Here is a 57,671-nt window from a genome sequence, read left to right as displayed (position 1 = left end):
TTTCAGCGTGGCGCGTTTCAAAATTGCCTTTGAAGTTGGCTTTCATCTCTTTCTTGCCCGCTTCACGCATCTCTTTAAGCTGATCTTTTTGTGCGTCAGTTAGGTCAAGCTTACGCATAACGCTACGGTCAAAACCGCCACCACATTCACCGTGGCCACCTTTCTTATGATCTTTACCACCGAATGCGAAGGCACTTGCAGTACCTAGAGTTAGTGGAACAACAACGGCTGCTAATACTAATTTTTTTGCTAATTTCATAATCGTACCTTTCACTTAATCTATTGGATTGTGCTGCGGTTCTCTGCAGCGCTTGAGTGTAGAATACGACCTGGGACGTAAAGGAACGTCTAGGGAGCGTAAAGATTCGTAAAGAGCTACATTGCCCCTAAATCTATTGCGCAATTAGCAGTAATATAACCGTATCAGAATTACCTAGAGACTTTGCTATGCCACACATTTTATTAATCGATGATGATACCGAGCTGACGAGCCTACTTAAGGAAGTGCTGTCGTTTGAAGGCTTTGAAGTCTCTGAGGCAAACAATGGCGAAGAAGGTCTGGCGCTATTAAGCGATCAAATCGACCTCATCTTACTCGACGTAATGATGCCGAAACTGAACGGCATGGAAACCCTGAAGCGACTGCGTGAAACCTGGGAAACCCCAGTATTAATGTTAACCGCAAAGGGAGAAGAGATTGATCGCGTGATCGGCCTAGAGTTAGGCGCCGATGACTATCTACCTAAACCCTTTAGCGACCGAGAATTGATGGCGCGTATCCGTGCTATTTTACGTCGAACCCAATCATCAAATGGCAAAGCGGCGAAACACTCTGACTGCATTGAATACCAAGATATTCAGGTCTTCCCGGGCAAACAAGAAGCTTACTGCCAAGGTCAACTGTTGGACTTAACCACCACCGAATTTGCTCTGTTGGCGCATTTTATTCAGCATCCTGGCGATACCTTAACTAAGGAAGCGCTCAGTTTAGATGTACTCGGCAAGCGTCTTGCGGCTTTCGACCGTGCCATTGATATGCACGTCTCCAATCTACGTAAAAAACTTCCTGAACGTAGCGACGGTAAATCTCGCATTAAGACCATTCGTGGCCGAGGCTACCTGTTGGTTGAGGAGGGTTGATGCGCCTACCTAAGATCACCAGCTTATACGGCCGTATCTTTGCCATTTTTTGGTTCACGATGTTTTTGGTCTTAGTGGCAGTATTGTCACTGCCTCACCTTGATCCGAGAAAAGCCCGTGATATTCCAGCTGACCATTACGACCGACTGATCGATATAAAAACCAAAATAGAAAACAAATATCGTAACGCAGACAACCTTGCACGAGTGCTATACAAGCTTGAAGGTCCAAGAAACTCCCCGAAAGACCCTCGACCACGCTTTTTTGTCACCGATCTTGAAGGCAATATTCTCACCATTCAAGAAAGAAAAAATTATAGGTATCGTGCCCTACAAAACTTTATCACCAGCGTAGAAATGCCAGGACAACCTCAGCAAAAACTCTACGGTCACTATATGGTGGCTGGCCCGCTGCCGATAACTTTAGCCAAAGAAGAACTACTCCTGTATATCGGCGTTAAGTGGACCCAACCACCGCCATTTTTACTGCGTATGTTTGATAAGCCATTTCAGCTACTCTTTGCCGTAATGCTGGTCAGTACCCCATTGCTGCTATGGCTCGCTTGGGCACTCAGTCAACCAGCGCGCAAACTAGAACGTGCAGCAAAACGGGTGACGAAAGGCGAATTTATCGTCGATCCTACGCTAGAAAAAGGCACCAGTGAATTCCGTCAAGCAGGCGCAAGCTTTAATCAGATGGTGGAAGCGGTCAATCAGATGATTTCCGGTCAGCAGCGGCTGCTTTCCGATATTTCTCACGAGCTACGTTCGCCACTGACCCGCTTAAGAATGGCTAACGCCCTTGCCACTCGTAAACAAGGTGAGAGCCCAGAGCTCACTCGTATCGACACCGAAGCGCAGCGTTTAGAACAAATGATCGCCGAGTTACTTGAGCTGTCGAGAATGCAGGTCGACAGTCACCTCACCCGAGAAGATCAGCCAATGGTTAGCCTGTGGGAAGCGATTTTGTCCGATGCTCAATTTGAAGCAGAACAGATGAATAAGGCCCTGAGCTTTAATGCAATCCCGGATCAGGTCATCTCTGGCAATCCTAAACTGTTGATGAGCGCACTAGACAACATAGTGCGTAATGCGATCTATTACGGCAAGGATCGAATTGAAGTTGAGATGTCTACCTCTGACAATCACATTGTCATTGCCGTTGACGATAACGGTGAAGGAGTCCCTGAACAGGAGCTGGATGCGATATTCCGCCCATTCTATCGCGTCTCTACCGCACGTGATCGACATAGTGGTGGTACTGGCCTAGGGCTCACGATTACCGAAAGTGCCATTCGTCAGCATAGTGGTAGCATCATAGCTAAGCGCAGTGAGCTTGGTGGACTAAGAGTAGAAATTACTCTCCCACTGGGTAGCCCTGAATAACCTTACAAATACACAGTTGATAATAGATCTTATTATCATTTAAAGTAAATCCTTCAATAATGGAGGATTTACTATGTCTCATGTTTTCCCTGAACTTCCCTACTCATACGATGCGCTAGAGCCGTATATTGATGCTAAGACCATGGAAGTCCATTACAGCAAGCATCACCGAACTTACTTTGATAAGTTTATTACCGCAGTAAAAGGCAGCGAGCTAGAGTCCACTAGCCTCAATGACATCTTCGCTCAGATCTCTCAGCAATCTCCAGCTGTTCGTAATAATGGTGGTGGCTACTACAACCATATTCTCTACTGGAACTGCATGGCACCTAACGGCGGCGGAACACCAACTGGTGAGCTTGCACAAGCTATCGTCACTACTTTTGGTAGCTACAAACAGTTCCAAGAGTTATTTGCTCAAGCCGCGATTAATACATTTGGTTCAGGCTTTGCGTGGCTAATCGTCAAAGATGGCGCTCTGCATATCACCTCCACCACCAATCAAGACAACCCATTAATGGATGTGGCAGAGGTTCAAGGTGAACCGATTTTAGCGCTTGATGTCTGGGAGCACGCTTACTACATCAGCTATCAAAATCGCCGCCCTGAATATATCGACGCTTGGTGGAACGTGGTCAACTGGGAAGCAGTCAGTGAAAACTATGCTATCGCGCTCGCCCAAGGCAAATAGTGCCAACCATAGATAAAAACTCACAACGTCAGACTTGGCGGTTTATCTAAGCCGCCTTATACTTTCTAGCCTTTCTCCAATCAGCTAAAAAGAAATCAATATGTTTGATATTGCGCTATACGAACCTGAAATTGCACCGAACACCGGTAACATTATCCGCCTATGTGCCAATTGTGGGGCGAATCTTCACCTAATTGAACCTTTAGGTTTTGATTTAGAAGAGAAAAAAGTGCGCCGAGCTGGATTGGATTACCATGACCTTGCGCGAGTCACTCGTCATAAAGACTACCAAGCGTTCATTGAGTATCTAGAAGAAAATCGTAAAGGCTATCGCATCTTTGCTTGTACCACCAAAACAACAGGTCACCATGTAGATGCTAATTTCCAAAAAGGCGATGTGCTGCTATTTGGACCAGAAACACGCGGTCTACCTGCTGAGCTAATCGAAAGCATGCCGATGGATCAGCGCATTCGTATTCCAATGATGCCTGATGCACGTAGCTTGAACCTGTCAAATGCGGTCGCGATTATTGCCTTTGAGGCATGGCGCCAAATGGGCTTTGAAGGCGCTCAGTAAGAACTATCTGAATACGAAAGGGCTGGCGTTTTTGCCAGCCCTTTTTTCTACTGTCATCCTCAAGAGTGAGGAACGAACGAATTGGGGATCTCTTCAAGTAGTCACAAACCTTAAAAGATTCCCTACTCGCTCCTGCGTCACTCTATGGAATGACAAAATACTAAGACAAAAAAACGGACTCAAATGAGTCCGTTTTTTATGTTTTTCGTAAACTACTGAGTCTATGGACGAGCCACAAAGCCAACTGCCTCGTATGCTTTCTTCAACGTTTCTGCTGCGCGAGCTGATGCTTTCTCAGCACCTTGCTTCATCACTTGATCCATGTAAGCACGGTCAGCACGAATACGGTGGTACTCAGATTGAATTGGCTCAAGCATCGTAACCAGTGCTTCACCAACATCTTTCTTAAATGGACCGTACATCTCAACACCTTGGTACTTCGCTTCAATCTCTTCAAAGCTCATGCCTGTTGCTGCTGAGTAAAGACCCATTAGGTTAGAGATACCCGCTTTGTTGTCCCAGTCGTGAGCAATACGCGGTGGAGTCTCTGCGTCAGTTTGAGCTTTGTTAATCTTCTTGATGATTGACTTAGGCTCTTCAAGCAGAGTAATCACGTTTTTACGGTTGTCGTCAGACTTAGACATCTTCTTCGTTGCATCTTGCAAGCTCATTACACGTGCATTCACTGTAGGGATGTACGGCTCTGGCACTTGGAAGATTGGCTGCTCTGGCGAGTAGATGTTGTTGAAGCGGTTAGCGATATCACGCGCTAGCTCCAAGTGTTGCTTCTGGTCACTACCTACAGGCACTTGATGCGCGCCGTATAGCAGGATATCTGCAGCCATAAGAACTGGGTAATCGAACAGACCTACGTTTACATCACCAAACTGGCTAGATGAGTCTTTCGAGTAACGTGCTGATTTATCTTTAAACTGAGTCATGCGGCCCAGTTCACCCATCTGGGTGTAACAGTTAAGAAGCCAACCAAGTTGAGCATGCTCTGGTACGTGTGACTGAACAAATAGCGTGCTCTTTTGCGGATCAACACCAACAGCCAGACAGATTGCTAATGCATCTAGAGTCGCTTCATGCAGTGCTTTCGGATCTTGACGAACCGTAATCGCGTGAAGGTCTACGACACAGTACTGGCAATCGTAATCGTCTTGCATCTGCTGCCATTGACGTAGAGCACCCAAGTAGTTACCGATACTTAGTTCACCTGATGGTTGAACACCACTCAATACGATGGGTTTGCTCATGGGAATAGTTCCTTTGACTTCTTAATCTAAATAAATGAAAAAACCGTGTCGACTTAGGGATTAATCACCTAGAAACACGGTTTACTCAGTGTACTCATTAACGAGTATTTTGGAAGACCTTTTATTAGGCTTCAGTACAAACAGCGACAGCTTCCACTAAATCTGCGATGGTGTCCGCGACATAATCAGGTTGCGACACCGAGATTGGTTCACCGTGGTTGTAACCATAAGTTAGGCCAAACGAGTGACAACCTGCATTTTTCGCCGCTTTGATGTCGTTGCTTGAGTCACCAACCATCATCATCTCTTGTGGCTGACATTGGTGTTTCTCTAGCAGCCAATTCAAAGCCATTGGGTTTGGCTTCTTCTCAGGGAAGGTATCACCGCCAATTACATCAACAAAATACTTATCAATGCCGTGCTTGGCTAAAACTTCAGGGACAAACTTCGATGGCTTGTTGGTTACCAGTGCCATAGTAAAGCCCGCTTTATCTAGCTCAGCTAGAGTCTCTTTTACCGCTGGGTAAAGGTGGCTAAGCTTGTGACCACTTTTTTCGTAGTAATCATCAAACATCACACGCGCTTTAGCATGCAGTTCAGGATCAAGCTCAGGTGAGACCGTCAAGCTGCGGCTCAATGCGCGGCCGATTAGGATATCTGCGCCATTACCCACGTAATCGCGAACCTGCTCTTCTGTTACTGCAGGGTAACCCAGTGCTTGTACTGCTTGGTCCGCTGCAACCGCCAAATCTGGCACGCTATCAAGCAGCGTACCGTCTAAATCAAAAGCGATAAGTTTAATACTGCTCATCGAATTACTTTACCTTGGCCAGTTCAGCGCGCATTTGATCAATCACTTGTTTGTAATCTGGCTGATTAAAGATAGCCGAGCCTGCTACGAACATATCCGCGCCCGCTTCTGCAATCTCTTTAATGTTGTCAACCTTTACACCACCGTCGATTTCTAGACGAATATCGCGGCCAGACTCATCAATCATCTTGCGAACTGCACGCAGTTTATCAAGCGTATTAGGAATGAATGATTGCCCACCAAAACCTGGGTTTACTGACATCAGTAGAATCATGTCTACTTTATCCATGATGTACTCAAGGTGAGACAGCGGCGTTGCAGGGTTTAGTACCACACCCGCTTTACAGCCGTGTTCTTTGATCAGTTGTAGAGTACGGTCAACGTGCTCTGATGCTTCAATATGGAAGGTGATCATCGACGCGCCCGCTTTAGCAAAATCAGGAATGATGCGATCAACTGGCTTCACCATTAGGTGAACATCGATTGGAGCGGTGATGCCGTAGTCACGTAGCGCCTGACAGATTGGCGCACCGAAGGTCAGGTTTGGTACGTAGTGGTTGTCCATTACGTCGAAATGAACCACGTCAGCACCGGCTGCGAGTACTTTTTCTACGTCTTCGCCTAAGCGAGCCATATCTGCAGACAGAATCGATGGAGCGATAAGGAAATCTTTCATACCTGACCTCTAGGTTAAATTGGGCATCATTGCACACTGAAGAAACTTTGCGCGCAATTCTACCTAAGCTAGAGATCAGAAGATAGGGAAGTGTGATGAAATGTGATTATTTGCTTTCAACAGGCTTAAACAGCGCAAGAAGTTCATCAACTTTGTTGCGACCAGCGCCATTGCGACTGATGGTTCGTTTTACCTTCACCACATTAAGCTCAGCGCCGTGATACAGACGACGAGTCAAAGTCGTGTCGTGGTTTGAGATCAACACTGGAATACCACGCTCTGTCGCTGCTTTCTCAGCCACGTCAGCCAACGCCGCCTGGTCATCTAAACTAAAACCATTACCCGCATAAGAGGTAAAGTTCGCCGTGGTAGAAAGTGGCGCATACGGTGGGTCACAGTAAACCACACTGCCCTTACGCGCTCGCTTAAACGTCTCGTGGTAACCTTCACAGACAAAGGTCGCCTTATTGGCTTTCTCAGCAAAAAACTCTAGTTCCGCTTCTGGGAAGTAAGGTTTTTTGTAAGAGCCAAATGGTACATTAAAGCCGCCTTTTTTGTTGTAACGACATAGGCCATTAAAACCAAAACGGTTCATATATAGAAAAGCAAGAGAACGGTACATCACGTCATCGGTAGCGTTAAACTGAGCGCGCACATCCAAATACGCTTCTTTGCGGTTGTTCTCTGGGCAGAACCAACGTTTCGACTCAGAAATATACTCTTGAGGATTCTCTTTAAGCAGGTTGTAGAGGTTAATCAGATCTGGGTTGATATCTGCCAGTAAGTACTGCTCATAGTCAGTATTGAGAAAAACAGAACCAGCACCTACGAACGGCTCCACCAGCTTACGTGCTTCTGGCAAGTGACGCTGGATATCTTCGACAAGTCCGTATTTTCCACCTGCCCATTTCAGGAAGGCACGCTGCTTCTTCATCTACTGCTCTATTTATCAACCACAAATTAAGGCTGCGGAATGTAACATATTTTGTAATTAATCTCAGACTATTTTCTGGCTCAAAGGCAGAATCAAGCCATCTTAGTTACCACGCTCAATTTCACGTTGAACTTGGTTAAGAGATTTAGCCCAAGGGTCGAGATTTTGCAGCTCGCTAGAAAGCCCTTGCACAGCATCACGAGCGACCTGAATAGTTGGGTAATTGCTGTAAGTTACGATATACCAATCGACATCATTACGGATGGTTGGATAAATAAAAACTTGGTTGCTCAGCTGATATTGGTCAATGAACTTCTGCACCTCTTCCAGCGACTGCACCGCTGCAAGCTGTAAGGTGTAACTGCGCGGAGAAAAGCTCTTAAGCTCATCTTTAGTAAATGAGAATTTAATAACGGTTTCCGCTGACTGCTCTTGAGTTGCTGGCTCGCTAGTTGCTTCAGGTTCAGCTACTGGTTCGGTAACTGTTGACTGCTCAACAACAGCTTTAATTTCACTGGTATCGACCGTTTCTGGTTTATTCTCCAACAAGGCATCCACCACATCAGAAGTAATCACCACACGTTGGTGATCGTCATCAGCATTGCCAACACTCGACACCTGCTCGGTAACATCTGGCGGTAAGGCGCTGGAGTCATCTTCAGCACCAACTAAACTCGGGTCAATGCTCGCCTCAGGTTCAACCACTTGCGAGGTCGAGTCCGCTGAAGAAACTTCAGGCAACGTTGGAATCACGGTTTGTTCCATCGTCTCTGTAATTTGCTGAGCTTTATCATCAGGTGATGGTTGAGACATCATCCACCAATATCCACCACCGATGATCATCAGTAGGATCACCACTAACATAGCGATATTGGTAGGCGAGCCTACTATCGAGCGGATAATAATCCTTTTTTCCACTTTTTGTTCCCCTAATGCCATGATTTCGCCAGGGCGGCGCGCCACAGTTCGATATGCGTTGCGAACCCGTTTTTCCATATCGTCTTCGACAAAACGAATCACCAAATGTTCAAAAAAGCGGTCCGCTTCTTGTTGGCTAAGTGCTTCAATTTCCAGATCAATTGGTTTGTGCTCTTGACCATAGCTCAGACGAGTTAACAGGGCATCTAAACTGCTTGGTTGAGCAAACAGTAACACATTGATCGTCCAGCCCGGATGAATCTGCGCTTCCAGAACCAGCATCCACAGTTCTGAAATAAAAGACTCACTGAGCAGATGAGCATCATCAACCGCGATCACCACATCGCAATTTTCACCTTCCATTAAACGCGAAAAAGACTCCGCTATGGAGTCCGCAGGGTCGAATAAAGGCTCTGAAAGAAGTTGAGTCAGAATGGTAGAGCGGCGCTGCTGATCATCTTGATTGGGGTAGCACATCAACAAAGATTGGTTCTTGTCTTGCGCCCAAGCTTCAAGGTAATACTGCGCTAACCACGTTTTTCCCGCCCCTTTGTCACCACCAATGGTGACGAGGTTGGAACCAAAATTGGTCAGTAGTTGCAATCGTTCTAGCAGTTCAACCTGCGAGTCTAACTCCAACACACGTGGATCACGCGCTAAGCTCATTTCACAAAATCCTAATGATCAATTAAGCAGTATCAACCACAGCTAAGCGTGGATTGATACTACAAACAAGAAGACTTAAACGGTGCGAGCGAAGTCGATGGCTTGTTCGATAATCGACTCTGGCACACCTTTCACTACGTCAGCTGTACCTATGCTGGTAGGTAAGACTAAGCGAAGCTCACCAGCTAACACCTTTTTATCACGCATCATATGCTTCATAAAGTCAGCAAAAGACATTTGCTCAGGTGTATGTACCGGCAGTTTTGCTCTCTTCAGTATAGAGAGAATTCGCTCAACTTGCTCTTCACTGATAAGCCCTTGAAGCTGCGCTGTTTTTGCGGCCATTACTGTGCCAGAAGAAACCGCTTCGCCATGTAGCCACTTACCATAACCCAACTCTGCTTCGATCGCATGACCAAATGTATGACCTAGGTTCAGTAAAGCGCGAATACCTGACTCTTTTTCATCTTTTGCGACAACTTCAGCTTTGATTTCGCAGCAACGAGCGATGGCATAAGTCAGTGCTTGCTCATCGAGAGCATAAAGCTTATCAAGGTTCTCTTCTAACCAAACAAAAAACGCCTGATCGTAAATAATGCCGTATTTGATCACTTCCGCAATCCCCGCAGCAAATTCACGTTCTGGGAGCGTCTTGAGGCAATCGGTATCAATCACCACAGCTTTTGGTTGGTAAAATGCGCCGATCATATTCTTACCCAGTGGGTGGTTGACCGCGGTTTTACCACCAACAGATGAGTCGACTTGAGACAACAATGTAGTCGGAATCTGAATGAAATCGACACCACGCTGATAACACGCAGCGGAGAAACCAACTAAATCACCAATAACACCGCCACCAAGGGCAATCACAACCACATCACGGGCAAAATTACCTTCGAGTAGGTAGCTCATGACTGAGTTGAATGTCTCTAATGATTTGTATTGCTCGCCATCAGGCAGTTCCAGTAACGATGCGTCACAGCCTAATTGCTTTAATAGAGAGAAGATTTTATCGGCATAAAGAGGGGCAACAGTGACGTTAGAAATCACTACTACTTTTTGCTTGCTCGATAAGAAAGAAAGGTGGGCCGGATCATTAAATAATCCGGCACCAATTGAGATTGGATAGCTACGTTCGCCTAAGCTGACCGTAATCCGTTCCATGGGTATTCTCCAATTGCTAAAAAAGTCTTAACGTTCTTCTAGCATTTTTACGATCTGGTTGGCTACCACTTTTGCACTTTGATCGTCTGTACGTACCGTGTAATCCGCAATTTCTTCGTAAAGTGGGTTACGTTCTCCAGCTAGAGACTCTAACACTTCACGTGGATCATCAGTTCGTAATAATGGTCGCTTCTTGTCGCGGTTAGTGCGAGCAAGTTGCTTTTCAATTGTTGTCTCAAGATAAACAACAATACCGCGCGCAGAAAGACGGTTACGGTTTTCTTTGCTCTTAATTGAACCACCGCCTGTTGCAAGTACGATACCTTGCTCATCAGTTAGATCATTAATTACAGATTCTTCGCGTTTGCGGAAACCGTCTTCGCCTTCAACATCAAATACCCAAGCGATATCTGCGCCAGTGCGTTCTTCAATAACGGTATCAGAATCAACAAACTCCATATGAAGTTGTTGAGCTAGGTGTCTACCGATTGTGCTCTTGCCGGCACCCATTGGGCCTACAAGGAAAATATTGCGTTTCTCAGCCATGTTTAGCAGTAATTTACAACGTTAATTCAATGACATCGCCACAAGAGAAGCCAGTTTATAACTAGCAGTAGAAATGCTTGTGGCACCTATTCCTCACAGATAATTCGTGATAAGACCCGAAATTATCTAGATAAGGTGCCCTTAATGCAAATTTATTTTTTCAAGTAAGGTAATTCTTACTCAATTACAACTTTGGGGGTAACGAAAATCAACAGCTCGCTTTTACCCATTTGTTGATAGGTTCGCCGAAAAAGAGCCCCAAGTAACGGAAGGTCACCGAGCATAGGCACTTTCTCGACTGCATCGGTCACACTGTGCTGGAAGATCCCGCCTAAAACCACCGTCTCACCGTTTTCTACCAACACTTGGGTGCCAATCCGTTGAGTATTAATCGCCACCGCTTCTCCAGTACCTGTTTTGACGATATCGCCGGGCCTATCTTGAGTAACACTGAGATCGAGTACTAAACGATTGTCTGGGGTGATTTGTGGAATTACTTTGAGACTTAATACCGCCTTTTTAAACGCCACACTGGTTGCGCCACTAGAAGAGGATTCTAAGTACGGAATTTCGGTGCCTTGTTCAATATAGGCAGGCTTTTTATTGGTGGTAATGAGGCGCGGGCTCGAAATTACTTCCGCTTTGGACTCACGTTGCAGTGCTGAGAGTTCTAAGTCGAGCAACATGTCCGAGCCCAATTTGGCGACTTGAAAGGCAATGCTCGATGCGTTGGCAGAGGTAGCAGCCAAGTTCACGTTCAACATGTCATCAATCGGTACCGTTCCAAACACGTTGTCTTCGATGCTAGCGCCAAGCGTAGTACTGCCATTGCTGTTGTGATAGCCCCAACGCACACCGAGCTCATCTAAGTTGCCCTCATTAACGGTGACGATTCGCGCCTCTATCTGCACCTGTTTAACCGGAATATCCAGTTCATCAATGATCGCTCGAATAACATCAATGTTGGGTTGTAAATCGCGGATAAGTAACGCATTGGTTCGTTCATCGACACTTAATGCCCCGCGCGAAGAGAGCATACTTATCGCCCCTTCTCCACCTATCATGTCAGCAATGTCCGATGCCTTGGCGAACTTTACTTTGACGATCTCAGAACGCAGTTCACCTAACTCTTCCTCTAGGCGAGCCTTTTCTAGCCTCTCTCGTTGACGTGCATCTAGCTCTGCTTTAGGCGCGATCAACACCACGTTGCCAGTCGTGCGCTTATCCAACCCTTTCACCTGCAGAATAATATCGAGTACCTGCTGCCAAGGCACCCCATCTAGACGCAAGGTTAGGTTGCCGCTGACAGAGTCAGAGACCACAAGGTTGAAGTCGTTATAGTCAGCAATAAGCTGAAGGACATGTCGCACCGGAATGTCTTGGAAATTAATTGATATCTTTTTGCCTTCCCGCTCTAGCTCACCAGTTTGTTTTGATGGTGATGACTCAATGCGCGCTTTAACCTCAACGTGTAAGTCATTACCATCGATTTTGTAGTCATAACTGTATTGACCATCAATCGTCGCCACCAAGCGCGCACTAGTTTGGTTGCGAAACACTTCAATGGCGCCCACATTGGTCGAAAAATCTTTTACATCGACAAGGTAAAGCTGCTCATCTGGAACCTGAGTATTGAGCAGCTCTATCTGCAAGCCCTGTGACGTTTTGCGTACATCCACCACAACTTGCTGATGTTGCAGGTGAATAATGATCGTCGCTTGCTGCTCACTGCCAACTCGAAAATCAATCCCTTGCAATACGTTCTGCATCTCTTGCTTTGCCATACTTGCGACAGAAAAACTGCTGCAGCACAGCAACAACATCACGTTCATATAGTGAGAATAGCGACGAATAAATCCCTTTATCATGTTCGTTTCTAACCTTTGATATCTACTTGAGCGCTAACTTAACGCTGCGCTGATTCCAGCACCCTAGGCCATCCGGAAGGGGGGCATCTATCTCTAAGTACTCTGCGGTGACCTTAGTGACCTTGCCATTGTTCACGCCGATAAATTGGCCCGCGTTGACTTTTATCAGCTTGCCGCTAGGGATTTGCACCAGTGCTGACACTTTGTCATTGCGACTCATCACTCCCTTAAGGCGCAGCTTGGCTAACGGATAACGTTCTAACTCCCCCGCCTTTTCGGTCTTAGCAGGCTGCCAGCAATCTTTGTTGTGCTGAGATTGAGTCGATACGATTGCCTCTTGTGGTAAAACAAAGGGCTCGCGCATCTGATGTGCTTGGTAACTGCGAACATTCAATGTGACGCTTGGCGTCAGGGCACCTACATCCCTATCCGCCTGACGTTCGATATCAGCGATATAATCATCAAGTGGCTTTTGGTTGGCCTTGCAAGCGCTCAAGCTTAGTGCAAGCACGACTATGGCTAAGGATTTAAGGTTCATCTCTCACCTCTGGCGTGAGCTGATAAGTGTAGGCTTGCACGCGAAAATGCAGCGTGCTGCTCTCTTGGCTCACTCGCTGCCAATTAACATCGTCAAAATGAATAATACGCGGAAGCTGGGCTATCGCCTGACTAAAGTCACCAATGTCGTGATAACTCCCGGTTAGTTCGATGTTGAGTGGCAATCGGTAGAGAAATGGCTGGTTTTGTTTTTGTCCCCAATCGATACGAGTAAACGTCAGAGAGTTCTTAAGGCCAACTTCATTGACCGAAGCCAACATGCTTGCCAACTCCTTTTGAGCGGGTAACTGCTGCGATAAGTAGTCATATCGCTGTGACAGCTCTGCTAACTGAGCTTGCAACTTGGGTATTGCTGCCGCTTGATTGGCTTTTATCAACGCGGTCGATTTCAAGGTTTGCTCTTGAGCCTTAAGCTGCTCAATATGTTCAGTTTGAGGCATTAAGTAGAACCAGTAACCAGCACCTTGCAGCAGTATGACTAACACTATCATCGCACCGACTTGAGCCAGCAGTGGCCACTCAGCGATCTCTTCAATATCTAAATCGGCGTAGCCCCTCATTGCTGTACTCCCACCGTTTGTGATGGTGAACGAAAAGCGAATGAGACATTGAAAGTTTGAAACTTTTTACCAAAACGCGTCTGACCATGGACGATAGAATGCATTTCAATATTACTCAGCAATTGCGATGTTTCTAACTTGTCGAGCATAGTGGCTAAACGAGAGGTGGTCTCACTGATCCCAGATATTTGAATCTGTTGACCGTTCATGTTGATTTTATCAACGTAGACGCCTTGAGGGATAAAACTCGGCAGTGCATTCATAAAATCGGTGGTTTTATTTCTGAGCTGTTGTAACTGCTCAACTACTTGTAGTCGAGTCAGCAGCGCCTTGTGGTCCTGCTCTAGTCCCTTGAGTTGACTGATGCGCCTATCGAGCTGAGAAATATAATCATTGAGATAGGTTAAGCGAGATTGCTGCAACTGCGCTTGACTAAATAAGTAGTGACCAGCAAACCACTGGCTCAACACCGTGATGCTGAGTACAGCAATAATTAGTCCGAAAAATCGTTGCTTATGACGCCTCCTTAACTGCTCACGCCACGGCAACAAATTAATGTTATGCCGCATGCTTGCTCTCCAGCCAATCAATGCCTCTCATGGCTAAGCCAGTCGCTGTAGCATACGCGTAACCTCGTAACATCGCCCCTTGTGACTGTTGGGTACTGTTTGCCAATAAAGTCAGTGGGTTCAACAGCTCACAGGGTATAGCAAGACGACGAGCAATCTCTTCAGCCAACAGAGGGATCATTGCACCGCCGCCACACAACCACACGCCTTTAATTGCGGTGTCATGCATGGAAGTCATTAGCTGCATTTGCCGTTTGAGCTTATCAATCAGTGTGTAAATAAACTGCTCGATACTTTGATGATGCAAGCCTTCACTGCTGGTTAACTCGTCTATCATCTGAGTGCCTATCGGCAGCTCTTTGTACAGTGGCGCTTTATCATTAAAGTCGATACACAGTGAAGATTGGCTAAGCCCTACATCCAGTATTATCCACTGTTGCTGCTGGTACTTCTGCGCCGCTTGCTGCCACAGTTGAGCTAAGCAGTGGGCTTGAACATCGATCAACACCGGCGTATAACCCGCTTTGGTCACCGCTTCGATTCGACTCTCGATTAACTCTTTTCGGGTCGCATAAACTTGATAGCGACAAGTACTATGCGTGGCTGATGAAGCCTCTATCGACACAAAATCAAGGCTCAACGCCTCGGTTGGGAAAGGAGATTGGTGAGAAAATGCCTCAAAGATTGCGAACTCTCTTTCTTGTCCCTCTAGGTCTCTATCTATTTGTAATTGTTTACTTATTACAACGCTATCAGGGACAGATAAAGCAACTTTGTGGCTAAATCGCGGCAAAGACTTCCTTAGTTCTTTGAGTTTCTTTACAATTTTCTGATAATTTAACATGTGGTTATCAGAGAAAATGCCCGACTCGATTGGCAGTTCTTGATAATCTACCAGCACAAATGTGCCTTTGTAGGGCTTGAGAACAACCGCTTTAATACTGTGGTGGCCAATATCAATGCCTGTAACTAATGATTTACCCATGCAGCTTGGCTCCGTACTTTTTGCTTCGCTCATATGTTTAAATTGATGGTTAGATAAACACATAGAAAAGTAAGCTAAAATTTTTAGCTTAAAGTACAAGGGTTTGCATATCGTGAATCCTATTAATCAGGGAATATCCGGTGAAGTTCATAAAGCGACTGTTTATATTCACATTGATTTGCATAATTCTTGGGGTCGGTACCATTTTCGGCTTCTACCTTTATGTCAAACCAGAGCTACCAGACGTAGCAACGTTAAAAGATGTCGAGCTACAAACACCCATGCAGGTGTACAGTCAAGACGGCAAGCTGATTTCTCAATTTGGTGAGAAGCGCCGTATTCCTGTTGCTTATGATGATATTCCTCGTCACCTAGTGGAAGCACTGATCGCGACCGAAGATAGCCGCTTTTATGATCACCCAGGTATCGACCCAATTGGTATTACTCGTGCTGCTGTTGTTGTTGCCCTATCAGGTTCAGCAAAGCAGGGCGCAAGTACCATTACTCAGCAGCTAGCACGTAACTTCTTCCTTTCCAATGAGAAGACATACATACGTAAAATCAAAGAGATTTTCATTGCGCTCCATATTGAACAGCTTCTAAGTAAAAAAGAAATCATGGAGTTGTACGTCAATAAAATCTTCTTAGGTTACCGTTCGTACGGCTTTGGCGCTGCTGCTCAGACTTATTTTGGTAAAGACCTCAAAGATCTCTCGCTAAGCGAAATCGCGACGCTGGCAGGCATGCCAAAAGCACCGTCAACCATGAACCCTATTTATTCTGTTGATCGCGCTACCAACCGTCGTAACGTGGTGCTGCTGCGTATGTTGGATGAGAAATACATCACTCAAGAAGAGTATGACCAAGCTCGTGCAGAAGAGATCGTTTCACGCTACCACGGTGCGGAAATTGAACTCAGCGCCCCTTACGTGGCAGAACTTGCACGCGCTTGGATGGTAAGTCGTTATGGTGAAGAAGCGGCTTACACATCTGGTATGAAGATCTATACCACGGTCGACTCTAAACTGCAGGCAGCAGCCAACGACTCAGCGATCAATAACCTGCTTGCTTATGACGAGCGTCATGGCTACCGCGGCGCTGAAACAGTGTTGTGGAAGAAAGGCGAAACCGCTTTTGACGAGCAAAAAATCGATAAGACTCTTGATAATGTCCCAAGCTACCGACCATTAGTTCCAGCGGTCGTCACCAAGGTAGAAGGAAAGCAAGCAACGGTTTGGGTTAAAAACCAAGGCGTACAAACACTTGAGTGGGACGGCATCAAATGGGCGCGTAAATTCCGCACTGATGATCGCCAAGGCCCAGTGCCAAATAAAGCCTCAGATGTATTAGCCGTCGGCGAACAAATTTGGGTTCGCCCAGTAGAAACTAAAGCTGATGGTGAAGAGAGCACGGTTGCTTGGCACTTAAGCCAAGTACCTAATGCCAACACTGCGTTTGTCGCGATGAACCCGGAGAACGGCGCTGTACTATCACTGGTTGGTGGCTTTAACTTTATCCATAATAAGTTCAACCGTGCGACTCAGTCAGTGCGTCAGGTTGGTTCAAGTATCAAACCGTTTATCTACTCAGCGGCGATCGATCAGGGCCTAACCCTTGCGACTCTGGTCAACGATGCTCCGATTAACCAATGGGATAAGAGCCAAGGTACAGCGTGGCGTCCTAAGAACTCACCACCGACTTATACTGGCCCTACACGCCTACGCATCGGTCTAGCTCAGTCGAAAAACGTAATGGCAGTTCGTGTATTACGTGAAGTGGGTCTGGATGAAACGCGTGAATACCTAACTCGCTTTGGTTTCAATATTGACCAAGTACCACGTTCAGAAACAATTGCACTGGGTGCTGGCAGCTTAACGCCGATCAAAATGGCCCAAGGCTACTCGGTTTTCGCTAATGGCGGTTACTATGTTGAACCGTTCTACATTAGCAAAGTAGAAACACCATTTGGTGAGCTTGAGTATCAAGCCAACCCGAGCATTATCTGTCATGAAAATTGTACTCAACAACAAGCTAGCACTGAAGCAGCAAGCAACGAGTTCTCAGAACAAGATGTCGATGTAACGACTGATGACAATGCACCACACTACGCACCACAAGTCATTTCTGAACAGACGGCTTTCTTAGTCCGTGAAATGATGTACAGCAACGTATGGGGTGGTGGTAACTGGCGTGACGGTACAGGTTGGAACGGTACAGGCTGGCGAGCACAAAAACTTGAACGCCGTGATATTGGTGGTAAAACCGGTACGACCAATGACTCGAAAGATGCTTGGTACAACGGCTATGGTCCAGGCATGGTGGCAATTGCTTGGGTTGGTTTCGATGACCATAACCGTAATCTAGGTAGAACCAAACCAAACAGCAACTTGGCTAATAATCAAATCTCTGGTGCAGAAGCAGGGGCGAAAACCGCTCAACCGGCATGGGTTGATTTTATGCGTGATGCACTGGCAGGGGCTCCTCAGCACGAGAAAGTGATTCCTGACAACATTGTTCGTGTGCGTATCGATCGTGATTCAGGCCTGTTAACCAACAAGTTTGATTCGAGCTCAATGTTTGAATACTTCCGTGAAGGCACCGAGCCAACAGAGTATGTCACCCGTGAGTTGACCGACAGCATCTACACCTCTGAAGATGGTGAAGACCTGTTCTAATTTGTTAGAGCTATAAATGAAAAAGGGTTGATACTGAAGTATCAACCCTTTTTTCTTTTCAGTAGTGGGACTTAAACTTGAAGCTGCTGAGTAATCGCTTGTGCAAGCTGCTCAAATCGAGCACGTAGTGGAGACCCTGGACGATAAGCGAGAACGATACTGCGCGATGGGACTGGGTTAATTGCGCGCACATAGCAGACGCCATCTTTTTGCTTCTCTTTTGGTAGAGATAGCTCCGGCAATAAAGTAATACCTGCGCCTGCTGCAACCATGTTACGCAGTGTCTCTAGGCTGGTTGCTTTAAAACGTTCATCATCTTTCGCACCAGCAGCAAAACAGAAGCCCAACGCTTGATCTCTTAAACAGTGACCATCTCCCAGCGCCAACACGGTTTTACCATTCAGATCGAGCATGTCGACTTCATCAAGCCCTGCCCACTCATGGTCACAAGGCACTGCAACACTCATTGGTTCGTTATAGACTTCAATTTCTTTGAATGGAGCCGTTTCAGGCACCGATGCCAATACTAAACAATCTAACTTGCCGTCTTCTAACTGACGCACCAGCTGATGAGTTTGTGCTTCATGTAGATAGAGTTCTAAATCAGGAAAAGCCTCTTTGAGCATAGGGACGATCTTCGGCAACAGATATGGTCCAACAGTTGGAATAAAACCGATATGCATCGGGCCAACCATCTCCCCGGCTTGACCGCTAGCCATATCTTTAAAGGTTTTCACTTCGGTCAAGATACGCTTGGCCTGATCAACCAGCTGTAAGCCAGCATCGGTAAAGAGTACTCGGCGACTACTTCGCTCCAATAATGCTGTCCCTAGCTCATCTTCTAGTTTACGAATTTGCCCACTCAAGGTTGGCTGGCTGACAAAACACGCTTCGGCCGCTTTTCGAAAATGTTTATGCTCAGCTAGCGAAACCAAGTATTCAAAATCTCGGATATTCATTATTGGTGTTCTCCCCACACTTTGTAGATAGAAATAATCTATCAAAACCATAGCATCAAACGATTAGAGCTATCAAAGGATTTCTTTAATAATAACTTCATCGAAACAGAGCACAGTGACAACACTGCTAAGTCTCAAAAAAATAATTATATAAAATCAAAAAGGAAATCATTATGTTTGCATCTAAAGAAGGTCAAAATGTCCCTCAAGTTACGTTCCCTATCCGTCAAGGCGACGCATGGCTAAACGTCACGAGTGACGATCTATTTAAAGATAAAACCGTTATTGTATTCAGTCTTCCTGGTGCGTTTACGCCAACCTGTTCATCTAGCCACCTACCTCGTTACAACGAGCTATTCCCAGTGTTCAAAGAGCACGGTGTAGATGAAATCCTATGTGTATCAGTCAACGATACCTTCGTTATGAACGCTTGGAAAAACGACCAAGAAGCAGAAAACATCACCTTCATACCTGATGGTAACGGCGAGTTTACCGATGGTATGGGCATGCTAGTAGAAAAGAATGACCTTGGTTTTGGTAAGCGTTCATGGCGCTACAGCATGCTGGTGAAAAACGGTGTGGTTGAGAAGATGTTCATCGAGCCAAACGAGCCAGGCGACCCGTTCAAAGTGTCAGACGCAGACACGATGCTAAAACACGTTGCGCCAGACTACAGAACTCAAGAATCAATCACGGTATTTTCAAAACCAGGTTGCCCATTCTGTGTTAAAGCAAAGCAGAACCTAATTGACCACAACCTTCAGTATGAAGAGATCATTCTAGGTAAAGATGCAACAACAGTCAGCCTACGTGCAATTACTGGCCGTACAACGGTTCCGCAAGTCTTCATTGGTGGTAAGCACATTGGTGGTAGCGAAGAGCTAGAGCTTTACTTAGGTTAGCAGTTTCTAGGCTAACGCCTTCTGACAGCTAAGCGACACAAAATAAAAAACGAGCCAAACGGCTCGTTTTTTTGCAAATGAACAGCGGTTACTTTTCTGCCGCAATCACTGATATTTCCACCAGCAGCGCTTCACGAGCCATATCGCCAGTGACACAAGCGCGTGCAGGCGCATGACCTTCAGGTACCCATGCATCCCATACTGCATTCATCTCTTGGAAGTCTTTCATATCTTTCAAGTAGATAGTTGCAGATAGCATATGCTCTTTATCACTGCCTGCTTCAAGCAGTAGTTGTTCCACCTTATCAAGCATAGTTTGAGTTTGTTCAGTGATGTCTTTGGTAGCATCAGCACAAACTTGTCCACATAGGTAAATCGTACCATTGTGCTTAACAATACGGCTCATGCGCTGTTTGGTATGTTGGCGTTCGATCATTTTTCTCACTTTCAAATTAGATTGCGATATTCTATAGCAAGTTATGTTACCGAATTCGTACCACTATGACATGCCCTCACTGTAAAAATAATGGCTGGTTTTGGAAAAAAATTGGCCGCTGTAAGCGCTGTATGGATCAGCTCACCGTGCTATCGGTGTTGTGCTGGATAGTGTGGTGGTTTCTGTTCAAAGACGATCCGAAGAGTATTGAATCTATAACTTTGATCATCTCGGGGTTTGCGTTTAATGGTTTGCTGGCTCTGCACTTATGGGTACGCTTTGTCATCTTGCCATGGCGAAAACGCAAAAAAAACAATAGTTAAAACGGACTTGCTCAAAATAATCGGTGTCAGAGCAAGGAGGATAAAAAACGAATCCTATGAGCATAGCCCGTCTATTCGATGCTGGGCTGGCATTCCAGTGAGTTTTTTGACAACGAAGCTATGGCATCGATTATGAAGAGCAAAAAAGAAAAAAGCCCCAAAACCAATTATGGTTTGGGGCCTTCTTAGATTCTTCTAAGAAAAAGCAGTGGTACTTTAATAGACTCTGCCTTTTCTAATTAGTTCCAATAGTTGCTCGATCTTTTTTGATCTTTTTTAGCACCTTTGAAATTCAATTGGTTACGCTACGTTCACTCGAGCAATTGATTGCTCAACCAAATTCACTTCCAATGCGACCTCATCACAAGCATGTTGACGCGGACATTGGTCACAATCTTTTAGCACTTTCTCAGGCAGTAATGACTTCGATGTTGGCAAGAAGGATTGCTTCATAAAGAACTCTGGCGTACGTGTCAGGACAAACACTTTCTTAATCGCCATTTGACGCGCCTTGTCGACCAAGTATTGCACTATCGCACTGCCTTGCCCTTGGCCCTGCCAGCCCGCTTCAATACCTAACGAACGAATTTCAGCTAGACCAGAGTCATAAACGTACAGCGATGCACAGCCAGTCACTTCACCGTGATGCTCAGCAACAGCAAACGAGCCAATATCACGCACTAGTTCACTACGCGAGCGCGGAAGGTTCTCCCCCATATTCGCCCAGTAAGTGACCATGCCTTCGAGCGACTCAATATCAGTTAGACGCGCAGGACGTACGTTGACCGCCGAGGTATCACGCTTAATTAAACGCCCTTCCGCTTGTTCAACCGCATGCGCGACTTGCTTAGGTGACACGCCGCCCAAGGCACTACGCTTCTCAAGACACGATTCAATGGTCAAGATGTCGTACACATCGGACTCAATCACTTCTGAGAACTCTTTCAATTCAGCAATCGATAGCTCTTCTAATGCACAACCTTTCGCAATAGCACCAACAACCGCTACACCCACTATATGGTGCGCTTCACGGAATGGAATGCCTTTCGCTACTAGGTAATCGGCTAGCTCAGTGGCGTTAGCATAACCTTGCTTAGCCGCTTCTAGAGTACGCTCACCATTGACCTTGATGCCATCAAAACAAAGCGCGGCCATTTCCATACAGTCGTTCCACGTATCTAGCGCATCGAACAGACCTTCTTTGTCTTCCTGCATATCTTTATTGTACGCAAGAGGCAGCGCCTTGACTGTCATCATCATCCCAGCCAATGAACCATAAACACGGCCGGTCTTACCACGGATAAGCTCTAACGCATCTGGGTTTTTCTTCTGTGGCATTAGCGAAGAACCTGATGTCACGGTATCTGCCAACTCGATAAAGTTAGATTCACCTGAGTTGTAGAAGATCATATCTTCCGCAAGACGCGATAGGTGCAGCATCGAGATCGAAGCAACAGACATTAGCTCCATCACATGGTCACGATCCGATACAGAGTCTAAAGAGTTGCGCGTAGCACGACGAAAACCTAAGTTGTGCGCCACTTGTTCACGGTCAATCGGATACGCAGTACCTGCCAATGCGCCAGAACCTAACGGACAAGTATCTAAACGATGGATTGCATCATGCAGACGAGAATAATCACGCTCAAACATTTCAACGTAAGCCAAACACCAGTGAGCAAAAGTGACTGGCTGGGCGCGTTGTAAGTGCGTGTAGCCCGGCAGTACCGTCTCTTGATGAACTTTCGCAACAGAGACCATTTGAGCCTGCAGACGATCGAGAGCCATTAATAGCTGCTGACCTTGCTGACGACACCAAAGTTTAAGGTCTGTCGCCACCTGATCGTTACGTGAACGGCCGGTATGAAGCTTCTTACCTAAGTCGCCAACTTTGCTAATCAGTTGCTGCTCAACCCAAGAGTGAATATCTTCAGCATCAGAACGTAAAATCTGATGCGGGTCTTCCATCACTTCAAGTTTAAGTTCATTCAGTGCTAGCTCGAGCTTTTGTTGCTCTTCTTCGTTCAATACATCGACAGAAAGCAAGGCTTTTGACCAAGCAATCGAACCTACGATATCTTGTTCAGCTAGTCGGTAATCGAAACGCAATGAGTCGTTAAAATCTTTGAATCTCGTATCTGCCGCTTGGGTAAATCTTCCGCCCCATAATGCCATTGCGTATCTCCTGATTACCTATGCTCACTGTAAAGAGTGAATTGCTGTTATTGCTTAGATTGACTCTGAATCGTATTCAGTATTTTATGATGGTTCAAAGTTACGGCAAATCAAAACAAAAAGAAAGTATCAATTCACTTTTTTAACATATTTATTCACGATTAATTTTCAAGTTCCTATCCAATGAGAATCAAAAAAGCCCGTTTGCTTTCACAAACGAGCTTTTACTATCTCAGTCTAGCTGTGATTATTTTTTCAGGCTGTTTAGAGCACGAATACGGCTTGATAGTGAGTAAAGGCGGATAAAGCCTTCTGCATGACTTTGGTCATACACTTCGTCCTCACCAAAGGTTGCAAACTCTTCACAGTACAAGCTGTTGTCAGAACGTTTCTGAGTAACTGTTGCATGGCCTTTGTACAGCTTAACAACCACTTCACCGTTAACGTCTTGAGCCAGCTCTTCTGACGCCGCTAGGATAGATTTACATAGCGGAGTGAACCAACGACCATCGTAAACTAGGTGCGATGCTTTCACGCCTAACTCTTCACGGAACTCAAATGCAGTTTTATCCAGAACCAGCTGCTCTACTGCACGTAGTGCTTCCATCATGATGGTACCTCCTGGAGTTTCGTAACAGCCACGAGACTTCATACCGACTAGACGGTTTTCAACGATATCGATACGACCGACACCGTGTTTCACACCTTTGTCGTTTAGGTATACCAGTGCGTTGTATGGCGTCATTGTCTCGCCATCTACTGCAACTACTGCGCCTTTTTCAACTTTTAGCGTTACATATTCCGCTTCATTTGGCGCTTGCTCAGGGTCAACTGTCCATGCCCAGCAATCATCGTTTGGCGCATTCCAAGTATCTTCTAGTACGCCACCTTCTGTTGAGATATGCCACGCATTCGCATCACGAGAGTAAATCTTAGTTAAAGATGCGCTACATGGGATGTTACGCTCTGCTAGGTAATCTAGACACTCTTCGCGGCTCACTAGATCCCACTCACGCCATGGTGCGATGACATGTAGGTCCGGTGCTAGTGCTGCGAATGCGCCTTCAAAACGTACTTGGTCGTTACCTTTACCTGTACAGCCGTGACATAAAGCGTCTGCGCCGACTTTACGTGCTACTTCAACTTGAGCCTTGGCAATGATTGGACGCGCCATTGAGGTACCTAGTAGGTATTTACCTTCGTAGTAAGCACCTGTTTTTAGCGTTGGGTAGATGTAATCGGCAACCATCTCTTCTTTTAGATCAGCGATGTAGCACTCAGATGCACCTGACGCTTTCGCTTTTTCCTCGATGCCTGCTAGCTCTTCTTCGCCTTGGCCAACATCGGCGACAAACGCAACCACTTCACAGTCATAGTTTTCTTTCAGCCATGGAATGATCACTGATGTATCCAGACCGCCAGAGTATGCGACAACTACTTTATTTACTTGAACTTTGCTCATTTTACTTCTCCAAATTCCCGGCGCTGCGCTTGGCGGTCAGTGCTACGGGTTACTTCCTGTTAATTCTTATTTAGTTCAACGCTGGTGCATTGAAACGAAATTGTTTATTCCATCTTTACTGAGGTAGAAACTGGGTACCAATGCTTTGACCAGCAAACAGGTCTGCAAGCTTATCTGGGTAACGCCATGTTGCGACTTCAATTGGTCGACCAAGGTCATTGGCCGCTTCAAGTGCCGCTAGTACCTTAACGATCATGCCGTCAGTGATAACGTGGCCATCAATCAAGTTTTGTGCTTGTTTCTCATCGAGGCTTTTAATCAAATGACCTTTGCCATCTAATACACCACTCACATCAGAAAGCAGCACTAACTCCGCATCCAAACTGCCCGCTACTGCAACTGCAGCTTGGTCAGCGTTGACGTTCATCATCTGGCCTTGCTCAGTCAAACCAATCGAACTAATGATTGGCAGTGCGCCCGCCTGAAGTACCGCTTGAAGTACCGATGAATCACCCGGGGTCGCTTTACCCACCGCACCTAGCTCTGGATCAAGCTCTTCGATATGACATAGGCCACCATCGGCAAGGCTTAGACCAACGGCGTTAAGGCCATCTTTAATCGCTTGACCTTGCAGCATCTTATTTGCAGTACCAGCCAATGCACCTGCAATCACAGGAATCTGCTCGTAAGGGGTCACTCGTAAACCATTTTTCTTAACGGTTTCCAGTTGTAGCTTCGCCATAAGATCGTCCACTAGATAACCTCCTCCATGGACGATCACAATTCGTCGCTGAGCTTGTTGTTGGTAGTTGGCAATCGCACCAAATACCTGGCTTAACGTCTCAGTACACGACAGTGCAGCACCGCCTAATTTGATCACTAATGGAGTTTGTTTGTTATCTGTCATCACTTATTCCTTCCCTGCCCAATTAAACAAGAGCAGTCAGCTCTGGAAATCCGTAGTGGATGTTTACACATTGCATCGCTTGACTTGATGCACCTTTGAGTAAGTTATCAATCGCTGAAACAACAATGATATGCTCACCTTGAACCTTCCAGCCAATATCGCAGAAAGGCGTATTCTCTACATTCTGTAGTGTTGGCAATGTTGACTCTGTCAGTCTCACTGCCGGTTTATTTTGGTAAGCTGACGTAAATGCTACTGCAATCTGAGCTTCTGTTACGCCTGCTTTGAGTTTCATCGTGATAGTGGCCAAAATGCCCCGCTTAAAGTTGCCAAGATGGGGAGTAAAAATCACATCGGTACCAAGGTGAGAAGCAATCTCTGGCTGATGACGGTGATTAAACACACCGTAAGCTTGTAAGCTCACTTCGCAAAAGCTGTTGGTCATTGAGGCTTTTCTGCCAGCTCCTGACACACCGCTCGTAGCATTAATCACTGGCCACTGGTTGGTATCGAGCAAAGCTTCATCAAGTAACGGCTTGATTGCTAGCTGCGAAGCGGTTGGGTAACAGCCCGGAACCGCAATCAGTTGGCTCTGCTTAATCCCTTCCGCATTCCACTCAGCAAGCCCGTATACCGAATTATCAAGCCAAGCTTCATGTTGATGCGCAAAACCGTAAAACTCATCATAAAAACCATCTTTCTTAACGCGGAAGGCACCAGACAAGTCAAACACTTGGCAACCTTGCTCTAGAAAGATTGGCGCTAAGTCATGGCTCACTTCATGAGCAGTGGCTAAAAACACCACATCACTCTGTTTGGCGACTTCAGCCGGATCTTTTAACGGCTCGACCGAATGACTAATAATGCCCGCGAGCTTACCGTGCAGCTCAGCGATGCTCTTACCAGCATCTAGACTATTGGCGGAAACATACAAACCTGATAGCGTAAGTTCAGGGTGTTTGTGCACCATCAGAGCGAGTTCTGCTCCTGTGTAACCGCTTGCGCCTATGATTGTGGTTTTAAGCATCTCTTACATCCATTTTTGACTTAAAATTGCCACTCTAGTTGTGACTATAAATTTAAATTATTCGCTCTTTATTGGTTTTTTATTCAATAAAAGTGATTTAATATGTGTTTTACCTTCTTAACCCAAATCTGTCAACAGGGAAAGTAAACTAAATATGCAATTACCAAGTTTTCTAGAGGTCTACAGCGGCCTAATCTCCACCTCATCGATCAGCTCGACAGATCCAAGTTGGGATGAAGGCAATGCGCAAGTGATTGAAAAACTCGCCACTTGGCTCAAAGACATCGGTTTTGAAGTAAATCTGACGGAAGTAGAGCCGGGTAAATTCAACCTCATCGCCAAAAAAGGTTCTGGTGAAGGCGGTTTGCTGCTTGCAGGACACAGCGATACGGTGCCGTTTGATGAAGGGCGTTGGAACTATGAGCCTCATGCACTCACTGAAGCCAACAACCGCTTCTACGGTCTGGGTACAGCGGATATGAAAGGTTTCTTTGCCTTTATTATTGAAGCAGTTAAAAAAGTAGACTGGAGTAAACAGACCAAGCCGCTTTATATACTTGCGACCTGTGACGAAGAGACCACTATGCTCGGCGCTCGTCATTTCACCGAAAGTGCCCCATTTAAGCCTGACTACTGCATTATTGGTGAGCCAACCAGCCTAGTACCCATTCGCGGCCACAAAGGTCATGTCGCCAATGCCGTGCGTGTAACGGGGAAATCAGGTCACTCTTCTGACCCGGCGTTAGGGGTTAACGCGATTGAGATTATGCATGAAGTGCTGTTTGCTCTGATGCAGCTACGCGACAAACTGATCAAAGAGTATCACCACCCTGGGTTTGCTATCCCAAGCCCTACTCTTAACCTTGGCCATATTCATGGTGGTGACAGTGCCAACCGCATTTGTGGCTGTTGTGAGCTGCACTATGATGTGCGACCACTACCGGGGATCAGCCTAGATGGCCTCGATAACATGCTGCGTGGTGCGCTGAAAGAAGTAGAAGCAAAATGGCCGGGACGTATTGCTATTACCCCACTGCACGAACCGATTCCGGGTTATGAGTGTCAACATGACCATCCATTTATTGGTGGCGTAGAAGAGATTTGTGGCGTCGATTCTGAAACAGTCAACTACTGTACTGAAGCGCCGTTCTTGCAACAGCTTTGCCCAACACTGGTACTCGGCCCAGGCTCGATTGACCAAGCCCACCAGCCCGATGAGTTCTTAGCTTTTGACTTTATTGACCCAACCATCGATGTTCTGTCAAAAGCGATGCACAAGTATTGTTTTTAGCAAGGGCTGAACAGCTGGGACTTTTTAGAAGGTTGACGCATTGCGTCAACCTTTTTTATTTCAATAGACAAAGCCGTCATCCTCAAGAACGAGGGACGAGTGAGTTGGGGATCTCCCAAAGCAAACCGAAAACCCAAAGAGATTCCTTACTCGCTCATTCTTCTCTCTAAGGAATGACACAATCTAGATATGTCCCTCTAATAGAGCAAAGCTCCAATTCACTTCTCATCGGAGCATTGTGCGGAACGAAGTGCGAATTCTCAGCCCAATTCTGTAATAAAATTTCAACATAATTAGTCAATCACATAGCTCGTATAGCGTTACATTCACTTGCACAATATTTGCAAACTTAACCTACAGTAATTGACTCCAGGCGACATTTTTCGCTAGATTGTTTACCTAACAAGGAACATTGGATGTAATTTTTTTACAAGGCAGGATGACAATGAACGAGAAATACTCTGCTCTCAGAAGCAATGTGAGCATGCTAGGACACTTGCTCGGCAACACCATAAAGGACGCACATGGTGACGTACTTCTAGAGAAAGTAGAAACCATTCGTAAACTTTCTAAGTCCGCCCTCGCAGGCAATCAAAAAGATCGCGACAGCTTAATCGAAGAGATTAAAAGCCTGCCAAATGAACAACTCACCCCAGTTGCTCATGCATTCAACCAATTTCTAAACCTTACCAACATGGCAGAGCAGTACCATACGATCTCTCGCCATTGTGACGCTCACGTTTGCGAACCTGATGCAATCAACTCGCTTTTCTCTAAGCTGGCACAAAATGACATCAGCAAGTTAGATACCGCGCAAGCCGTTCGTGATCTCAACATTGAGCTAGTACTGACCGCTCACCCAACGGAAATCACTCGTCGCACCATGATCAACAAGTTGGTCAAAATCAATGAGTGTCTATCTAAGCTAGAGCTTGGCGAGTTATCAGTGAAAGAGCGCGCGAAAACAGAGCGCCGCCTAGAGCAACTTATCGCCCAAAGCTGGCACTCAGACACTATTCGCCAACAGCGCCCAACGCCGCTTGATGAAGCGAAATGGGGCTTTGCAGTGGTTGAAAACTCGCTATGGGAAGCTGTACCAGACTTTTTGCGCGAGCTAGATCAGCGTCTAGAAGGTCACCTTGGTGAAGGCCTTCCTATCGATGCACGCCCAGTACACTTTTCTTCTTGGATGGGCGGCGACCGTGACGGCAACCCATTTGTTACTCATACCATTACCCGTGAAGTACTACTTCTATCTCGCTGGAAAGCGGCTGACCTTTATCTAGGCGACATTAACGAGTTGGTTAGCGAATTGTCGATGACCCAGTGTAATGATGCCGTTCGTGCACTTGCGGGTGAAGATGAGCACGAACCATACCGTGCCGTACTTAAACAGCTTCGCGCACTACTGAACGAAACCAAAGAAATCCTAGACGCTAAGATTCACGGCCAAAAACTGGCAGTGAAAGCGCCACTGCAACGCATTGAGCAGCTATGGGACCCACTGTACGCGTGTTACCAATCACTGCATGAGTGTGGCATGGGCATCATCGCAGATGGTTCGCTACTAGATACACTTCGCCGTATTAAAGCGTTTGGTGTACACCTCGTTCGTCTAGACATTCGCCAAGAGAGTACGCGCCATTCAGATGTGCTGTCTGAGCTAACTCGTTACCTAGGTATTGGTGATTACGATCAGTGGAGCGAGCAAGATAAAGTTGCCTTCCTAACCAATGAACTGGCTTCGAAGCGCCCTCTTCTTCCACGTGACTGGGAACCATCAGAGTCAGTTAAAGAAGTGCTCGATACCTGTAAGATTGTTGCAGCGCAGCCTCGTGAAGCATTTGGTGCTTACGTTATTTCCATGGCGCGTACTGCCTCCGACGTATTAGCTGTTCACCTGCTGCTACAAGAATCAGGTTGTCCTTACCGCATGGACGTTTGCCCTCTGTTCGAAACGTTAGACGATTTGAACAACGCTGAAGCGGTCATCAAACAGCTGATGGGTATCGACTTATACCGCGGCTTTATCCAGAACCACCAAATGGTCATGATCGGTTACTCCGATTCAGCTAAAGATGCAGGTGTAATGTCTGCAGGTTGGGCGCAATACCATGCGATGGATTCACTGGTTAAAGTTGCCGAAGAAGAAGGCGTTGAGCTAACGCTATTCCACGGCCGCGGCGGTACTATCGGTCGTGGTGGTGCGCCTGCGCATGCGGCGCTGCTTTCTCAGCCACCGAAGAGCCTAAAAGGTGGCCTACGTGTGACAGAGCAAGGTGAGATGATCCGCTTTAAGCTAGGTCTACCAGATGTCGCAGTAAACAGCTTTAATCTGTACGCGAGTGCGATTCTAGAAGCGAACCTGCTGCCACCACCAGAGCCTAAGCAAGAGTGGCGTGACCTGATGGACGTATTGTCTGAAGTAAGCTGTGAAGCTTACCGCAGTGTAGTTCGTGGTGAGCCTGACTTTGTCCCTTACTTCCGTCAAGCAACACCTGAACTTGAGTTGGGTAAACTGCCGCTAGGCTCACGCCCAGCGAAACGTAACCCGAACGGCGGTGTAGAAAGCCTACGTGCGATTCCATGGATCTTTTCTTGGAGCCAAAACCGTTTAGTTCTACCTGCCTGGCTTGGCGCAGGTGAAGCAATTCAGTACTCAGTCGACAAAGGTCACCAAGCGCTACTCGAAGAGATGTGCCGTGAATGGCCATTCTTCTCGACTCGCCTAGGTATGCTGGAAATGGTTTACACCAAGTGTAATATGGAAATTTCTCGCTACTACGATGAGCGTCTAGTGGACAGCAAATTGCTACCACTTGGTGATCGCTTACGTGAGCAACTACAGAAAGATATCAAAGCGGTACTGAACGTAGAAAACAATGAGAACTTGATGCAAAGCGACCCTTGGGGCCTAGAGTCAATTCGCCTACGTAACATCTACGTCGAGCCGTTGAACATGCTGCAAGCAGAATTGCTATACCGAACTCGTCAGAATGAAGAGTCAGCACCAGAGCTTGAAGAAGCATTAATGGTGACTATCGCAGGTATTGCCGCTGGTATGCGTAATACAGGTTAATACCGCTAGCATTGAGAAAAGAAAAGGTTGATGCGCAAGCATCAACCTTTTTTATATGGCAATCAAACAAAACACCAGATGCAAGCCCCATCCAAAGCGACAAAACGACAATTTATATAGAATAAAACACCAATCAATTATCATTATTGAGATTTTTGTCAGTTTTTCGGGCTATTTTGTCCTTCTATTCCACTTTATGCTTATTATTTAGATATACTACTCAACCTCTACAGCGATACATATAAAATTTACATGCTGTAGACCTCGATAATTCACTTATCGATCCTAGGTGATAAACCGGCTTTTCAAGGTGACATGACCAACATTGGTTGGTGCTGCTTTCTTATACGATAAAGAGTGCCTCAAGAAGCACGAGAGTAATTAAGCAGTTGTATTTAGTAGTTTATTTACCTTTTGGATTGAAGACATGTCATTACCACACGTTATCTTAACCGTTCTAAGCACACGCGACGCAACCGGATACGACATCACTAAAGAATTTTCTGCCACTATTGGCTATTTCTGGAAAGCGAGCCACCAGCAAGTTTATCGCGAGCTAAACAAAATGGCTCAAAATAACTTAGTGACTTGCGTACTCGAACCTCAAGAAGGCAAACCAGACCGTAAGGTTTACTCAATTACTGATTCAGGCCGAGTCGCCCTTGGTGAATGGTTTGATCAACCAACCGCACACCCAACCGTTCGCGACGAGTTCTCTGCAAAATTAATGGCTTGCGCCGTGCAGCCTTCAGCACCATACCGAGTTCAGCTTTCTGAGCTAGTTGAAGAGTCACGTAAGCTAGTTGCGCACTACCAAGAAATTGAAAACGCATACTACCCAGCAACGACGACATTAGATAAGCAACAGCGTCTTGAGCGTCTGACGCTGCGTAGAAACCTACTGATCCGTCAAGCTTGGATTACGTGGGCAGAAGAGGTATTAGTTGAGCTAGAAGAGCTAGCATAACTTACCACCAAAACGAAAAAAGGTTGGCGAAAGCCAACCTTTTTGTTTTTAAAAGTATAGGGATTAAATCCCGTCACCACCAATAAAGCTTTGCGAGCGACCGTTAAACTGCTGGTCCATATCCAATGAGGGTTTGTCTGTCTTCGGTCGGCCAACAATCTTAGCCGGAACCCCGGCAACTGTGGTATGGGCAGGAACAGGCTGAAGAACCACAGAACATGATCCGATCTTAGCGCCTTCACCCACTTCGATATTACCGAGAATCTTGGCACCTGCACCGATCATCACGCCTTCACGGATTTTCGGGTGACGATCACCGCATTCTTTACCGGTACCACCTAGGGTTACATCTTGCAGAATCGAAACGTCATTTTCTACAATGGCCGTTTCACCAATCACAATACCCGTCGCATGATCGAGCATGATCCCGCGACCAATTTTTGCCGCAGGGTGAATATCGACCTGACAAGCGACTGAAATTTGGTTCTGCAAATAAGTCGCCAGTGCGATTCGACCTTGTTTCCACAGCCAGTTCGCCACTCGGTAGCCTTGCAGTGCGTGGTAGCCTTTTAAATACAGTAATGGCATTGAATACATCGCAACTGCCGGGTCACGATTCACTGTCGCACAGATATCGCATGCTGCCGCTGCACTGATGCCAGGATCGGCGTTCAACGCTTCTTCAACGACTTCCCTGACTGCCATTGCCGGCATAGATGCAGTGTTTAGCTTATTGGCTAGAATATAGCTCAGCGCTGCACTCAGGCTATCATGCTTAATAATCGTCGCATGATAAAAGCTTGCTAACATTGGCTCTTGCTCTGAAAGCTCACGCGCTTCCTTGACAATGGTTTGCCAAACTTTCTGTTTCTCACAATGTTTCATTTAAATACCTAGTACTGAATCCCTAGTCTCTAGTACGGTGTTAGCGCTCGAATTAAGCTTCTGCTTTCTTATCACGTGCTAACAAATCTTTTGCTGCTAAGTGTGCATCCTTCCCTTGATACAATACTTGATAAATTTGGTCAACAATTGGCATCTCAACACCCATGCGTTCAGCCAATAAGTAAACCTCTTTGGTGTTACGGTAACCTTCCACAACCTGACCAATTTCTTGTTGGGCAGTATCGACATCTTTACCCTTACCTAGAGCAAGACCAAAACGGCGGTTACGCGACTGGTTATCGGTACACGTAAGCACAAGATCGCCTAAACCAGCCATACCCATAAAGGTTTCTGGTTGCGCACCTAATGCCGCACCGAGACGTGTCATCTCAGCGAGACCACGGGTGATAAGTGCCGTACGCGCGTTAGCACCAAAACCAATACCATCAGACATGCCTGCGCCAATCGCAATCACGTTCTTCACTGCGCCGCCAAGCTGCATACCGATAAAATCACTGTTAGCGTAAACACGGAATGTTTTGCTACAGTGGATCTTCTCTTGCAGATCGGCAACAAATTCAGCATCCGGTGACGCAACAGAAATCGCCGTTGGCATCCCCATCGCAAGCTCTTTAGCAAATGTAGGTCCAGACAGAACCGCTAATGAGTAACCTTCACCAATCGCATCAAAGGCCACTTCTTTGAGTAGACGGCCAGTCTCAGGCTCAAGGCCCTTAGTCGCCCAACAAATACGGGTGTCTTCACGTAGGAAAGGTTTGACGTTATTCAGCACGATGCCAAACACGTGGCTAGGAACAACCACCAACAAATCGCGGCTTGATTGCACCGCTTTTTCTAAATCGGATTCAACGATTAGCGACTCAGGAAAATCAATACCTGGTAAGAATTCATGGTTGGCACGATCCGCTTCTAGTTGAGCCATATGCTCTGGATCATGCCCCCAAATTACTACGTTTGCACCATTGCGTGCCAAAGAGATTGCCAGTGAAGTACCGTATGAACCAGCACCCAGTACTGTCATTGCAATATCTTTACCGTAGGCATTATTGGTCTTATCTTTCATTGTTCCGCCTGATTGTCATTCGGGTAACTAGAATCTTATCGTTAAATTCTACATAAAATTAAAAATTAACACTAAGCGCCCAGTATTCGCTTGGCTATTGATGCCTCTAAACAAAAAATGCACATCGCGTCGATAATAGACACTCTGTGCATTTTTTACAGCTCCTCTGTTTAACAGAGGAAAATTAATTATGCTTCAGCTTGACCTTCTTGCTGAGCTTGCTGCTGTAGGTAGTTCATAAACAGAGCATCAAAGTTAACTGGTGCTAGGTTTAGTTGAGGGAACGTACCTTTAACCACTAGGCTTGAGATAGTCTCGCGAGCGTATGGGAACAGGATGTTCGGGCAGAATGCACCTAGGCAGTGTGCGAGTTGACCAGCTTCCATCTTATCAGCAGTGAAGATACCACCTTGCTGAACTTCACATAGGAATGCGTTTTCTTCAGCGTTCTTAACCGTCACTGTTAGACGTAGAACCACTTCGTATACACCTTCACCTAGTTCGCGGCTTTGAGTGTCTAGGTCCAGTTTTACATCTGGGTTCCACTCTTTTTGGAACATGTCAGGAGAGTTAGGCGCTTCAAAAGATACATCTTTTAGGAAAATACGTTGAATTGCGAAGTTCTGTGCTTCTTGTTGTGGTGCTGCTTCAGCCATTTTAAAAATCCTTTAATCCTGCATTAAATAGTCTTACTGGAGACTAACCGAGAGACGTTGCTATGACTAGGTTTCCGATAAAATTCGTGGAACTCTTCACATCTCTCTAAAACAAACGCTGATTTTTCAATCAGCGTGTCGATATTGGGTGCTGGAATTACTTCTTGCCTTTAACTAAAGGCATGTTTGCTTCACTCCAAGCGATCAAACCGTTTTTCATCAGGTTCACGTTTTCAAAACCTGCTTTTGCAAGAAGGTTTGCACTCTCTTGCGCAGTTTGACCAGTCTTACATACCACAATGATTGGGTCAGATTTGTGGTTTTCAAGGCTACCAAAGTTACCCGCTTTAATGTCTGACGGTAAAATGTGAACTGCATCCGTAATATGGCCTTTACGGAACTCATCTTTACTACGGATATCAACCACAACACCGCTTTCACGGTTCATTAGATGAGTTGTTTGTGCAGCGGTGATCTCTTTGTAAGCCGCTGTTGATGACTTAACGATGTTCATGATCAAGGCGACAACAAGACCTACCCAAACCACAGATAGAATCATGTTCTCTTGAAAAAATGCGATGTACTCTTGCATGTCCTGTGCTCTTTGATAATAAAGCCGCAACTTCCAATAAAAGGTTGAATGCCCAAAATAGTTGGAGCTACAGCTAGGCGACAAGTCAGTTCAGTCCTATGAGCATAGGGGCTCTATGTGATTAGGATGAATTGACGCCGTCAACAACGCTGTCGCTTCAAATATGAAGGGGATTGCGGCTCTAGGCTAAAAATTCAGTCTCGAAGTATAGCGAGGATAAGATGCCTAAGCGAGTCAATTACACGCAGAATAGGAATCTATTACACATTTCTCTACGCTCGTGGGAACGGAAATGCGGTTACTTGATCGATATGATCACAGCCGATCGTCAGCATAATCAATCGTTCGATACCAAGTGCTACGCCTGCGCATTCTGGTAAACCTGATTCTAATGCCGCAATGAGGTGATGATCGATCGGTTGAGGAGGCAATCCCATCTCTAGGCGTTTTGCGTTGTCTGACTCAAAGCGATTCAATTGTTCTTGTGGGTTATCCAGTTCATGGAAGCCGTTCGCCAGCTCAATACCTTTGAAGTAGACTTCAAAACGATCGGCAACGCGAGAGTCTTGCGGGTTAATCTTCGCCAACGCCGCTTGCGATGCCGGGAAGTCGTAAACAAATGCAGGCACGCGCTGACCGATTTTATTCTCAACGCCAATACTGAACAGTAACTGCAGCAAGGTATCACGGTCTTGCTCCGGCTCTGCGATATCACTTAAGCCCAGTGTCGCCGCGACTGCTTTTAGTTCGGCCATCGAACCTTCCAGCGGACACACTCCAAGAACATCAATAAATACCTGCTGATAGCTCATACGCTCAGCACAGCCACATTCAAGCACTAACTGCAGTAACGAATCCATTTCATCCATTAGCTTATGATGATCAAACCCCACTCGATACCATTCCAGCATAGTGAACTCTGGGTTGTGATAACGGCCGCTCTCTTCATTACGAAAGGCTTTATTGATTTGATAGATACAGCCACTCCCCGCAGCGAGCAGACGTTTCATATGGAATTCCGGGCTGGTCATAAAGTAGAGCTTGCGCCCATCCGCGTAACCAGGACCAACAAATTCCGTTTGAAAGGTATGCAGGTGAATGTCTGTCACTGTGGCATGACTCATCGCTGGAGTGTCGACCTCCAACACATCACGCTGTGCAAAGAACTGGCGGATTTTCGCCATAATATCGGCGCGTTGGCGAAGTTGCTTAACCGACGCGGTTGGTTGCCACTGGTTGTTCATCTTAAAAGATCTCATCTCTATATCTGGCGAGGAAAATAGCAAGTTTATTGATATTTGCCTAGCTTAATACTGCCCAGCAGCGGCATAAGATATTGTTCATAATTGAAGCAAGTAATTTACGTAGCACAGTACAAAAAACATCCTTTATTAACGCTGCTATCAATGCCAGTAATGTTACGTAACAGTGGCTTAACAAGCACTCAGTCCAGCAAAGACCTGAAACTATTCTTGCCGTGATTGCAGTCACATAACCTATATTTTTTATGCCCTTTGATGCACTACCGAAGCAAAAAGCTAAATAAATCAATTTTTCTGTAAATTAGCTCTTCTACACTAACCCTACCACTTTTGGGGTGTTTCCCCATTTTATTATAACAAGCGGAAGATTCCGCAATTTCACACTGGAGGATAACTGTGCAAATTATCACCACAGATATCGCAGTCATCGGCGCAGGCGGCGCTGGTCTTCGTACTGCTATTGCAGCAGCTGAAGCAAACCCTGACTTAGAAGTAGCACTGATTTCTAAAGTTTACCCTATGCGTTCTCATACAGTCGCAGCGGAAGGTGGCTCAGCAGCAGTTATCAAGGATGAAGATAGCCTAGACAACCACTTCAACGACACTGTTGGCGGTGGCGACTGGCTATGTGAACAGGACGTTGTTGAATACTTTGTAGAAAACGCGACTCGCGAAATGATCCAAATGGAGCAATGGGGTTGCCCATGGAGTCGTAAAGAGAACGGTGAAGTCAACGTACGCCGCTTTGGCGGTATGAAAGTTGAGCGCACTTGGTTCGCAGCCGATAAAACCGGCTTCCACATGCTTCACACCCTATTCCAGACATCAATGAAGTACGACAACATCAAACGTTTTGATGAGTACTTTGTGGTGGATCTACTTGTTGATGAAGGTGAGGTCCAAGGCCTGATCGCGATTCACATGTCAGAAGGTGAATTAGTTACCATCAAAGCAAAATCCGTTGTTCTTGCAACCGGTGGCGCAGGTCGTGTTTACCACTGTAACACTAACGGCGGTATCGTAACGGGCGACGGCATGGCGATGGCTTACCGTCACGGCGTTCCTCTACGCGATATGGAGTTCGTTCAATACCACCCAACAGGTCTTCCTGGTACAGGTATCCTGATGACCGAAGGTTGTCGTGGTGAAGGCGGTATCATCGTCAACAAGAACGGCTACCGTTACCTACAAGATTACGGCATGGGTCCTGAAACTCCAGTGGGCCAGCCGAAGAACAAATACATGGAACTGGGCCCACGTGACAAAGTTTCGCAAGCTTTCTGGCACGAACAGCAGAAAGGCAACACCATCAAGCACCCTCTTGGTGATGTCGTACACCTTGACCTTCGCCACTTAGGTGAAGAGTACCTGCAAGAGCGTCTACCATTTATCTGTGAGCTAGCGAAAGCTTACGTGAACGTTGACCCTGCAAAAGAGCCGATTCCTATTCGCCCAACGGTGCACTACACCATGGGTGGTATTGAAACTAACGGCGAATGTGAAACGCGCATTAAAGGTCTATTCGCTGTCGGTGAATGTGCTTCTGTTGGTCTTCACGGTGCAAACCGTCTTGGTTCTAACTCACTGGCTGAGTTCGTGGTATTCGGCCGCGTTGCTGGTGAACAAGCGGTGAAACGCGCAGCGGAATTCAAAGGCTGGAACGAAGAGTCTATCGCGGCTCAAGTAAAAGCGGTTGAAGAGCGCATCGCAGCACTGATGAACCAAGAAGGCGATGAAAACTGGGCTGATATCCGCACTGAAATGGGTCACACCATGGAAGCAGGCTGTGGTATCTACCGCCAAGAAGATCTGATGCAAGCAACCATCGATAAGATCACTGAGCTGAAAGCACGCTACAAAAACATCAGCATCAAAGACAAAGGCAAAGTGTTCAACACTGACCTTCTATACGCTATCGAAGTCGGCTACGGCCTTGAAGTTGCTGAAGCTATGGTTCACTCAGCAATCTTGCGTAAAGAGTCACGCGGTGCGCACCAACGTCTTGATGACAACTGCACTGAACGTGATGACGTGAACTTCCTGAAACACTCTCTGGCCTTCTTCAAAGAAGATTCAGCACCAAGTATCGACTACAGCGGCGTGAAGATCACTAAATCTCAACCAAAAGCACGTCTATACGGTGAAGCGGCAGAAAAAGCGGCAGCAGCAGAAGAAGCGGCGAAAGCGGCAGAGAAGAAAGCAGAGGAGCAAGCATAATGTCAGCGAATCGCATCCAAAAAGTAGAAGTTCTGCGCTATGACCCAGAGCAAGATGCAGAACCGCATTTTCAAACCTTTGAAGTGCCGTTTGATGAAACCATGTCAACACTTGATGCACTTGGCTACATCAAAGATAACCTAGATAAAGACCTATCTTACCGCTGGTCTTGTCGTATGGCGATCTGTGGTTCTTGCGGCATCATGGTTAACGGCGTGCCGAAGCTAGCTTGTAAGAGCTTCCTACGTGATTACCCAAATGGCGTTAAAATTGAGCCACTAGCAAACTTCCCAATTGAGAAAGACTTAATCGTTGATATGACGCCGTTTATCGAGCGCCTAGAAGCGATCAAGCCTTACATCATTGGTAACGACCGCAAACCTGAAGATGGCACTAACCTACAAACACCTGAGCAAATGGCCAAGTACAAGCAATTTGCTGGTTGTATCAACTGTGGTCTTTGCTACGCGGCATGTCCTCAGTTTGGTTTAAACCCTGAGTTTATCGGTCCTGCAGCACTAACGCTTGCTCACCGCTACAACTTAGATAGCCGTGATAACGGTAAAGCTGAGCGTATGTCACTGATCAACGGTGAAAACGGCGCTTGGGGTTGTACGTTCGTGGGTTACTGTTCTGACGTTTGTCCGAAGAACGTTGATCCTGCGGCAGCGGTTAACCAAGGTAAAGTTGAGTCTTCAATGGACTTCGTTATCTCAATGTTCAAGCCTGACGGCACACCAACGAAAACAGCAGAGGAGGCGTAAGATGAGTAACCGTAAACCTTACGTTCGTGAAGTAAAACGTACTTGGTGGAAAAATCATCCGTTTTACCGCTTCTACATGCTGCGTGAAGCAACAGTACTGCCACTGATCCTATTCACACTGTTCCTAACCTTCGGTTTAGGCTCATTAGTGAAAGGTCCTGAAGCATGGCAAACTTGGCTAAACTTCATGGCTAACCCAGTGATCATCGCGATTAACATCGTCGCACTCGCTGGTAGCCTGCTTCATGCTCAAACTTTCTTTAGCATGATGCCGCAAGTTATGCCGATTCGCCTTAAAGGTAAGCCAGTAGACAAGAAAATTATTGTGCTAACTCAATGGGCTGCAGTGGCATTTATTTCACTAATCGTCTTAGTCGTGGTGTAAGGAGCGTTAACGATGAAACCTAATTACTCTGTTGATAGAGCTCCAAAACGTTCTGATGAGCCAATCTGGTGGGGCCTATTTGGCGCTGGCGGCACTTGGTTTGCGATGATCACACCAATCACTATCTTAGTACTTGGTGTGCTAGCACCACTGGGCGTGATTAACGCTGAAGCGCTTAGCTACGAACGTGTGTCTGAGTTTGCCACAAGCATCATTGGTGCGCTATTTATCATTGGTACACTAGCACTACCAATGTGGCATGCAATGCACCGTGTCCATCATGGTATGCACGACCTTAAGTTCCACACTGGTCTAGTCGGCAAAGTCGCGTGTTACGCGTTTGCTGGTTTGATTACAGCATTGGCGGTAATCTTCATTTTCATGATTTAAGCTACCGCTTGATATAAAAATCCCTCGCCATGGCGAGGGATTTTTTTTATTTGAGTAAACGCTGTTGTTTGGCCATTTGATGAGCAAACTTGGGCGCCGCCCACAATGAAGGCAAAATAATGAATGATGCGGGAACGGCGGTGATGACGATGAAAGATTGCAAAGCAGAAATTCCGCCCTCTCCCATTGAGATTAACACAATCGCAATTGCCCCCATCACGATGCCCCAGAAGGTACGAATCAGCACGTTTGGTTGGCTGTCACCTGTCATCACCATGCTAATGGTGTAAGTCATCGAGTCACCAGTAGTGACGATAAAGGTGGTGGTCAAAATCAAAAACAGCACCGCCAATAGCATCGAGAACGGCAACTGTTGAGTGATCGCCAATAATACGCCCGGCAGATTAAAACCTTCAAAGCCTGCCTTGATACTGCCTGGATTAGCCAGTTCAAATGCTAAGCCACTACCACCAACAATGCTAAACCAGAAACAGGTAATAAGCGGAGCCACAATGCTGATGGCCAAGATCAATTGGCGAATGGTTCTTCCGCGCGAAATTCGAGCGATGAAGATCGCCATCATCGGTGCATAGCCAATAAACCATCCCCAAAAGAACACCGTCCACCAGCTAAGCCAGTTGGTATCACCACGATATAAAGCCATCGGCACAAAGTTATCGATCATTTGGCCCATGCCTTGGATGTAACCATCGACAATGAAGCTTGTTGGGCCGGCGATCAAAATAAACACCACCAACACCAGCGATAGAATGATGTTATAGCGACTAATAAGTTGCATGCCTTTGCTCAGGCCACTCAGTGCCGATAAGGTATAGGCTGCCATCGCCAGTAGCACAACCAGTGTCTGGGTCATCAACCCATCCGGAATGCCAAATAGCGCATTAACCGCATAGCTAATTTGCAAGCCGAGAAAACCAATCGGCCCAATCGTGCCGGCAGCCACAGCGATAATACTTAGCGCATCGACCGTATTACCAAACCAGCCATGCAGTGCACGTTCACCAAATAGCGGATAAAGCAAAGTACGCGGTTTAAGTGGTAAGCCTTTCTCGTAGTGAAGATACATTAAGACTATTGACGACAATGAACCTAAGATCGCCCAAGCCAAGAATCCCCAATGCATAAACGATTGAGAAAGTGCATTGATGGCCATATCGCGAGCTTCAGCTTGGCCATAAAATGGCGGCGGCGCGACAAAGTGTGCGATAGGCTCTGCCGCAGCCCAAAATACACCACCACCAGCGAGCAAAGTACATAGCAAGATTGAGAGCCATTTGAATGTGCCCACTTCCGGTTGCTCTAAGCCACCTAAGCGCACATAACCGGTCTGGCCTACTGTTAGGAACAGGCCAATCACGAAGTTAGCAAGAATTAACAGCTGCCAATAGCCACCGAAAAGTTGTGTTGCGTAACCAAAGCCAAGATTGACGAGATTCGTCAATAGCTGGGTATCAAACAGTGCCAGCAGCACAAAGATGGTTAGGAAGCTTCCGCTGATCCACAGTACTGGGTTAGACAGCTCTAGCTGAGAGCGTATGTTTACTTTGTTAGGTAGATGAAGTGAAGTGGTCGAGTTATCGACATCAGAAATGCAGGGGTCACCTGCCGCCAAACTGGCTCTAGACATTAGAGTCTCGCTTTTGCTGGCCCGATATTTCGGGTTAGGCGTGTTTCCCTCCCATTACAAAATAATGTGAGGATGATCATAAAAGCGCGCCATCATACAGAGAAAAAAGCTAATTGCACACCACATTCTCGATGTTTTTATATACAGATAGCTCCGATATAAAACAAAACACTATTCACCCGGACCCTAGCAAAACAAAATAATAACAGAAAAAACAATACCTTATATCGCTACAATAAAAAAGCCCGCTCAATTGAGCGGGCTTGCAAAATACATTGAGTTCTAAAGAATAAAGCGGCTTAGATCTTCATCTTCAATCGTATCGCCTAGTTTCGCTCTCACGTACTCAGCATCAATTGTCAGTTTAGAACCGGCTTTATCCGTCGCTTCGAATGAAATCTCATCCATTAGGCGTTCCATAACAGTATGCAAACGACGTGCACCAATGTTCTCTGTGGTTTCATTCACCGTCCATGCTGCTTCCGCGATCTGAGTGATACCTTCTTCAGTAAACTCGATATCGACTTCTTCGGTCTTCATTAGCGCAATGTACTGCTCAGTCAAAGACGCTTTAGGCTCAGTCAAGATACGTTTAAAGTCATTGCTTGATAGCGCTTCTAGCTCAACACGAATTGGCAGACGACCTTGCAGTTCCGGGATAAGATCCGATGGTTTCGCCACTTGGAATGCACCTGATGCCACGAATAGGATGTGGTCAGTTTTCACCATACCGTGTTTCGTTGACACTGTGCTACCTTCAATCAGAGGCAGTAAGTCACGTTGAACACCTTCACGTGATACGTCAGGACCTGAGCTTTCACCGCGCTTACAAATCTTGTCGATCTCATCAATAAATACGATACCGTTGTTTTCAACGTTGAAAATCGCCTGCTCTTTCAACTCTTCTTGGTTAACTAGCTTAGCGGCTTCTTCTTCGGTTAACGCTTTAAACGCATCTTTGATTTTTAGCTTACGCTTCTTCTTGGTGTCGCCCGCTAAGTTTTGGAACATACCTTGTAGCTGATTCGTCATCTCTTCCATACCAGGAGGAGCCATGATCTCCACACCCATCTGCGGTGCAGCAACATCGATTTCAATCTCTTTATCGTCCAGCTTGCCTTCACGTAGCTTCTTGCGGAAAACCTGACGCGTGTTTGATGAACTGTCATCTTGCTGTTCATTCTGACCCCAAGCATCACGTGCTGGCGGCAGTAGCGCATCAAGAATACGCTCTTCTGCTTGCTCTTCAGCGCGGAATTTCACTTTTTCCATCGCTTGCTGGTGGGTCATCTTAATCGCTACATCCGTTAGGTCGCGGATGATGGTTTCTACTTCCTTACCAACGTAACCCACCTCAGTAAACTTAGTCGCTTCAACCTTGATGAAAGGTGCATTCGCCAGCTTAGCTAGACGACGAGCAATTTCTGTTTTACCCACACCCGTTGGACCAATCATTAGGATGTTTTTTGGTGTTACTTCGACACGCAGGCTCTCTTCAAGCTGCATACGACGCCAGCGGTTACGTAGCGCGATCGCTACAGAACGCTTTGCATTTTCTTGGCCAATGATATGGCGGTTAAGCTCATGAACAATTTCGCGAGGAGTCATTTCAGACATAATTCAATTCCTTAAATTCGATTAGCACTATCTTTGCTTTTAAGCCGTTACTTACTCTGCTTGAGCAGCCGGAATTTCTAGTTCTTCGATAGTGTGGTGATGGTTGGTGAATACACAGATATCACCCGCAATGGTCAGTGATTTCTCTGCAATTTCACGTGCATCTAATTCTGTATTTTCAAGCAGTGCGGTTGCGGCCGCTTGGGCAAAGTTACCACCTGAACCGATCGCAATAAGATCATTTTCAGGCTGAACCACATCGCCATTACCAGTAATGATCAAAGAGGTGGTTTCATCCGCAACAGCCAGTAGCGCTTCTAGTTTGCGCAGGGCACGGTCACTGCGCCAATCTTTCGCCAGCTCCACCGCAGCTTTGGTCAGGTGGCCTTGGTGCATTTGTAGCTTGCTTTCAAATTTCTCAAATAGAGTGAAGGCATCAGCCGTACCACCAGCAAAGCCCGCTAGAACTTTGTTATTGTAGAGGCGACGCACTTTGCGCGCATTGCCCTTCATTACTGTGTTACCCAGAGATACTTGTCCATCACCAGCGATGACGACTTTGTTATTACGACGTACAGATACAATGGTAGTCACGAGTAGGGCCTCATAGTTATTTTAATCTCAGTGTTAAAAACTATATGAGGTTATAGATGGAGGAATTCAAGGGGGAAGAAGGAGCTGCAATTGACGAGAAATGCTTTTTATCCAGTCACCCTCAAGAGCGAGGTACGAGTGAGTTGGGGATCTATTCAACTAAGACTGTTAACTTAAGAGATTCCCTACTCCTTCCTTCGTCAGTCTATGGAATGACAGCGGATAAGCAGCCAATAAAAAAGCGAGCCATATAGCTCGCTTTTTCTAATTACTGCGTTTCTTTCCAAATTGCACAAGGCTCGATTTTGGCACGCTGCAGTTTATGCTTATCTCGCTCTGCATCACGCTTAAACTTGTAAGGCCCTAGTACAACGCGATACCAACTACTGCCTTCTTTCTTGCGCACTTGGCTATTAATACCTTGGAAGGCAATATCCAGTTTACGTGCTTCCGCTTGCTGAGCATTTTTGTACGCACCGCACTGCATGATGTATGGAATCTCCGACACAACTTGCTCTTTCGCCTTCACTTCAACTTCACGGCTCGGCAAGCTATCAACGTAATCCCACTTCTCTTCAGGAGGCGGCGGCAATTTCGCTTGTGGCTTCGGTTTCGGCTTAGGTTTGACCGGTTGTGCTACCGGAGCCGGTGGCTCGGGATCCGTACTGAGAAGATATAAACCATAGCCAAAAACACTCACAAGCAGTACAGCAAGCAAACCACTACGCCAAGGTTTACGGCGAGGAGCACTCTTCTTCTTTGCTGGCTTGCGGCTATTACCACCACGGCCTCTTTTTACGTAATCTCTATTTGCCACGACTAAACATCAATAAAGTTGGTTACTACTTCCGATATGTTAATCCAGATTGTCGCTGGATGACAGCGTAGATATGGAAGCGGCGCATCAAAATGCGCCGCTTGAAAACATCTAAGATTACAGAACTCTAGGCGGAGCTGCACTCTCTCTGACTACTAACTTAGTCTCAAGTAAACGCGAACCCGCACGTACATCATGACCACGTAGTAGCTCAAGCATCATCAACATGGCTTGGCGGCCAATCTCATAACGCGGTTGTGAGATCGTCGTTAACGGTGGATCACAGTATTGAGCAAAGTGAATATCATCGAAGCCAACAATAGAAAGATCTTGAGGAACTCGTAAACCAAGCTTCTTCGCTTCTTGAATCGCACCAATGGCCATTGCATCGTTATGACAGAACACCGCAGTTGGTGGCTCAGGCAACGCCAGTAGTTGACGAATCGCTTTCGCCCCAGCTTCAAAGGTAAAGTCGCCATAAGTACAGTAGCTGGTCGTCATTGTGATACCCGCACGACGCAACGCTTGTTGATAGCCTTGGTGGCGGAACTGACATAGTGTTGCTGATTCTGGACCGGAGATCTGCGCTACGCGCTTGTGCCCCATCTGAGTTAAGTAATTGACTGCTTCAAATGCTGAGGTGAGGTTATCGATGTGCACCGTTGGCAGTTCTAGCTCAGGTGCAAACTCACAAGCCATCACCATAGGTGGGAGATTCTTCTGCTCAGGTTTACTGACATCAAAAGGAAGATCAGTACCTAGCAGTAACATGCCATCCGCTTGCTTAGTAAACACTAAGTTCACAAATGAACTTTCTCGTTTCTTTTGTTGCCCACTATCGCCCAGTAGAACAATGTAGCCATGTTCCATAGCAGCGTCTTCGATACCACGAATAATCTCGGTATAGTATGGGTCACAGATATCTGGAATGATTGCGATAATTGTTTTGGACTCATTGCGGCGTAAGTTACGCGCCAGTGAGTTTGGTGAATAACCAGCTTCTAAAACAGCGTCTTCGACTCTTTTCCGTGTTGCTGAAGATACCTTTTCTGGATTCATTAGCGCACGTGAAACCGTCGCTGTTGAAACTCCCGCAAGCTGGGCAACATCCTTCATTGTCGCCATATTTTCTTAACCCTCTTCATTTCCTAAATTGGCAGCCTAGTTGCCACCTAAACCTAATGAATTGCATCTAAATCGTCCCGCGAACGACCTGACGTAACGTAGGCTAAAACACCTATCTTCTGTATTTAATTACAACGCAAACGTTTTACTCGCCAACTATCGTTGAAAAATAAACTATTTGCACATGACCTAGTGTATTCATTTCAAGGAGTAAAGTTACGGGAGATTTAACAAAATAGGCAGCCAGTGAGAGATCTTAATCACAAATAAATGAAAAAATTCTGCATATACATTTATCAAAAGCCAAAAGAGTGCGGTTTAGCGCCACTCTCCTTCCAACTCTAACTGACTTGATCAACTGAGATCTTGCGGCTCAATATCGAGGGTCCAACGCACTTTTTTTGCATGCGGGAGCATTTGAATCACAGGCTTAGCGCTTGCAAGTAACTTTTGCATTGTTGGACGACTCTGAGTCTGGAGTAATAACTGCCAACGATACTTACCAGCCCTTTTCGCGAGCGGTGCTGGTGTTGGGCCTAACACCTGACAAAAATCATCAAACAACGGATGAGCTTCCAAGGTATGGCGAACTTGACGCAAAAACTCTTCCACCATTTCTGATTGGTTCGCTTCCGCTCTAAATAGGGTCAAGAAACTGTACGGCGGTAATTGCGCTAGTTTTCTTTCTTGCAAGGCGGTATCGGCAAAGTGGCGATAACTCTTGGTCAATAAAGCCTGCAATAAGCTGTGTTCTGGATGGTGAGTTTGTAATACCACCTCACCCGGTTTGCTCGCACGCCCAGCTCGACCTGCAACCTGAATAAATAGCTGAGCTAAACGTTCCGAGGCGCGAAAATCACTACTGTAGAGTGAGCCATCAACATCAAGAAGTGCCACTAGGGTAACATCAGGAAAGTGGTGACCTTTGGCCAACATCTGGGTACCAATCAGGATCTGATATTCCCCATTTCGGATCGCACCAAGCGCACTCTCTAAGCTGCCTTTACGGCGAGTGCTATCACGGTCGATACGAATAGTTTTATATTCAGGGAACAGCTCTGCTAACTGGGTTTCCAGTTGCTCCGTCCCTACGCCGACCGTGACTAGATGCGTCGAGCCACAACCTTGGCACTGGTGAATAATCGGCTGCTGAGACCCACAGTGATGACAACGAATTTCATTGCTGTATTGGTGGTAGGTGTAATAGGCATCACAGCGTTTACACTCTGCAATCCAACCACATTCATGACACATCAAAGCAGGTGAGAAGCCACGTCGATTGAGAAACAGCATCACTTGGTTGCCCGCTTTAAGGTGCTTACGCATTTCGGCAATTAAAGGGGCAGACAGACCACTTTCAAGGTAGAGACCTTTCACATCGAGGACTTTATTAGTGGTCGGTGTCGCATTACCAGCGCGAGATGAGAGCACCAAATGATGATACTTACCCGCTAAGGCGTTATGCAGCGTTTCTAACGCTGGTGTTGCAGAGCCTAATACAATTGGGATCTGCTCTTTATTCGCCCGCATCACCGCCACATCGCGCGCATGATAACGTAAGCTGTCTTGCTGCTTGTATGAGGCGTCATGTTCTTCATCGACGATAATGATGCCCAGATTAGCAAAAGGGGTCAGCAGCGCAGAGCGGGTACCAATCACGATGCCGCAGGCATTATCACGCGCGCTAAGCCAAGCATTCAAACGCTCGGTATCGTTAAGACCCGAGTGGATTACCTCAACGGGGACATCAAAACGTTTTCTAAAACGGTTAATCGTTTGTGGGGTTAGACCTATTTCAGGCACAAGAACCAAAGCTTGCTGACCTTTTTCCAAAACAGGTTTAATGAGGTTTAGATAGACCTCTGTTTTACCCGATCCTGTCACCCCTTCTAACAGATAACAGCCAAACCCTTCACCACTATTTACCGTGGCAATAGCGATGGCTTGTTCCGAGTTGAGCTTAGGCTTGTCAACATTGGCTTCAACGTGCTGACGCCAATCTCGAATAACGGGCTTAGTTTCAAGCGACTCAATCCAATCTTTTTCACTGAGTGATTTGAGCACCGAAGAGGAGACTTCCTCATCAATAAACCTTTGGTGCGGCAGCGCGCCTGCTTCAAGCATGTGCATCACCTTAGCTTGCTTAATCGCTCGACCAAAGCCTTGCATTAACTGATCGCGCCCTGCCGGGGTCAGTTGCCACTCCACCAGCGTAGCAAAGTCAGCTGGCTTGCCTTTACGCAGTGCACTTGGCATCGCATTGAGTAGCGTGTCACCCAATGGGTACTGATAAAACTGGCTGCACCAAAGCAATAATGAGTAAAGCTTTTCAGGCCAGACTGGTTGGCTATCGAGAACTTGCTTAATCGGTTTAAGCTTATCAAGGCTGAACTCAGACTCATTGGCAAACGCAGTCACCACGCCCACTAACGTCTGACGACCAAAAGGTACCGACACTCGCCCACCTATTACCGGAAATAGGTGACTTGGAATCTGGTAATCAAACTGTTTATCGAGTGGCACAGGTAACGCTACTCGGGCTATCAAAGGTCGCATTGTTTGGCAAAAAAGCTCGCTGGAAGGAATCGATAATTAGTCTAAGGGAAAAGCCTTGCAGTGGAAAGAGAGGCGCAAAAGTCTGTCAAAAACAATAATGGCTAAAAAAGTAGCAAGTTTGTTTCCAAATCGGTTGATCCTAACGCACGTATTCATTACTATATCGCGCCTTAGGATATGGCTCGCTTTATGGCAGCGGTATCCAAGATAATTTTTTATTAACTACGTGTGGTGTCCGGCTTAGATTCGGATAGCGACACGGCCTATTTAGAGGTTCTCCCATGAAAACTGGTATCCACCCAGAATACAAAGCAATCAAAGCTACTTGTTCTTGCGGTAACTCTTTCGAGTTCAACTCAACTCTAGCTAAAGATTCTATCCACCTAGACGTATGTGACAAATGTCACCCATTCTACACTGGTAAGCAACGTATCGTAGATACAGGCGGCCGTGTTGATCGCTTCAACAAGCGTTTCGGTGCTCTTTCAAGCAAGAAGTAATTTCTTCGACTTGATTGGAAAAAAGGACGCTCAGGCGTCCTTTTTTGTTTTCTGCTACCGACCAAATTGCTATTTTTCAGAGTAATCTATTACTAAATTTTAGATTCGCTAGCCATATCTCTATTCATCTGGTCTTATCTCCAGTCATTTACCGCATTTTATTGCTTTAGCTCGCATTCTGACCTATGCAGCTTGACTTAGTTACTCTAAAATGGATTTCCCCATTATTTATAATTAATAACGAGTACCTACACCCATGTCAGACGACAATCGCCAAGAATTATCCCCAGAAGAACAATTCCGCCAACAAGCACTGGACTACCATGCTTACCCTACTCCAGGAAAAATCGCTGTCGCACTAACGACTCCAGCTGAAACAGCTAAGGATCTCGCACTAGCATACAGCCCAGGCGTGGCAGAACCTGTACGTGAAATCGCGCAAAACGCCGATAACGTTTACAAGTACACTTCGAAAGGAAATATGGTTGCGGTTATCTCAAACGGCACTGCCATTCTTGGTCTAGGTAACTTAGGTCCTCTAGCATCAAAGCCTGTAATGGAAGGTAAATCACTTCTATTCAAACGTTTTGCAGGTCTAGACTCAATTGATATTGAAGTAAAACACCGCACTATCGAAGAGTTTGTTGATACAGTGGCAAACATCGCCGACACCTTTGGTGGTATTAACCTTGAAGACATCAAAGCACCTGATTGTTTTGAAATTGAAAAACAGCTTATCGAGCGTTGTGATGTACCTGTGTTCCACGATGACCAACACGGTACGGCGATTGTAACGGCTGCAGGTATGCTTAATGCGATTGAGCTACAAGGCAAAAAATTAGAAGAAGCGACAATTGTGTGTCTGGGTGCTGGCGCTGCTGCTGTTGCGTGTATGGAGCTATTGATCAAATGTGGCGCAATGCGCGAAAAGATCTACATGCTTGACCGTAAGGGTGTCATTCATACTCGTCGTGACGATCTGAACGAATACAAACAGCTATTCGCCAACAACACCGATAAGCGCACACTAGAAGACGTGATTGAAGGAGCAGATCTGTTCTTGGGTGTATCGGGTCCTAACCTACTGTCACCAGAAGCACTTAAGCTAATGGCAGACAAACCTGTTGTATTCGCATGTTCGAACCCAGATCCAGAGATCAAGCCAGAGCTCGCTCACGAAGTTCGTGACGATCTAATCATGGGCACAGGCCGTTCTGACTACCCGAACCAAGTTAACAACGTACTTTGTTTCCCATTCATCTTCCGTGGCGCGCTTGACGTACGTGCAAGTGAGATTAACGACGAAATGAAGCTGGCAGCGGTTGATGCAATTCGTCAACTAGCTAAAGAAGAAGTGCCAGTTGAAGTACTGACGGCGGCAGGCGTTGATGCGCTTTCATTCGGTCCTGGTTACATCATTCCAAAACCAATGGATTCGCGCTTACTACCTCGCGTAGCTAAAGCGGTAGCTCAAGCTGCAGTTGACTCAGGTGTTGCGCGTATCGAAATGCCAGAGAACTACATGGAAAGCTAATCCGTTTTCATCACGGATAATAAAAAACCGCTCTCCAATGGACAGCGGTTTTTTTGTATCTATTCAGTATTGGCTCACAGCGAAAAACTAAGGTGCTTGTGGTTTTTATTATTCTTCGTCAAACGCTTCGAATTCAATACCCATCTCTGTCATCAGTTTTTTCACTTCTGCAGGAATATCGTCTGGGCGATCTTTACGTAAATCTTCATCCGTCGGCAATGGTTGGCCTGTGTAAGCATGAAGAAATGCTTCACACAATAGCTCGCTATTAGTTGCGTGGCGGAGGTTATTAATCTGACGGCGCGTACGCTCATCAGTCAATACCTTCAATACTTTCAATGGAATAGAAACGGTAATCTTCTTTACTTGTTCGCTTTTCTTTCCATGTTCAGCATATGGGCTTATGTATTCGCCATTCCAATCTGCCATTGCGCACCTTTTGTAAATATTTATGTTTGAAATTAGAAAGCGCAATTTTAGCGGGATTTATGGCCATAAGCAAAGACATATAGACGTCTAGAAGTGTTGACGGCCACAAAAATGACAAGTAAAGTGAACAGATATGGGATTGGAATAACATATATCTAACAACCAACAGGTATAGCGTATTCCCTACTAGAAGTCACTAAAGTTCGAAAGGAAACACTTATGAGCACCCGCAAACCAGCCACAATCGCGGTACGTACTGGTATCGAGTCTGACACTCAGCATCACGCAGTTGTTCCACCAATCTACCTATCGACCAACTATGGCTTCCCGGCATTTGGCGAAGTACCAAAATACGACTATACCCGCTCAGGAAACCCAAACCGTGGTTTACTTGAAACCGCTCTGTTCGAGCTAGAGTCTGGTAAAGGCGCTGTCGTCACTAACTGTGGTACCTCAGCACTTAACCTTTGGGTATCTGCTTTCTTAGGTCCAGACGATCTTATCGTGGCACCGCATGATTGTTACGGCGGAACCTACCGTCTATTCAACACCCGCGCTAATAAAGGTGATTTTAAAGTCGAGTTTGTTGATCAGTCCGATCAGCAAGCCTTCGCCGCCGCTATCGCAAAAAAACCAAAATTAATTCTGTTAGAAACACCTTCAAACCCACTCGTACGTGTGGTTGATATTGCGAAGGTGTGTCAACAAGCCAAACAAGTTGGCGCTTTGGTTGCCGTCGACAATACTTTTTTGACACCTGTGTTCCAAAAGCCTTTAGAGCTCGGCGCTGATTTTGTTATTCACTCAACAACTAAATACATCAACGGCCACTCTGATGTGATTGGTGGTGTGGTAATCACTAAAACTGAACAACACGCTGAAGAGTTAGCTTGGTGGGGTAACTGTATTGGTGCAACCGGCACACCATTTGATAGCTATATGACTCTGCGCGGCATTCGTACGTTAGGCGCGCGTATGAAAGTGCACGAGGAAAGCTCAAGTAAGATTTTAAACTACCTACAAACTCAAGAGTTAGTCGGTAGCATCTACCACCCAAGCCTGCCGGATCATCCAGGTCACGAGATTGCTAAAAAGCAGCAGTCAGGTTTTGGTTCAATGCTCAGTTTTGAGTTTGCTGGTAGCTTTGACCAGTTGAAATACTTTGTTGGTGAACTAGCTCTGTTCTCACTCGCCGAGTCACTTGGTGGTGTCGAGAGCCTAATTTGCCACCCTGCCTCTATGACCCACCGCGCAATGGGTGAAGAAGCACTTGCCGAAGCTGGGGTATCACAGCAACTGCTACGCTTGTCAGTCGGTTTAGAAGATGCTGATGACTTAATTGAAGACCTTCAGCAGGCGTTTGCTAAAGCTAAGGAGGCATTCTAATGTCTATCGAGCGTCAGCTACATAAATTTGGTGGTAGCAGCTTAGCAGACCCAGAGTGCTACCGCCGAGTGGTGGGAATTCTCAAAGAATACTCAAAGCCTGATGACCTGGTTGTAGTATCCGCAGCTGGGAAAACAACTAACCGCCTAATCGCCTTTTTAGAAGCACTGAGTAAAGATGGCCGTCTTGCCCATGAAGAGCTACAAAGCCTGCGTCAATTCCAAGTTGAGTTAGTCGAAGCGCTACTTAATGGTGAAGAGCGCGAGCAACTGTTAGCAACACTGCGTGATGAATTTAGCACCCTTGGCGAGCTTACCTCCCCGCTAACAGAAGCTGAAAAAGCAGCGGTTCTTGGTCACGGTGAAATGTGGTCATCTCGCCTACTGTCTGCTTTGCTTAATCAAAACGAATTACCATCTGTAGCCCAAGATGCTCGCGCATTCCTTCGCGCAGAAGCAGGCACTCAGCCAGAAGTTGAATTTGGTACTTCTTACCCCTTGATTAAAGAAGTCCTCGCACAGCATTCCCACCACCGTATCGTCATTACTGGCTTTATGGCTCAAGATAGCCAAGGCCATACCGTACTGCTTGGCCGTAACGGTTCCGATTATTCAGCAACGGTTATCGGCGCATTAGCGGAAGCAAGCCGTGTGACAATTTGGAGCGATGTTGCCGGTGTTTACAGTGCAGACCCGCGTTTAGTCTCTGATGCTTGTCTACTACCTTTACTGCGTTTAGATGAAGCCAGCGAATTGGCACGTTTAGCTGCTCCGGTTTTACACAGCCGTACATTGCAGCCTGTCGCGCAAAGCACTATGGATCTGCACCTACGTTGCAGCTACCAACCAGAGTCGGGCTCAACCCGTATTGAACGTGTGCTGGCATCAGGCCGCGGGGCCAAAATCATTTCATCACTTGATGAAGTGCTCTTAATCGAACTTAACTTTGCTTCTGGTCACGACTTCCAACGCGTAGAAAATGAGGTACTAAGCTGCCTTAAGCGCGCGCAGCTTGAGCCTCTCACCTATGAATCTCAGCCCGATCAGCAATGTCTACGTTTAGCCTATACCGCAGAGATCGCTGGCGGTGCTCTAGAGTATTTACAAGATGCCGCGATTGAAGCCGAAATTAAGCTTAAAGAAGGCTACTCAATGGTGGCAGCCGTTGGCGCTGGCGTAACAACCAATGCCAATCATTGCTACGGTTTCTACCAGCAGCTAAAAAATGCACCAATTGAATTCATCTCTGAGTCGTTGTCTCGCTTAAGTTTAGTCGCGGTACTACGTACTACGGATACCAACCCTCTGGTTAAATCGATTCATAGCCAACTGTTCCAAGCGCAAAAGCGTGTTGCCATCGCGCTATGTGGCAAAGGCAATATCGGTTCAAGTTGGATTGACCTGTTTACTGAGCAGAAAAATGAACTGGAAAAACGCCACGGCATGAACTTCGAACTAGTGGCGGTTGTGGATAGCCAAACCTATTGGTTCGACTCAGACGGTATTGATGCAAGTAAAGTGGCAGCACACTTTGATGAAGAGTCAGTCAGTCACGAGGGCAGCAACTGGATAGAAAGACTAGGTGCTCTGCAAGGTTACGATGATGTCGTTGTACTTGATGTGACGGCAAGCCAAACGCTAGCGGGTCGCTATCTTGAGATTGCCGAGCAAGGCATGCACTTAATCTCAGCGAACAAAGTCGCAGGTTCAGCTTCAAGTGAGTATTATCATCAAGTACAAGATGCGTTTGCGAAAATTAATCGTCATTGGTTATACAATGCTACGGTTGGTGCCGGCCTACCAATCAACCATACCGTGCGTGACCTGCGCGAAAGTGGTGATGACATTACCGCACTTTCAGGCATCTTCTCAGGAACACTCTCATGGTTATTCCAACAATATGACGGCACGATTCCATTTGCAGAGTTGGTCGACTTAGCTTGGCAACAAGGCCTTACTGAACCAGATCCACGCAGTGATCTCGATGGTTCTGACGTAATGCGTAAGCTGGTCATCCTAGCGCGTGAATCTGGGCTTTCGTTAGAGCCAGAATCAGTCAAAGTTGAAAGCCTAGTTCCTGCAGAGCTTGCCGGTGTCTCATTAGATGAGTTCTTAGATAAAAGCCAATTACTCAGTGAGCTACTCGCAGAGCGCCTAGAAAAGGCCCAGCGCGATGATAAGGTCCTAAGGTATGTTGCACGCTTAGAAAAGAATGGAACGGCTACAGTAGGCGTGGAGGCGCTAAATAAAGAGCACGCTTTAGCCAATCTGTTACCATGTGACAACATCTTCGCGATTGAGAGTAAATGGTACAAGGATAACCCACTAGTTATTCGTGGTCCTGGTGCAGGCAGAGAAGTCACCGCTGGCGCAATTCAATCAGATCTCAATCTTCTTTCTAGCTTACTTTAAGTAACATAGGCGCAGTCATCACTGCGCCTAATACCTTTCCTCTCTCTACATTAATCGATTTCAACTCAACTTGAACTCTACTCATAATTAACTTGAAAAAAATTCATAGCCGTACGGTTGACATTAAATCGTATTCAATACATTCTGTAGACATATAGACGTCTAAACGTCGATTGGGATTTTTGAGTTTTTGGCACTGATGGCCACAGGGAGAGTAAGATGGGATACACACACGCCAGTCATATTGACGCTTTAAATCAGAATATCGCTGAACTGTCTGACAATATCAATGTGTCATTTGAGTTTTTTCCGCCAAGCAGTGAAAAAATGGAAGAGACTCTATGGAATTCAGTACACCGCTTAAAAACTCTCAAACCTAAATTTGTTTCTGTTACTTACGGCGCAAACTCAGGTGAGCGCGATAGAACTCATTCCATCATCAAAGAAATTAAAGATCAAACCGGTCTAGTAGCAGCACCGCACCTAACCTGTATTGATGCTTCGCGCGAAGAACTGATCCAGATTGCTGATGATTACTGGGCAAATGGAATCCAAAGCATTGTTGCTCTGCGTGGTGATATTCCAGCGGGTGGCGGCGCTCCTGAAATGTACGCATCTGATCTAGTCACGCTACTGAAAGAGCGTCATGACTTTGATATTTCCGTTGCAGCTTTCCCAGAAGTACACCCTGAAGCGAAAAGTGCTCAAGCTGACCTACTAAACCTAAAACGTAAAGTGGACGCTGGTGCTAACCGTGCAATCACCCAGTTCTTCTTTGATGTTGAAAGCTATCTACGCTTCCGTGACCGCAGTGTTGCTGCTGGTATCGATGTCGAAATCGTACCGGGCATCCTTCCTGTATCGAACTTTAAACAGGCTTCACGCTTCGCTGCGATGAACAATGTAAAGGTACCAGGCTGGATGGCACAACAGTTTGAAGGGCTAGATGATGATCCAACGACACGCCAGCTTGTTGGTGCTAGCCAAGCAATCGATATGGTACGTACTCTAAGCCGTGAAGGTGTGAAAGACTTCCACTTCTACACCCTTAACCGTGCAGAGATGACTTACGCACTTTGTCATACATTGGGTGTTCGCCCACAAGGCTAAGCTACGCCTTCAAAAAAAACCTTTCAAAACAAAAGGGCCGAACACAATGTTCGGCCCTTTTAGTCTGTTCAAGTAAAGTATGACTTACTCTACTTCATCCATTTTACCTAGTAGATTACGGATGCGCTCTTGCCATGCAGAGTGCTCTTGTTGCATCTGCTGTGCTTTCTGCTCAAGATCTTCACGGTTTGCGCGTAGTTCATTGGCTTCAGTAGCTAGCTTTTCTTTTTCTTCTTTAAGCTCTTCAACTTCCATCTGTAGAAGGGCAATAGTATCTACTGCAGTTTGGATTTTAGTTTCTAGTTGTTCTAGTACTTCAAAAGACATCTTAGCCTACCTATATTTATTCGGATAAGGGTTTTGGCCACTAATGTACCAAAACCTATTTTGTTCCATTCTACTCAGCCGAGAGCTGATAAACACTCCCTATATTTGATATTTTGCACCATTCGGTCAAAAAAACAGCGCAAATTGACAATCACCTTACATCTAGGGAGCGGGTTAATCTCAATGACCAATTTAACTCACTAGATTGATGTAGTTCAATGGTGGCGCAATTAAAAAAGCAAACGTTTCCTTCTTGATATGCTAAAATTCGGCCGTTTTTATTTTTCTCTTTCCTTGAATTTTGGAGTCATCATGAAACGCGATTTAGCAATGGCATTTTCTCGAGTTACCGAAGGCGCAGCACTAGCTGGTTACAAATGGCTTGGTCGAGGCGACAAAAATGCAGCTGATGGTGCAGCCGTGGAAGTTATGCGCACCCTACTCAACAAAACAGAGATCAGCGGAGAGATCGTGATTGGTGAAGGCGAGATCGATGACGCGCCAATGCTCTACATCGGTGAACAAGTCGGTATTGGTGGTGATGAAGTCGACATTGCAGTAGACCCAATTGAAGGAACGCGCATGACAGCTATGGGTCAATCGAATGCCCTTGCTGTACTGGCTGCAGGTGAGAAAGGAAGCTTCCTCAAAGCACCAGATATGTACATGGAAAAATTGGTTGTAGGCCCTGGCGCAAAAGGATGCATTGACCTAAATAAGCCACTAAAAGAAAACTTAGAGAACATTGCTAAGGCGCTAAACAAGACACTAGATACCTTGGTTGTGATTACCTTAGCTAAGCCTCGCCACGATGACGTGATTGCACAGATGCAAGCAATGGGCGTAAGAGTATTTGCGGTGCCTGATGGCGACGTTGCAGCGTCTATCCTTACGTGTATGCCGGACAGCGAAGTCGATGCGATGTACTGCATCGGTGGCGCTCCAGAGGGCGTAGTATCTGCAGCGGTTATTCGCGCACTAGATGGTGACATGCATGGTCAACTTCTTCCACGTCATGAAGTGAAAGGCGACAGCGAAGAAAACCGTATCTATGGTGCTGCTGAGTTGAAACGCTGTGAAGAGATGGGCGTTAAAGCCAATGTTGTACTAACGATGGAAGATATGGCTCGCAGTGATAACGTTGTTTTCGCCGCAACAGGGATTACTAAAGGCGATCTGCTTGAAGGCATCACCCGCCAAGGTAATATTGCGACTACCGAAACACTATTAATTCGCGGTCGCTGCCGTACCATTCGTCGTATTAAGTCAATTCACTACTTAGAGCGTAAAGATCCTGAAGTTAGAGATATTATTCTTTAATAGGACAATAGCAAGAATAATCAGAAGGTCAGCATTAGCTGGCCTTTTTTGTTGCTGAGAAACGAGAAATTATGGAAGGGTAGCGCTTAGGGTCAGCCCAACTTGGTCTCAATAAGTTAGCAGTCGTGGGATCAACAGCAGGAGAGACCTGAAGCAAGCCGAGAACTTATAGAGATTCCCGACTCACTCCTTCGTTGTTCAATGGAATGACAATGTGTCTGTCGAAGGTCGAGGAAAAGCAATCTCGTAGTTCCAAGAAGTGTTACCGAGGACTGAGACTATTCCTTGGCCCTTAAACGCCAAAAGCCCGTTGCGTTAGCAACGGGCTTCTATACGACGAAAGCCTAGTCGTAAGACGAGACTTTCTAAATAAGTGGCGGGGCGGCCGGGCTTGCGCTCAAGCGGGACTCGTTGGTCGCAGACCAAATTAATCTTATAGATACGAAAAAGCCCTAGTATTTCTACTAGGGCTTTGTCTAAATAAGTGGCGGAGCGGACGGGACTCGAACCCGCGACCCCCGGCGTGACAGGCCGGTATTCTAACCAACTGAA

Annotated in this window: 52 protein-coding genes (1 of these 52 running past the window's edge); 20 read left to right on the top strand and 32 right to left on the bottom strand. The window is 46.2% G+C overall.

Annotated elements, in window-relative coordinates:
* A protein-coding gene (locus ACHUFZ_RS19655; protein WP_394128469.1) for a CpxP family protein crosses the window boundary here: on the bottom strand, positions 1 to 259 show its 5' portion. It extends 245 nt beyond the left edge of the window; only the first 259 of its 504 coding nucleotides appear in the window; the start codon lies at positions 257 to 259; its stop codon lies off the left edge, out of view.
* Between the two features lie 188 nt (positions 260 to 447).
* Here ACHUFZ_RS19655 and ACHUFZ_RS19650 point away from each other — a divergent pair, with 188 nt between their 5' ends.
* The 4 genes from ACHUFZ_RS19650 to trmL all read left to right on the top strand — a co-directional run bounded on the left by ACHUFZ_RS19650 (position 448) and on the right by trmL (position 3,793).
* On the top strand, positions 448 to 1,140 hold the full coding sequence (locus ACHUFZ_RS19650; protein ID WP_394128468.1) for a response regulator: 693 nt from the start codon (positions 448 to 450) through the stop codon (positions 1,138 to 1,140).
* Complete coding sequence (gene cpxA / locus ACHUFZ_RS19645; protein WP_394128467.1) at positions 1,140 to 2,525, top strand: envelope stress sensor histidine kinase CpxA; 1,386 nt, start codon at positions 1,140 to 1,142, stop codon at positions 2,523 to 2,525. Before ACHUFZ_RS19650 ends, cpxA begins: the two co-directional genes overlap by 1 nt.
* Positions 2,526 to 2,598: 73 nt before the next feature.
* A complete protein-coding gene (locus ACHUFZ_RS19640) occupies positions 2,599 to 3,216 on the top strand; it encodes a superoxide dismutase (RefSeq protein ID WP_394128466.1) in 618 nt (205 codons plus the stop codon).
* Positions 3,217 to 3,316: 100 nt separating this feature from the next.
* Entirely contained in the window at positions 3,317 to 3,793 is a 477-nt protein-coding gene (gene trmL, locus ACHUFZ_RS19635; RefSeq protein ID WP_394128465.1) for a tRNA (uridine(34)/cytosine(34)/5-carboxymethylaminomethyluridine(34)-2'-O)-methyltransferase TrmL, read from the top strand.
* 221 nt (positions 3,794 to 4,014) lie between these two features.
* On the opposite strand, the gene trpS is transcribed toward trmL, so the two are convergent.
* From trpS to pilM, 12 genes are all read right to left on the bottom strand, one after another.
* Positions 4,015 to 5,052, bottom strand: a complete 1,038-nt coding sequence (gene trpS / locus ACHUFZ_RS19630) for a tryptophan--tRNA ligase (RefSeq protein ID WP_394128464.1) — start codon at positions 5,050 to 5,052, stop codon at positions 4,015 to 4,017.
* A gap of 124 nt (positions 5,053 to 5,176) precedes the next feature.
* A complete protein-coding gene (locus tag ACHUFZ_RS19625; protein WP_394128463.1) occupies positions 5,177 to 5,863 on the bottom strand; it encodes a phosphoglycolate phosphatase in 687 nt (228 codons plus the stop codon).
* Positions 5,864 to 5,867: 4 nt separating this feature from the next.
* A complete protein-coding gene (rpe, locus tag ACHUFZ_RS19620) occupies positions 5,868 to 6,539 on the bottom strand; it encodes a ribulose-phosphate 3-epimerase (RefSeq protein ID WP_004415927.1) in 672 nt (223 codons plus the stop codon).
* Positions 6,540 to 6,645: 106 nt separating this feature from the next.
* Positions 6,646 to 7,473, bottom strand: a complete 828-nt coding sequence (locus ACHUFZ_RS19615; protein WP_394128462.1) for a Dam family site-specific DNA-(adenine-N6)-methyltransferase — start codon at positions 7,471 to 7,473, stop codon at positions 6,646 to 6,648.
* Positions 7,474 to 7,575: 102 nt separating this feature from the next.
* Complete coding sequence (locus ACHUFZ_RS19610) at positions 7,576 to 9,057, bottom strand: SPOR domain-containing protein (protein ID WP_394128461.1); 1,482 nt, start codon at positions 9,055 to 9,057, stop codon at positions 7,576 to 7,578.
* A 75-nt stretch (positions 9,058 to 9,132) separates the two neighbouring features.
* Positions 9,133 to 10,221: a 3-dehydroquinate synthase gene (gene aroB / locus ACHUFZ_RS19605; RefSeq protein ID WP_394128460.1), complete on the bottom strand. Its 1,089-nt coding sequence runs from the start codon at positions 10,219 to 10,221 to the stop codon at positions 9,133 to 9,135.
* Positions 10,222 to 10,248: 27 nt separating this feature from the next.
* The gene (gene aroK, locus ACHUFZ_RS19600) at positions 10,249 to 10,767 is read right to left on the bottom strand and encodes a shikimate kinase AroK (RefSeq protein WP_134836542.1); all 519 of its coding nucleotides are present in this window, start codon (positions 10,765 to 10,767) and stop codon (positions 10,249 to 10,251) included.
* Between the two features lie 176 nt (positions 10,768 to 10,943).
* The gene (locus tag ACHUFZ_RS19595) at positions 10,944 to 12,635 is read right to left on the bottom strand and encodes a type IV pilus secretin PilQ (protein WP_394128459.1); all 1,692 of its coding nucleotides are present in this window, start codon (positions 12,633 to 12,635) and stop codon (positions 10,944 to 10,946) included.
* A 22-nt stretch (positions 12,636 to 12,657) separates the two neighbouring features.
* Positions 12,658 to 13,173, bottom strand: coding sequence for a pilus assembly protein PilP (locus ACHUFZ_RS19590; RefSeq protein ID WP_394128458.1), 516 nt, complete (start codon positions 13,171 to 13,173; stop codon positions 12,658 to 12,660).
* On the bottom strand, positions 13,163 to 13,753 hold the full coding sequence (locus tag ACHUFZ_RS19585; RefSeq protein ID WP_394128457.1) for a type IV pilus inner membrane component PilO: 591 nt from the start codon (positions 13,751 to 13,753) through the stop codon (positions 13,163 to 13,165). The genes ACHUFZ_RS19590 and ACHUFZ_RS19585 overlap by 11 nt, the downstream gene beginning before the upstream one ends.
* The gene (locus ACHUFZ_RS19580; protein ID WP_394128456.1) at positions 13,750 to 14,322 is read right to left on the bottom strand and encodes a PilN domain-containing protein; all 573 of its coding nucleotides are present in this window, start codon (positions 14,320 to 14,322) and stop codon (positions 13,750 to 13,752) included. Before ACHUFZ_RS19580 ends, ACHUFZ_RS19585 begins: the two co-directional genes overlap by 4 nt.
* Complete coding sequence (gene pilM / locus ACHUFZ_RS19575; RefSeq protein WP_394128455.1) at positions 14,312 to 15,307, bottom strand: type IV pilus assembly protein PilM; 996 nt, start codon at positions 15,305 to 15,307, stop codon at positions 14,312 to 14,314. Before pilM ends, ACHUFZ_RS19580 begins: the two co-directional genes overlap by 11 nt.
* 140 nt (positions 15,308 to 15,447) lie before the next feature.
* Here pilM and ACHUFZ_RS19570 point away from each other — a divergent pair, with 140 nt between their 5' ends.
* On the top strand, positions 15,448 to 17,982 hold the full coding sequence (locus tag ACHUFZ_RS19570; RefSeq protein WP_394128454.1) for a penicillin-binding protein 1A: 2,535 nt from the start codon (positions 15,448 to 15,450) through the stop codon (positions 17,980 to 17,982).
* Positions 17,983 to 18,053: 71 nt separating this feature from the next.
* Here the strand turns inward: ACHUFZ_RS19570 and oxyR are convergent, their stop codons facing one another.
* On the bottom strand, positions 18,054 to 18,941 hold the full coding sequence (gene oxyR, locus ACHUFZ_RS19565; RefSeq protein ID WP_394128453.1) for a DNA-binding transcriptional regulator OxyR: 888 nt from the start codon (positions 18,939 to 18,941) through the stop codon (positions 18,054 to 18,056).
* Positions 18,942 to 19,114: 173 nt separating this feature from the next.
* Here oxyR and ACHUFZ_RS19560 point away from each other — a divergent pair, with 173 nt between their 5' ends.
* Positions 19,115 to 19,843 (top strand): glutathione peroxidase, encoded by a 729-nt coding sequence (locus ACHUFZ_RS19560; protein WP_394128452.1) that lies wholly within the window; start codon positions 19,115 to 19,117, stop codon positions 19,841 to 19,843.
* Positions 19,844 to 19,931: 88 nt separating this feature from the next.
* Here ACHUFZ_RS19560 and ACHUFZ_RS19555 read toward each other — a convergent pair whose 3' ends face one another.
* On the bottom strand, positions 19,932 to 20,279 hold the full coding sequence (locus ACHUFZ_RS19555; protein ID WP_394128451.1) for a RidA family protein: 348 nt from the start codon (positions 20,277 to 20,279) through the stop codon (positions 19,932 to 19,934).
* A gap of 65 nt (positions 20,280 to 20,344) precedes the next feature.
* Here ACHUFZ_RS19555 and ACHUFZ_RS19550 point away from each other — a divergent pair, with 65 nt between their 5' ends.
* Entirely contained in the window at positions 20,345 to 20,602 is a 258-nt protein-coding gene (locus tag ACHUFZ_RS19550; protein ID WP_394128450.1) for a DUF3624 domain-containing protein, read from the top strand.
* Between the two features lie 300 nt (positions 20,603 to 20,902).
* Here the strand turns inward: ACHUFZ_RS19550 and argH are convergent, their stop codons facing one another.
* The 4 genes from argH to argC form a co-directional block, all read right to left on the bottom strand.
* Positions 20,903 to 22,777, bottom strand: a complete 1,875-nt coding sequence (gene argH / locus ACHUFZ_RS19545) for an argininosuccinate lyase (protein WP_394128449.1) — start codon at positions 22,775 to 22,777, stop codon at positions 20,903 to 20,905.
* 247 nt (positions 22,778 to 23,024) lie between these two features.
* On the bottom strand, positions 23,025 to 24,239 hold the full coding sequence (locus tag ACHUFZ_RS19540) for an argininosuccinate synthase (RefSeq protein ID WP_004415953.1): 1,215 nt from the start codon (positions 24,237 to 24,239) through the stop codon (positions 23,025 to 23,027).
* A 115-nt stretch (positions 24,240 to 24,354) separates the two neighbouring features.
* Positions 24,355 to 25,146: an acetylglutamate kinase gene (gene argB, locus ACHUFZ_RS19535; RefSeq protein WP_394128448.1), complete on the bottom strand. Its 792-nt coding sequence runs from the start codon at positions 25,144 to 25,146 to the stop codon at positions 24,355 to 24,357.
* Positions 25,147 to 25,168: 22 nt separating this feature from the next.
* Entirely contained in the window at positions 25,169 to 26,173 is a 1,005-nt protein-coding gene (gene argC, locus ACHUFZ_RS19530) for an N-acetyl-gamma-glutamyl-phosphate reductase (RefSeq protein ID WP_394128447.1), read from the bottom strand.
* A 154-nt stretch (positions 26,174 to 26,327) separates the two neighbouring features.
* On the opposite strand from argC, the gene argE reads away from it, so the two are divergent.
* From argE to ACHUFZ_RS19515, 3 genes are all read left to right on the top strand, one after another.
* Complete coding sequence (gene argE, locus ACHUFZ_RS19525; protein WP_394128446.1) at positions 26,328 to 27,464, top strand: acetylornithine deacetylase; 1,137 nt, start codon at positions 26,328 to 26,330, stop codon at positions 27,462 to 27,464.
* 445 nt (positions 27,465 to 27,909) lie between these two features.
* Positions 27,910 to 30,543, top strand: coding sequence for a phosphoenolpyruvate carboxylase (ppc, locus tag ACHUFZ_RS19520; protein WP_394128445.1), 2,634 nt, complete (start codon positions 27,910 to 27,912; stop codon positions 30,541 to 30,543).
* A 427-nt stretch (positions 30,544 to 30,970) separates the two neighbouring features.
* Positions 30,971 to 31,510, top strand: coding sequence for a PadR family transcriptional regulator (locus ACHUFZ_RS19515; RefSeq protein WP_134836558.1), 540 nt, complete (start codon positions 30,971 to 30,973; stop codon positions 31,508 to 31,510).
* Positions 31,511 to 31,573: 63 nt separating this feature from the next.
* On the opposite strand, the gene cysE is transcribed toward ACHUFZ_RS19515, so the two are convergent.
* The 5 genes from cysE to epmA form a co-directional block, all read right to left on the bottom strand.
* Positions 31,574 to 32,395 (bottom strand): serine O-acetyltransferase, encoded by an 822-nt coding sequence (cysE, locus tag ACHUFZ_RS19510; protein WP_053441432.1) that lies wholly within the window; start codon positions 32,393 to 32,395, stop codon positions 31,574 to 31,576.
* Positions 32,396 to 32,447: 52 nt separating this feature from the next.
* Positions 32,448 to 33,479, bottom strand: coding sequence for an NAD(P)H-dependent glycerol-3-phosphate dehydrogenase (gene gpsA, locus ACHUFZ_RS19505; protein WP_134836560.1), 1,032 nt, complete (start codon positions 33,477 to 33,479; stop codon positions 32,448 to 32,450).
* A 188-nt stretch (positions 33,480 to 33,667) separates the two neighbouring features.
* Positions 33,668 to 34,135 (bottom strand): protein-export chaperone SecB, encoded by a 468-nt coding sequence (gene secB, locus ACHUFZ_RS19500; protein WP_053441434.1) that lies wholly within the window; start codon positions 34,133 to 34,135, stop codon positions 33,668 to 33,670.
* Between the two features lie 157 nt (positions 34,136 to 34,292).
* Positions 34,293 to 34,727: a rhodanese-like domain-containing protein gene (locus ACHUFZ_RS19495; RefSeq protein WP_394128444.1), complete on the bottom strand. Its 435-nt coding sequence runs from the start codon at positions 34,725 to 34,727 to the stop codon at positions 34,293 to 34,295.
* 272 nt (positions 34,728 to 34,999) lie between these two features.
* Positions 35,000 to 35,971 carry an elongation factor P--(R)-beta-lysine ligase gene (gene epmA, locus ACHUFZ_RS19490; protein WP_394128479.1) on the bottom strand — a complete coding sequence of 324 codons (972 nt, stop codon included), beginning with the start codon at positions 35,969 to 35,971 and terminating at the stop codon, positions 35,000 to 35,002.
* Positions 35,972 to 36,385: 414 nt separating this feature from the next.
* Here epmA and frdA point away from each other — a divergent pair, with 414 nt between their 5' ends.
* Genes frdA through frdD form a run of 4 tightly spaced genes read left to right on the top strand, consistent with a single transcriptional unit; the run spans position 36,386 to position 39,745 of the window.
* Complete coding sequence (frdA, locus tag ACHUFZ_RS19485) at positions 36,386 to 38,206, top strand: fumarate reductase (quinol) flavoprotein subunit (protein WP_394128443.1); 1,821 nt, start codon at positions 36,386 to 36,388, stop codon at positions 38,204 to 38,206.
* The gene (locus ACHUFZ_RS19480; protein ID WP_053441438.1) at positions 38,206 to 38,970 is read left to right on the top strand and encodes a succinate dehydrogenase/fumarate reductase iron-sulfur subunit; all 765 of its coding nucleotides are present in this window, start codon (positions 38,206 to 38,208) and stop codon (positions 38,968 to 38,970) included. Before frdA ends, ACHUFZ_RS19480 begins: the two co-directional genes overlap by 1 nt.
* Position 38,971: 1 nt before the next feature.
* Positions 38,972 to 39,355 (top strand): fumarate reductase subunit FrdC, encoded by a 384-nt coding sequence (frdC, locus tag ACHUFZ_RS19475; protein WP_053441439.1) that lies wholly within the window; start codon positions 38,972 to 38,974, stop codon positions 39,353 to 39,355.
* 12 nt (positions 39,356 to 39,367) lie between these two features.
* Positions 39,368 to 39,745 (top strand): fumarate reductase subunit FrdD, encoded by a 378-nt coding sequence (gene frdD / locus ACHUFZ_RS19470; RefSeq protein ID WP_134836568.1) that lies wholly within the window; start codon positions 39,368 to 39,370, stop codon positions 39,743 to 39,745.
* A 46-nt stretch (positions 39,746 to 39,791) separates the two neighbouring features.
* Here the strand turns inward: frdD and ACHUFZ_RS19465 are convergent, their stop codons facing one another.
* From ACHUFZ_RS19465 to priA, 6 genes are all read right to left on the bottom strand, one after another.
* The gene (locus ACHUFZ_RS19465) at positions 39,792 to 41,393 is read right to left on the bottom strand and encodes a BCCT family transporter (protein ID WP_394128442.1); all 1,602 of its coding nucleotides are present in this window, start codon (positions 41,391 to 41,393) and stop codon (positions 39,792 to 39,794) included.
* A 282-nt stretch (positions 41,394 to 41,675) separates the two neighbouring features.
* Positions 41,676 to 43,010, bottom strand: a complete 1,335-nt coding sequence (hslU, locus tag ACHUFZ_RS19460; RefSeq protein WP_394128441.1) for an HslU--HslV peptidase ATPase subunit — start codon at positions 43,008 to 43,010, stop codon at positions 41,676 to 41,678.
* 51 nt (positions 43,011 to 43,061) lie between these two features.
* Complete coding sequence (gene hslV, locus ACHUFZ_RS19455; RefSeq protein ID WP_394128440.1) at positions 43,062 to 43,604, bottom strand: ATP-dependent protease subunit HslV; 543 nt, start codon at positions 43,602 to 43,604, stop codon at positions 43,062 to 43,064.
* A gap of 268 nt (positions 43,605 to 43,872) precedes the next feature.
* Positions 43,873 to 44,421: a cell division protein FtsN gene (gene ftsN, locus ACHUFZ_RS19450; protein WP_394128439.1), complete on the bottom strand. Its 549-nt coding sequence runs from the start codon at positions 44,419 to 44,421 to the stop codon at positions 43,873 to 43,875.
* A 117-nt stretch (positions 44,422 to 44,538) separates the two neighbouring features.
* Positions 44,539 to 45,546 (bottom strand): DNA-binding transcriptional regulator CytR, encoded by a 1,008-nt coding sequence (cytR, locus tag ACHUFZ_RS19445; RefSeq protein WP_053441444.1) that lies wholly within the window; start codon positions 45,544 to 45,546, stop codon positions 44,539 to 44,541.
* 354 nt (positions 45,547 to 45,900) lie between these two features.
* Positions 45,901 to 48,102 (bottom strand): primosomal protein N', encoded by a 2,202-nt coding sequence (gene priA / locus ACHUFZ_RS19440; RefSeq protein ID WP_394128438.1) that lies wholly within the window; start codon positions 48,100 to 48,102, stop codon positions 45,901 to 45,903.
* Between the two features lie 281 nt (positions 48,103 to 48,383).
* Between priA and rpmE the strand changes: the two genes are divergently transcribed.
* Positions 48,384 to 48,602, top strand: coding sequence for a 50S ribosomal protein L31 (rpmE, locus tag ACHUFZ_RS19435; RefSeq protein WP_053410189.1), 219 nt, complete (start codon positions 48,384 to 48,386; stop codon positions 48,600 to 48,602).
* A 256-nt stretch (positions 48,603 to 48,858) separates the two neighbouring features.
* Positions 48,859 to 50,136 carry a malic enzyme-like NAD(P)-binding protein gene (locus ACHUFZ_RS19430; RefSeq protein WP_394128437.1) on the top strand — a complete coding sequence of 426 codons (1,278 nt, stop codon included), beginning with the start codon at positions 48,859 to 48,861 and terminating at the stop codon, positions 50,134 to 50,136.
* A gap of 108 nt (positions 50,137 to 50,244) precedes the next feature.
* Here ACHUFZ_RS19430 and metJ read toward each other — a convergent pair whose 3' ends face one another.
* Positions 50,245 to 50,565 carry a met regulon transcriptional regulator MetJ gene (metJ, locus tag ACHUFZ_RS19425; protein WP_004415993.1) on the bottom strand — a complete coding sequence of 107 codons (321 nt, stop codon included), beginning with the start codon at positions 50,563 to 50,565 and terminating at the stop codon, positions 50,245 to 50,247.
* A 219-nt stretch (positions 50,566 to 50,784) separates the two neighbouring features.
* Between metJ and ACHUFZ_RS19420 the strand changes: the two genes are divergently transcribed.
* From ACHUFZ_RS19420 to metF, 3 genes are all read left to right on the top strand, one after another.
* The gene (locus ACHUFZ_RS19420; protein ID WP_394128436.1) at positions 50,785 to 51,951 is read left to right on the top strand and encodes an O-succinylhomoserine (thiol)-lyase; all 1,167 of its coding nucleotides are present in this window, start codon (positions 50,785 to 50,787) and stop codon (positions 51,949 to 51,951) included.
* Positions 51,951 to 54,362 carry a bifunctional aspartate kinase/homoserine dehydrogenase II gene (locus ACHUFZ_RS19415; RefSeq protein ID WP_394128435.1) on the top strand — a complete coding sequence of 804 codons (2,412 nt, stop codon included), beginning with the start codon at positions 51,951 to 51,953 and terminating at the stop codon, positions 54,360 to 54,362. Before ACHUFZ_RS19420 ends, ACHUFZ_RS19415 begins: the two co-directional genes overlap by 1 nt.
* 219 nt (positions 54,363 to 54,581) lie before the next feature.
* On the top strand, positions 54,582 to 55,472 hold the full coding sequence (gene metF / locus ACHUFZ_RS19410) for a methylenetetrahydrofolate reductase (RefSeq protein WP_134836578.1): 891 nt from the start codon (positions 54,582 to 54,584) through the stop codon (positions 55,470 to 55,472).
* 84 nt (positions 55,473 to 55,556) lie between these two features.
* Here metF and zapB read toward each other — a convergent pair whose 3' ends face one another.
* Complete coding sequence (gene zapB, locus ACHUFZ_RS19405) at positions 55,557 to 55,799, bottom strand: cell division protein ZapB (protein ID WP_394128434.1); 243 nt, start codon at positions 55,797 to 55,799, stop codon at positions 55,557 to 55,559.
* Positions 55,800 to 56,111: 312 nt separating this feature from the next.
* Between zapB and glpX the strand changes: the two genes are divergently transcribed.
* Positions 56,112 to 57,119, top strand: coding sequence for a class II fructose-bisphosphatase (glpX, locus tag ACHUFZ_RS19400; protein ID WP_394128433.1), 1,008 nt, complete (start codon positions 56,112 to 56,114; stop codon positions 57,117 to 57,119).
* The last annotated feature ends 552 nt before the right edge of the window (positions 57,120 to 57,671 follow it).

It is taken from the genome of Vibrio hepatarius, from assembly GCF_043642085.1.
GTDB lineage: Bacteria > Pseudomonadota > Gammaproteobacteria > Enterobacterales > Vibrionaceae > Vibrio > Vibrio hepatarius_C.
This window is presented reverse-complemented; position numbering and strand designations above follow the sequence as displayed.

Excerpts from the sequence above, each read along its gene's own strand:
- ACHUFZ_RS19650 (WP_394128468.1), top strand. The coding sequence starts at position 448 with ATGCCACACATTTTATTAATCGATGATGATACCGAGCTGACGAGCCTA.
- cpxA (WP_394128467.1), top strand. The coding sequence starts at position 1,140 with ATGCGCCTACCTAAGATCACCAGCTTATACGGCCGTATCTTTGCCATT.
- ACHUFZ_RS19640 (WP_394128466.1), top strand. The coding sequence starts at position 2,599 with ATGTCTCATGTTTTCCCTGAACTTCCCTACTCATACGATGCGCTAGAG.
- trmL (WP_394128465.1), top strand. The coding sequence starts at position 3,317 with ATGTTTGATATTGCGCTATACGAACCTGAAATTGCACCGAACACCGGT.
- trpS (WP_394128464.1), bottom strand. The coding sequence starts at position 5,052 with ATGAGCAAACCCATCGTATTGAGTGGTGTTCAACCATCAGGTGAACTA.
- ACHUFZ_RS19625 (WP_394128463.1), bottom strand. The coding sequence starts at position 5,863 with ATGAGCAGTATTAAACTTATCGCTTTTGATTTAGACGGTACGCTGCTT.
- rpe (WP_004415927.1), bottom strand. The coding sequence starts at position 6,539 with ATGAAAGATTTCCTTATCGCTCCATCGATTCTGTCTGCAGATATGGCT.
- ACHUFZ_RS19615 (WP_394128462.1), bottom strand. The coding sequence starts at position 7,473 with ATGAAGAAGCAGCGTGCCTTCCTGAAATGGGCAGGTGGAAAATACGGA.
- ACHUFZ_RS19610 (WP_394128461.1), bottom strand. The coding sequence starts at position 9,057 with ATGAGCTTAGCGCGTGATCCACGTGTGTTGGAGTTAGACTCGCAGGTT.
- aroB (WP_394128460.1), bottom strand. The coding sequence starts at position 10,221 with ATGGAACGGATTACGGTCAGCTTAGGCGAACGTAGCTATCCAATCTCA.
- aroK (WP_134836542.1), bottom strand. The coding sequence starts at position 10,767 with ATGGCTGAGAAACGCAATATTTTCCTTGTAGGCCCAATGGGTGCCGGC.
- ACHUFZ_RS19595 (WP_394128459.1), bottom strand. The coding sequence starts at position 12,635 with ATGATAAAGGGATTTATTCGTCGCTATTCTCACTATATGAACGTGATG.
- ACHUFZ_RS19590 (WP_394128458.1), bottom strand. The coding sequence starts at position 13,173 with ATGAACCTTAAATCCTTAGCCATAGTCGTGCTTGCACTAAGCTTGAGC.
- ACHUFZ_RS19585 (WP_394128457.1), bottom strand. The coding sequence starts at position 13,753 with ATGAGGGGCTACGCCGATTTAGATATTGAAGAGATCGCTGAGTGGCCA.
- ACHUFZ_RS19580 (WP_394128456.1), bottom strand. The coding sequence starts at position 14,322 with ATGCGGCATAACATTAATTTGTTGCCGTGGCGTGAGCAGTTAAGGAGG.
- pilM (WP_394128455.1), bottom strand. The coding sequence starts at position 15,307 with ATGGGTAAATCATTAGTTACAGGCATTGATATTGGCCACCACAGTATT.
- oxyR (WP_394128453.1), bottom strand. The coding sequence starts at position 18,941 with ATGAATATCCGAGATTTTGAATACTTGGTTTCGCTAGCTGAGCATAAA.
- ACHUFZ_RS19560 (WP_394128452.1), top strand. The coding sequence starts at position 19,115 with ATGTTTGCATCTAAAGAAGGTCAAAATGTCCCTCAAGTTACGTTCCCT.
- ACHUFZ_RS19555 (WP_394128451.1), bottom strand. The coding sequence starts at position 20,279 with ATGATCGAACGCCAACATACCAAACAGCGCATGAGCCGTATTGTTAAG.
- ACHUFZ_RS19550 (WP_394128450.1), top strand. The coding sequence starts at position 20,345 with ATGACATGCCCTCACTGTAAAAATAATGGCTGGTTTTGGAAAAAAATT.
- argH (WP_394128449.1), bottom strand. The coding sequence starts at position 22,777 with ATGGCATTATGGGGCGGAAGATTTACCCAAGCGGCAGATACGAGATTC.
- ACHUFZ_RS19540 (WP_004415953.1), bottom strand. The coding sequence starts at position 24,239 with ATGAGCAAAGTTCAAGTAAATAAAGTAGTTGTCGCATACTCTGGCGGT.
- argB (WP_394128448.1), bottom strand. The coding sequence starts at position 25,146 with ATGACAGATAACAAACAAACTCCATTAGTGATCAAATTAGGCGGTGCT.
- argC (WP_394128447.1), bottom strand. The coding sequence starts at position 26,173 with ATGCTTAAAACCACAATCATAGGCGCAAGCGGTTACACAGGAGCAGAA.
- argE (WP_394128446.1), top strand. The coding sequence starts at position 26,328 with ATGCAATTACCAAGTTTTCTAGAGGTCTACAGCGGCCTAATCTCCACC.
- ppc (WP_394128445.1), top strand. The coding sequence starts at position 27,910 with ATGAACGAGAAATACTCTGCTCTCAGAAGCAATGTGAGCATGCTAGGA.
- ACHUFZ_RS19515 (WP_134836558.1), top strand. The coding sequence starts at position 30,971 with ATGTCATTACCACACGTTATCTTAACCGTTCTAAGCACACGCGACGCA.
- cysE (WP_053441432.1), bottom strand. The coding sequence starts at position 32,395 with ATGAAACATTGTGAGAAACAGAAAGTTTGGCAAACCATTGTCAAGGAA.
- gpsA (WP_134836560.1), bottom strand. The coding sequence starts at position 33,479 with ATGAAAGATAAGACCAATAATGCCTACGGTAAAGATATTGCAATGACA.
- secB (WP_053441434.1), bottom strand. The coding sequence starts at position 34,135 with ATGGCTGAAGCAGCACCACAACAAGAAGCACAGAACTTCGCAATTCAA.
- ACHUFZ_RS19495 (WP_394128444.1), bottom strand. The coding sequence starts at position 34,727 with ATGCAAGAGTACATCGCATTTTTTCAAGAGAACATGATTCTATCTGTG.
- epmA (WP_394128479.1), bottom strand. The coding sequence starts at position 35,971 with ATGAACAACCAGTGGCAACCAACCGCGTCGGTTAAGCAACTTCGCCAA.
- ACHUFZ_RS19480 (WP_053441438.1), top strand. The coding sequence starts at position 38,206 with ATGTCAGCGAATCGCATCCAAAAAGTAGAAGTTCTGCGCTATGACCCA.
- frdC (WP_053441439.1), top strand. The coding sequence starts at position 38,972 with ATGAGTAACCGTAAACCTTACGTTCGTGAAGTAAAACGTACTTGGTGG.
- frdD (WP_134836568.1), top strand. The coding sequence starts at position 39,368 with ATGAAACCTAATTACTCTGTTGATAGAGCTCCAAAACGTTCTGATGAG.
- ACHUFZ_RS19465 (WP_394128442.1), bottom strand. The coding sequence starts at position 41,393 with ATGTCTAGAGCCAGTTTGGCGGCAGGTGACCCCTGCATTTCTGATGTC.
- hslU (WP_394128441.1), bottom strand. The coding sequence starts at position 43,010 with ATGTCTGAAATGACTCCTCGCGAAATTGTTCATGAGCTTAACCGCCAT.
- cytR (WP_053441444.1), bottom strand. The coding sequence starts at position 45,546 with ATGGCGACAATGAAGGATGTTGCCCAGCTTGCGGGAGTTTCAACAGCG.
- priA (WP_394128438.1), bottom strand. The coding sequence starts at position 48,102 with ATGCGACCTTTGATAGCCCGAGTAGCGTTACCTGTGCCACTCGATAAA.
- rpmE (WP_053410189.1), top strand. The coding sequence starts at position 48,384 with ATGAAAACTGGTATCCACCCAGAATACAAAGCAATCAAAGCTACTTGT.
- ACHUFZ_RS19430 (WP_394128437.1), top strand. The coding sequence starts at position 48,859 with ATGTCAGACGACAATCGCCAAGAATTATCCCCAGAAGAACAATTCCGC.
- metJ (WP_004415993.1), bottom strand. The coding sequence starts at position 50,565 with ATGGCAGATTGGAATGGCGAATACATAAGCCCATATGCTGAACATGGA.
- ACHUFZ_RS19420 (WP_394128436.1), top strand. The coding sequence starts at position 50,785 with ATGAGCACCCGCAAACCAGCCACAATCGCGGTACGTACTGGTATCGAG.
- ACHUFZ_RS19415 (WP_394128435.1), top strand. The coding sequence starts at position 51,951 with ATGTCTATCGAGCGTCAGCTACATAAATTTGGTGGTAGCAGCTTAGCA.
- metF (WP_134836578.1), top strand. The coding sequence starts at position 54,582 with ATGGGATACACACACGCCAGTCATATTGACGCTTTAAATCAGAATATC.
- zapB (WP_394128434.1), bottom strand. The coding sequence starts at position 55,799 with ATGTCTTTTGAAGTACTAGAACAACTAGAAACTAAAATCCAAACTGCA.
- glpX (WP_394128433.1), top strand. The coding sequence starts at position 56,112 with ATGAAACGCGATTTAGCAATGGCATTTTCTCGAGTTACCGAAGGCGCA.